This is a genomic window from Nitrosovibrio sp. Nv4, assembly GCF_900215485.1.
In the GTDB taxonomy this organism is placed as follows: domain Bacteria; phylum Pseudomonadota; class Gammaproteobacteria; order Burkholderiales; family Nitrosomonadaceae; genus Nitrosospira.
The window spans coordinates 576,715-633,941 of record NZ_OCMZ01000001.1 but is presented as its reverse complement, the minus strand read 5'-3'; the positions used below and the strand labels follow the sequence as shown (position 1 = coordinate 633,941).

The 57,227-nt window shown below is 54.4% G+C and carries 58 protein-coding genes and 2 tRNA genes (2 of these 60 only partly in view); 12 read left to right on the top strand and 48 right to left on the bottom strand.

Translation table 11 applies throughout. The annotated features are described in order from the left end of the window. From pal to thiO, 11 genes are all read right to left on the bottom strand, one after another. Positions 1–176 carry the 5' end (the start) of a peptidoglycan-associated lipoprotein Pal gene (gene pal / locus CRO05_RS02855; protein ID WP_097065723.1) on the bottom strand. The gene continues 340 nt to the left of window position 1, outside the view, so the window shows 176 of its 516 coding nt (coding positions 1–176); its start codon is at positions 174–176; its stop codon lies off the left edge, out of view. Between the two features lie 40 nt (positions 177–216). Then, positions 217–1,512: a Tol-Pal system beta propeller repeat protein TolB gene (gene tolB, locus CRO05_RS02850; RefSeq protein ID WP_097066629.1), complete on the bottom strand. Its 1,296-nt coding sequence runs from the start codon at positions 1,510–1,512 to the stop codon at positions 217–219. Between the two features lie 53 nt (positions 1,513–1,565). Then, on the bottom strand, positions 1,566–2,450 hold the full coding sequence (locus CRO05_RS02845) for an energy transducer TonB (RefSeq protein ID WP_369831582.1): 885 nt from the start codon (positions 2,448–2,450) through the stop codon (positions 1,566–1,568). A 14-nt stretch (positions 2,451–2,464) separates the two neighbouring features. After that, complete coding sequence (tolR, locus tag CRO05_RS02840; RefSeq protein ID WP_235001260.1) at positions 2,465–2,884, bottom strand: protein TolR; 420 nt, start codon at positions 2,882–2,884, stop codon at positions 2,465–2,467. Between the two features lie 24 nt (positions 2,885–2,908). Continuing rightward, positions 2,909–3,595 carry a protein TolQ gene (tolQ, locus tag CRO05_RS02835; protein WP_090883196.1) on the bottom strand — a complete coding sequence of 229 codons (687 nt, stop codon included), beginning with the start codon at positions 3,593–3,595 and terminating at the stop codon, positions 2,909–2,911. Continuing rightward, positions 3,592–4,038: a tol-pal system-associated acyl-CoA thioesterase gene (ybgC, locus tag CRO05_RS02830; RefSeq protein WP_097065722.1), complete on the bottom strand. Its 447-nt coding sequence runs from the start codon at positions 4,036–4,038 to the stop codon at positions 3,592–3,594. The genes tolQ and ybgC overlap by 4 nt, the downstream gene beginning before the upstream one ends. A gap of 161 nt (positions 4,039–4,199) precedes the next feature. Beyond that, positions 4,200–5,243: a Holliday junction branch migration DNA helicase RuvB gene (gene ruvB, locus CRO05_RS02825; protein ID WP_090883192.1), complete on the bottom strand. Its 1,044-nt coding sequence runs from the start codon at positions 5,241–5,243 to the stop codon at positions 4,200–4,202. An 89-nt stretch (positions 5,244–5,332) separates the two neighbouring features. Beyond that, positions 5,333–5,926 carry a Holliday junction branch migration protein RuvA gene (gene ruvA / locus CRO05_RS02820; RefSeq protein WP_097065721.1) on the bottom strand — a complete coding sequence of 198 codons (594 nt, stop codon included), beginning with the start codon at positions 5,924–5,926 and terminating at the stop codon, positions 5,333–5,335. Then, the gene (gene ruvC / locus CRO05_RS02815; protein WP_097065720.1) at positions 5,923–6,441 is read right to left on the bottom strand and encodes a crossover junction endodeoxyribonuclease RuvC; all 519 of its coding nucleotides are present in this window, start codon (positions 6,439–6,441) and stop codon (positions 5,923–5,925) included. Before ruvC ends, ruvA begins: the two co-directional genes overlap by 4 nt. A gap of 31 nt (positions 6,442–6,472) precedes the next feature. Beyond that, a complete protein-coding gene (locus CRO05_RS02810; RefSeq protein WP_097065719.1) occupies positions 6,473–7,195 on the bottom strand; it encodes a YebC/PmpR family DNA-binding transcriptional regulator in 723 nt (240 codons plus the stop codon). 131 nt (positions 7,196–7,326) lie between these two features. Continuing rightward, positions 7,327–8,454, bottom strand: coding sequence for a glycine oxidase ThiO (gene thiO / locus CRO05_RS02805; protein WP_097066627.1), 1,128 nt, complete (start codon positions 8,452–8,454; stop codon positions 7,327–7,329). Between the two features lie 149 nt (positions 8,455–8,603). On the opposite strand from thiO, the gene CRO05_RS02800 reads away from it, so the two are divergent. Further along, positions 8,604–8,679 (top strand) — tRNA-Lys (locus tag CRO05_RS02800). 190 nt (positions 8,680–8,869) lie between these two features. Here the strand turns inward: CRO05_RS02800 and CRO05_RS02795 are convergent. Together CRO05_RS02795 and CRO05_RS02790 are read right to left on the bottom strand one after the other, a co-directional pair. Further along, entirely contained in the window at positions 8,870–9,766 is an 897-nt protein-coding gene (locus CRO05_RS02795) for a formylglycine-generating enzyme family protein (protein ID WP_235001258.1), read from the bottom strand. A 195-nt stretch (positions 9,767–9,961) separates the two neighbouring features. Then, positions 9,962–10,294 (bottom strand): hypothetical protein, encoded by a 333-nt coding sequence (locus CRO05_RS02790; RefSeq protein ID WP_235001257.1) that lies wholly within the window; start codon positions 10,292–10,294, stop codon positions 9,962–9,964. A gap of 578 nt (positions 10,295–10,872) precedes the next feature. Between CRO05_RS02790 and CRO05_RS02785 the strand changes: the two genes are divergently transcribed. The 3 genes from CRO05_RS02785 (at position 10,873) to CRO05_RS02775 (ending at position 16,630) form a co-directional block, all read left to right on the top strand. Then, positions 10,873–11,916, top strand: a complete 1,044-nt coding sequence (locus tag CRO05_RS02785) for a YheT family hydrolase (RefSeq protein ID WP_097065716.1) — start codon at positions 10,873–10,875, stop codon at positions 11,914–11,916. Between the two features lie 247 nt (positions 11,917–12,163). After that, positions 12,164–15,676, top strand: coding sequence for a DNA polymerase III subunit alpha (gene dnaE / locus CRO05_RS02780; RefSeq protein WP_097065715.1), 3,513 nt, complete (start codon positions 12,164–12,166; stop codon positions 15,674–15,676). Positions 15,677–15,892: 216 nt separating this feature from the next. Next, positions 15,893–16,630 (top strand): YggS family pyridoxal phosphate-dependent enzyme, encoded by a 738-nt coding sequence (locus CRO05_RS02775; protein WP_097065714.1) that lies wholly within the window; start codon positions 15,893–15,895, stop codon positions 16,628–16,630. A 17-nt stretch (positions 16,631–16,647) separates the two neighbouring features. Here CRO05_RS02775 and CRO05_RS02770 read toward each other — a convergent pair whose 3' ends face one another. The 5 genes from CRO05_RS02770 to CRO05_RS02750 all read right to left on the bottom strand — a co-directional run bounded on the left by CRO05_RS02770 (position 16,648) and on the right by CRO05_RS02750 (position 20,677). Next, positions 16,648–16,896 (bottom strand): YfhL family 4Fe-4S dicluster ferredoxin, encoded by a 249-nt coding sequence (locus tag CRO05_RS02770; protein WP_097065713.1) that lies wholly within the window; start codon positions 16,894–16,896, stop codon positions 16,648–16,650. A gap of 14 nt (positions 16,897–16,910) precedes the next feature. Next, complete coding sequence (gene coaD, locus CRO05_RS02765) at positions 16,911–17,390, bottom strand: pantetheine-phosphate adenylyltransferase (protein WP_097065712.1); 480 nt, start codon at positions 17,388–17,390, stop codon at positions 16,911–16,913. Beyond that, a complete protein-coding gene (gene rsmD / locus CRO05_RS02760; protein WP_097065711.1) occupies positions 17,383–17,925 on the bottom strand; it encodes a 16S rRNA (guanine(966)-N(2))-methyltransferase RsmD in 543 nt (180 codons plus the stop codon). The genes coaD and rsmD overlap by 8 nt, the downstream gene beginning before the upstream one ends. 65 nt (positions 17,926–17,990) lie before the next feature. Then, entirely contained in the window at positions 17,991–19,301 is a 1,311-nt protein-coding gene (locus CRO05_RS02755; protein ID WP_369831610.1) for a M16 family metallopeptidase, read from the bottom strand. A gap of 20 nt (positions 19,302–19,321) precedes the next feature. Continuing rightward, positions 19,322–20,677 (bottom strand): pitrilysin family protein, encoded by a 1,356-nt coding sequence (locus CRO05_RS02750; RefSeq protein WP_235001337.1) that lies wholly within the window; start codon positions 20,675–20,677, stop codon positions 19,322–19,324. 279 nt (positions 20,678–20,956) lie between these two features. Here CRO05_RS02750 and ftsY point away from each other — a divergent pair, with 279 nt between their 5' ends. From ftsY to rpoH, 4 genes are all read left to right on the top strand, one after another. After that, positions 20,957–21,952 (top strand): signal recognition particle-docking protein FtsY, encoded by a 996-nt coding sequence (gene ftsY / locus CRO05_RS02745; RefSeq protein WP_097065709.1) that lies wholly within the window; start codon positions 20,957–20,959, stop codon positions 21,950–21,952. 53 nt (positions 21,953–22,005) lie between these two features. Continuing rightward, entirely contained in the window at positions 22,006–22,659 is a 654-nt protein-coding gene (ftsE, locus tag CRO05_RS02740) for a cell division ATP-binding protein FtsE (protein WP_097065708.1), read from the top strand. Beyond that, positions 22,656–23,564: a permease-like cell division protein FtsX gene (ftsX, locus tag CRO05_RS02735; RefSeq protein ID WP_097065707.1), complete on the top strand. Its 909-nt coding sequence runs from the start codon at positions 22,656–22,658 to the stop codon at positions 23,562–23,564. Before ftsE ends, ftsX begins: the two co-directional genes overlap by 4 nt. A 93-nt stretch (positions 23,565–23,657) precedes the next feature. Beyond that, positions 23,658–24,509 (top strand): RNA polymerase sigma factor RpoH, encoded by an 852-nt coding sequence (gene rpoH / locus CRO05_RS02730; protein ID WP_097065706.1) that lies wholly within the window; start codon positions 23,658–23,660, stop codon positions 24,507–24,509. A 107-nt stretch (positions 24,510–24,616) separates the two neighbouring features. On the opposite strand, the gene CRO05_RS02725 is transcribed toward rpoH, so the two are convergent. The 13 genes from CRO05_RS02725 to aroQ form a co-directional block, all read right to left on the bottom strand. After that, a complete protein-coding gene (locus CRO05_RS02725) occupies positions 24,617–24,865 on the bottom strand; it encodes a BolA family protein (protein ID WP_097065705.1) in 249 nt (82 codons plus the stop codon). Between the two features lie 56 nt (positions 24,866–24,921). Then, the gene (locus CRO05_RS02720) at positions 24,922–25,677 is read right to left on the bottom strand and encodes an ABC transporter permease (RefSeq protein WP_097065704.1); all 756 of its coding nucleotides are present in this window, start codon (positions 25,675–25,677) and stop codon (positions 24,922–24,924) included. Then, positions 25,674–26,603, bottom strand: coding sequence for an ABC transporter ATP-binding protein (locus CRO05_RS02715; protein WP_097065703.1), 930 nt, complete (start codon positions 26,601–26,603; stop codon positions 25,674–25,676). Before CRO05_RS02715 ends, CRO05_RS02720 begins: the two co-directional genes overlap by 4 nt. Before the next feature lie 167 nt (positions 26,604–26,770). Then, positions 26,771–27,061: an STAS domain-containing protein gene (locus CRO05_RS02710; RefSeq protein ID WP_097066625.1), complete on the bottom strand. Its 291-nt coding sequence runs from the start codon at positions 27,059–27,061 to the stop codon at positions 26,771–26,773. A gap of 26 nt (positions 27,062–27,087) precedes the next feature. Beyond that, positions 27,088–27,723 carry a phospholipid-binding protein MlaC gene (locus tag CRO05_RS02705; protein WP_097065702.1) on the bottom strand — a complete coding sequence of 212 codons (636 nt, stop codon included), beginning with the start codon at positions 27,721–27,723 and terminating at the stop codon, positions 27,088–27,090. 146 nt (positions 27,724–27,869) lie between these two features. Next, a complete protein-coding gene (gene mlaD, locus CRO05_RS02700) occupies positions 27,870–28,355 on the bottom strand; it encodes an outer membrane lipid asymmetry maintenance protein MlaD (RefSeq protein WP_097065701.1) in 486 nt (161 codons plus the stop codon). After that, a complete protein-coding gene (gene mlaE, locus CRO05_RS02695; RefSeq protein WP_097065700.1) occupies positions 28,355–29,152 on the bottom strand; it encodes a lipid asymmetry maintenance ABC transporter permease subunit MlaE in 798 nt (265 codons plus the stop codon). The genes mlaD and mlaE overlap by 1 nt, the downstream gene beginning before the upstream one ends. Continuing rightward, a complete protein-coding gene (locus tag CRO05_RS02690; protein WP_097065699.1) occupies positions 29,145–29,957 on the bottom strand; it encodes an ABC transporter ATP-binding protein in 813 nt (270 codons plus the stop codon). Before CRO05_RS02690 ends, mlaE begins: the two co-directional genes overlap by 8 nt. Before the next feature lie 217 nt (positions 29,958–30,174). Next, positions 30,175–31,200: a DUF3426 domain-containing protein gene (locus tag CRO05_RS15435; protein WP_097065698.1), complete on the bottom strand. Its 1,026-nt coding sequence runs from the start codon at positions 31,198–31,200 to the stop codon at positions 30,175–30,177. A 28-nt stretch (positions 31,201–31,228) separates the two neighbouring features. Continuing rightward, the gene (gene prmA / locus CRO05_RS02680) at positions 31,229–32,143 is read right to left on the bottom strand and encodes a 50S ribosomal protein L11 methyltransferase (protein ID WP_097065697.1); all 915 of its coding nucleotides are present in this window, start codon (positions 32,141–32,143) and stop codon (positions 31,229–31,231) included. Between the two features lie 183 nt (positions 32,144–32,326). Further along, positions 32,327–33,676 carry an acetyl-CoA carboxylase biotin carboxylase subunit gene (gene accC, locus CRO05_RS02675; protein ID WP_097065696.1) on the bottom strand — a complete coding sequence of 450 codons (1,350 nt, stop codon included), beginning with the start codon at positions 33,674–33,676 and terminating at the stop codon, positions 32,327–32,329. A gap of 118 nt (positions 33,677–33,794) precedes the next feature. Further along, on the bottom strand, positions 33,795–34,256 hold the full coding sequence (gene accB / locus CRO05_RS02670) for an acetyl-CoA carboxylase biotin carboxyl carrier protein (protein ID WP_097065695.1): 462 nt from the start codon (positions 34,254–34,256) through the stop codon (positions 33,795–33,797). Between the two features lie 201 nt (positions 34,257–34,457). Further along, entirely contained in the window at positions 34,458–34,931 is a 474-nt protein-coding gene (aroQ, locus tag CRO05_RS02665; RefSeq protein ID WP_097065694.1) for a type II 3-dehydroquinate dehydratase, read from the bottom strand. A gap of 324 nt (positions 34,932–35,255) precedes the next feature. Here aroQ and CRO05_RS02660 point away from each other — a divergent pair. Then, positions 35,256–35,331 (top strand) — tRNA-Thr (locus CRO05_RS02660). Between the two features lie 791 nt (positions 35,332–36,122). Here CRO05_RS02660 and CRO05_RS02655 read toward each other — a convergent pair. From CRO05_RS02655 to CRO05_RS02630, 4 genes are all read right to left on the bottom strand, one after another. Next, positions 36,123–36,881 carry a hypothetical protein gene (locus CRO05_RS02655; protein WP_097065693.1) on the bottom strand — a complete coding sequence of 253 codons (759 nt, stop codon included), beginning with the start codon at positions 36,879–36,881 and terminating at the stop codon, positions 36,123–36,125. Continuing rightward, positions 36,878–37,987, bottom strand: coding sequence for an AAA family ATPase (locus CRO05_RS02650; RefSeq protein WP_097065692.1), 1,110 nt, complete (start codon positions 37,985–37,987; stop codon positions 36,878–36,880). Before CRO05_RS02650 ends, CRO05_RS02655 begins: the two co-directional genes overlap by 4 nt. Positions 37,988–38,696: 709 nt before the next feature. Next, positions 38,697–39,077, bottom strand: coding sequence for a hypothetical protein (locus tag CRO05_RS02635; RefSeq protein ID WP_101750220.1), 381 nt, complete (start codon positions 39,075–39,077; stop codon positions 38,697–38,699). Between the two features lie 19 nt (positions 39,078–39,096). Further along, complete coding sequence (locus CRO05_RS02630) at positions 39,097–39,591, bottom strand: replication endonuclease (RefSeq protein WP_101750219.1); 495 nt, start codon at positions 39,589–39,591, stop codon at positions 39,097–39,099. Positions 39,592–40,071: 480 nt separating this feature from the next. Between CRO05_RS02630 and CRO05_RS02625 the strand changes: the two genes are divergently transcribed. The 3 genes from CRO05_RS02625 to CRO05_RS02615 all read left to right on the top strand — a co-directional run bounded on the left by CRO05_RS02625 (position 40,072) and on the right by CRO05_RS02615 (position 43,566). Next, on the top strand, positions 40,072–41,076 hold the full coding sequence (locus CRO05_RS02625; RefSeq protein ID WP_097065688.1) for an SDR family oxidoreductase: 1,005 nt from the start codon (positions 40,072–40,074) through the stop codon (positions 41,074–41,076). Positions 41,077–41,586: 510 nt separating this feature from the next. Then, complete coding sequence (locus CRO05_RS02620; RefSeq protein WP_090883135.1) at positions 41,587–41,868, top strand: hypothetical protein; 282 nt, start codon at positions 41,587–41,589, stop codon at positions 41,866–41,868. Positions 41,869–42,243: 375 nt separating this feature from the next. Next, positions 42,244–43,566 carry an MFS transporter gene (locus tag CRO05_RS02615; protein WP_097066624.1) on the top strand — a complete coding sequence of 441 codons (1,323 nt, stop codon included), beginning with the start codon at positions 42,244–42,246 and terminating at the stop codon, positions 43,564–43,566. An 88-nt stretch (positions 43,567–43,654) separates the two neighbouring features. Here CRO05_RS02615 and CRO05_RS02610 read toward each other — a convergent pair whose 3' ends face one another. The 13 genes from CRO05_RS02610 to mnmE form a co-directional block, all read right to left on the bottom strand. Continuing rightward, the gene (locus CRO05_RS02610; protein ID WP_181319852.1) at positions 43,655–44,200 is read right to left on the bottom strand and encodes a hypothetical protein; all 546 of its coding nucleotides are present in this window, start codon (positions 44,198–44,200) and stop codon (positions 43,655–43,657) included. Positions 44,201–44,313: 113 nt separating this feature from the next. Next, complete coding sequence (locus CRO05_RS02605) at positions 44,314–46,434, bottom strand: CopD family protein (protein WP_097065687.1); 2,121 nt, start codon at positions 46,432–46,434, stop codon at positions 44,314–44,316. Further along, a complete protein-coding gene (locus tag CRO05_RS02600; RefSeq protein WP_235001221.1) occupies positions 46,431–46,859 on the bottom strand; it encodes a copper resistance CopC family protein in 429 nt (142 codons plus the stop codon). Before CRO05_RS02600 ends, CRO05_RS02605 begins: the two co-directional genes overlap by 4 nt. Positions 46,860–46,988: 129 nt before the next feature. Further along, entirely contained in the window at positions 46,989–47,576 is a 588-nt protein-coding gene (locus CRO05_RS02595; RefSeq protein ID WP_235001222.1) for a hypothetical protein, read from the bottom strand. Between the two features lie 119 nt (positions 47,577–47,695). Continuing rightward, positions 47,696–48,271: a hypothetical protein gene (locus CRO05_RS02590; RefSeq protein ID WP_097066564.1), complete on the bottom strand. Its 576-nt coding sequence runs from the start codon at positions 48,269–48,271 to the stop codon at positions 47,696–47,698. Between the two features lie 209 nt (positions 48,272–48,480). Further along, on the bottom strand, positions 48,481–49,767 hold the full coding sequence (locus CRO05_RS02585; RefSeq protein ID WP_097065282.1) for a methane monooxygenase/ammonia monooxygenase subunit B: 1,287 nt from the start codon (positions 49,765–49,767) through the stop codon (positions 48,481–48,483). Next, complete coding sequence (locus CRO05_RS02580) at positions 49,768–50,592, bottom strand: methane monooxygenase/ammonia monooxygenase subunit A (RefSeq protein WP_097065283.1); 825 nt, start codon at positions 50,590–50,592, stop codon at positions 49,768–49,770. 429 nt (positions 50,593–51,021) lie between these two features. Next, positions 51,022–51,831: a methane monooxygenase/ammonia monooxygenase subunit C gene (locus tag CRO05_RS02570; RefSeq protein ID WP_097065285.1), complete on the bottom strand. Its 810-nt coding sequence runs from the start codon at positions 51,829–51,831 to the stop codon at positions 51,022–51,024. Positions 51,832–52,330: 499 nt separating this feature from the next. After that, positions 52,331–53,167 (bottom strand): ParB/RepB/Spo0J family partition protein, encoded by an 837-nt coding sequence (locus CRO05_RS02565; protein WP_097065686.1) that lies wholly within the window; start codon positions 53,165–53,167, stop codon positions 52,331–52,333. A gap of 23 nt (positions 53,168–53,190) precedes the next feature. Then, positions 53,191–54,000 carry a ParA family protein gene (locus CRO05_RS02560; protein ID WP_097066623.1) on the bottom strand — a complete coding sequence of 270 codons (810 nt, stop codon included), beginning with the start codon at positions 53,998–54,000 and terminating at the stop codon, positions 53,191–53,193. 69 nt (positions 54,001–54,069) lie between these two features. Next, entirely contained in the window at positions 54,070–54,705 is a 636-nt protein-coding gene (rsmG, locus tag CRO05_RS02555) for a 16S rRNA (guanine(527)-N(7))-methyltransferase RsmG (protein WP_097065685.1), read from the bottom strand. After that, complete coding sequence (gene mnmG / locus CRO05_RS02550) at positions 54,702–56,618, bottom strand: tRNA uridine-5-carboxymethylaminomethyl(34) synthesis enzyme MnmG (RefSeq protein ID WP_097065684.1); 1,917 nt, start codon at positions 56,616–56,618, stop codon at positions 54,702–54,704. Before mnmG ends, rsmG begins: the two co-directional genes overlap by 4 nt. A gap of 162 nt (positions 56,619–56,780) precedes the next feature. Beyond that, positions 56,781–57,227, bottom strand: the end of a protein-coding gene (mnmE, locus tag CRO05_RS02545) for a tRNA uridine-5-carboxymethylaminomethyl(34) synthesis GTPase MnmE (RefSeq protein ID WP_097065683.1). It continues 918 nt past the right edge of the window; only the last 447 of its 1,365 coding nucleotides appear in the window; the start codon falls outside the window, past its right edge; the stop codon is at positions 56,781–56,783.

Below are 57,227 nucleotides of genomic sequence, written 5' to 3'. Positions count from 1 at the left end.
TTATTTGGGTCCGTAAGTGGGTTGAGTGTCGGAGAGGCTTCCATGTCTTTGGCGCCTTCCATTGTCTGCGGCGCGACGCCCCTGGACCTGTCTTCCACGTCGGCGGAGGGCTGCGGAGTCTGGCTTGCGCACGCCGACAACAAACTTATCAATAACACTCCGATAACTTTTTTCATCTTCATTTCCTTTATGGTTTACTAAAAATACAAATTACTATTATTGCCTTGGCAAAGGTCCCCATGCCGGCTCTCTTACATCACCTGCTTGCGTTGAAAGCTGTTGTCTTGTTTTGCCATCGCTTGATACCGCCGATAATATACCACGACCTCTTACCTCAGTTGCATAAAGGATGATCTTGCCGTTCGGAGCAAAGCTGGGTGATTCATCGAATTGCGAATCGGTAAGTAATTGCACCTGACGGGTCGCCAGATTCTGTATCGCTACATTGAATCGGTCGCCATGGCGATGGATGAAGGTGAAGCTTCTGCCGTCTGAACTGTAATCCGGACTGACATTATAATTGCCCTCGAACGTGAGGCGCTCTGCCGTTCCGGACGCGCGGGCCGTTATCGGCATGCGATAGATCTGCGGGCTGCCGCCACGGTCGGAAGTAAAAATGATCGACTGGCCATCAGGTGAAAAGCTGGGCTCTGTATCGATGCCTGAACTTTGGCTGAGCCGTTGCAATCCACTCCCGTCCGCATTGACCAGAAAGATCTGTGAACCCCCCATCAGAGACAGCACGACCGCGAGCTTTTTCCCGTCCGGCGACCAGGCCGGCGCGCTATTGCTCCCCCTGAAATTGGCAACCGCCTTGCGTGCGCGCGTTGCAAGCGTCTGTACATACACTACCGGCTTTTTGTTCTCGAAGGAGACATATGCCAGTTGCTTGCCATCGGGTGACCAGGTGGGCGATATGATCGGCTCCGTGTATTCAATCACGGGCTGGGCATTGAATCCGTCCGCATCCGCGACTTGAAGCGAGTATTTTTTTCCCTGTTTGACGACGTAGGCGATGCGTGTGCTGAAGACGCCCCGATCGCCGGTCAATTTTTCATAAACCAAATCAGCTATCCGGTGGGCCGCGGCGCGCAATTGTTCTGCGGGAACGGTCTCCGTATAAACCGCCAGCTCCGCCTGTTTCGCTACATCCAGCAATCGGACTCGCACTGCAACTTGTCCTCCCGGCAGTGCCGTTGTGCTGCCGATAACCAGCGCGCCCGCTCCCCGGTTAATCCAATCCGGGTAAACCACTTCGGCGGGCTCATGCGGTCTGAGACCAGCCGGGTCAACCAACCTGAACAATCCACTGCGCTGCAGATCGGCGGACACCACCGGCGTAAGACTTTGGGTGAGCCTTTCTTCGGCGGCGAAGGGGACTATGGCGATTGGAATCTGGGTCGCGCCACCACCAAAAATTTCGATGTTCAGCGCTGCGTGCAGCGGCGCGCTGGCCAGCCACAGGAGCAGGACGACAGCAGAACCGTAAAATCTGCGCAAGCGAATCTGCATGGGCAGCATAAGGGGGACCCTCAATGAATTCGCAAAGTCATGAATTATACCAGTCATTCACGGTAATGCACCTTGACGCTCAAATTGCGGAATTTTGAAAAAAGGGCGGGGTCCGGCGGCAGCGGGAGCGGTTTGGACAGGAAAATGCCGCGCTCCACCGCACTATCGAAAGCCGGGATCCCGCTGCTCGCGCGCAGCCTCACATCGAGGATATCGCCGCCCGGAAGCAGCGTGACATCGAATTCCACGACCGGGTTACCGGGCAGATCGGGCGGCATCACGATATTCCGCCTGATCTTGGCAAGAATCTTTGCCTTGTATTCGGCTATCTCGTTCGCCACGCGGGATTGCGCCGCGGCTTGTGCTGCCTGCGCCTGAAGCCTTTCATTCGCTTTCTGCTGCTCTCGTTCGAGTTGTTCCACTTCCGCCGCAATCCTGGCTTTCTGCTCCTTCTCCCTTCGCTCTTTTTCCTTCTGTTCTTTCTCTTTCTGCTCTTTTTCCTTTTGCGCCTTCTCCTTCTGTTCCTTTTCTTTTTTCTCCTTCTCTTTTTTCTCCTTCTCTTTCTTTTCTTTCTCCAATTGTTTTTTTTCGGCCGGTTTAGGTTTCTCTATTTTTTCCTTGAGAGCAATATCCGGCTCTGCCGGGGGTGGGGGCGGAGGCGGCGGCGCTTCCACCTCGGGCGGCAGCGGCTTTGCTTCCCTGGGTTGCTCGATCGGCTCGGGGACTGGTGGTGGTGGTGGCGGCGATGCTTTAGCGACCGGCTGAGTTGGCAGGGGAGGTGGGGGCAGACTGCTCCATACATCCACCATCATGGCTTCAGGCGGCACGGTTTTCCAATTGAGCCCAAAAATCATGAAAGCAATAAAAATGATATGGACCAATACAGCAAACACGCCTGCCCGAACCCGGCCCGGCTCAAGATGCGCAGAATCTCGCATTGCCATCTCGCTCATCAAATGTTCGGTCTTGCCAGGAGCCCCACTTTCTTCACCTGTTGCTGTTGCAGAATATCCATCACCTTTATCACTTCTTCATAGCGCACGCTTTTATCCCCGGCAATCACTACTGGCTGCTCAGTGTTCAGCGCCTGTTTCTGTTTGATCGCCTCTACAAGTTCTTCACGGCTGATTTTCTGTTCGCCTCCCGCCCCCGAGCGATCATGCAAACTCAGACTGCCGTCGGCCTTGATAATCACTTCCAGCGGTGCGACCGGGGGCGTCAGGGATTTGCCGATCTGCGGCAATTCGATCTCGCCGGGCGTAATGAGCGGCGCCGTGATCATGAAAATCACCAGCAGCACGAGCATTACGTCGATATACGGCACGACGTTTATCTCGTTCATCAGGCGGCGTCTGGCCCGGCGCTCAGACACAGCGGCTATTCCCCGAAATTATCTTCACCCGTTCACCTGCCGTTGAAGGACATTGGATAATTCTTCCATGAAGCTCTCAAAGCGGGTCGACAGCCTGTCCATGTTATTTGCATACCGGTTATAGGCGATGACTGCGGGAATTGCGGCAAATAATCCCATCGCCGTCGCTATTAACGCCTCTGCAATGCCAGGCGCCACATGTGCAATGGTGGCCTGGGTGACGTTGGATAGACCCCGAAAGGAATTCATGATTCCCCATACGGTGCCGAACAGGCCGACATATGGACTCACCGATCCCACGGTAGCCAGGAACGCAAGATGAGATTCCAGGTTGTCCATTTCACGCTGATACGTGGCGCGCATTGCCCGGCGCGTACCATCCATCACGGCAGCGATGTCCATTCCCGGTTGGCGCTTGTGTTTGACGAACTCGCGAAAACCTGCCTCGAAGATTCGTTCCATACTGCCCGCCGTATGCCGTGAGGCGGAGGCGCTTTGGAAAAGCGCGTTGAGATCGGGCCCTTTCCAGAAAACATTCTCGAATTCATCACTTTGCCTTATCGCCTCCCGGATGACGAACAGCTTGCGAAAAATGTACCACCAGGATAGAAATGAGGTCAGCAGCAGCAAGGCCATCACCAATTGCACCGGCAAACTGGCGCTACCGATGAGATGGAAAAGAGACATATCCTGGGTAACGGCCGGGCTCATGACAGCTTTCCCAGCTTATGGCGCAACGGCGCCGGTACGCTCACCGGCTTGAGGCTATCCGCCCCAACGCAGACCACCTGGACTGTGGCGCTGACAAGCGTAGCCGCGCCACGCAGCACATGCTGCGAAATTGCCATGCGGCTTCTGCCCAACTCCGCAGCCTGCGCAGTGACATGCAGAAAATCATCCAGCAACGCCGGTTTGAAGTATTCGATACTGAGCGAGCGAACCATGAAAATCACCTTGTGTACCTGAATCAATGAATGAATATCGAAGCCCATCTCCCGCAACCATTCGTAGCGGGCGCGCTCCATGTAATCGAGATAAGTGGAATGATAAACCACACCACCCGCATCAGTATCCTGGTAGTAGACCCGAACGGGCAATAAAAAAGGAGCATTGACTGAATTAACGGGGGATTTATCCGCTTCTGTTGTTTTCATATATTTAATTTACGCCAGGCCAAGCAATGAATAGCTCCGCCTTGTTAAATAGCACAGGTCTATCGTATGAAGTTTTTCAACGGCAAGGCGACAGTACTAGCACTTGGTCGAGCGGTAGAACGAATTACCGACATGGGTTGCCCTGACCCGCATCGGTATGGCTACAAGTCATCCCCCCACAATCCGCCGCTCAATCCGTTCTTTGGCAGCGCGAGGCCAAAATGCTGATAGGCAATGGACGTGGCCATGCGGCCGCGCGGCGTGCGCTTCATGTAGCCTTGCTGGATCAGGTAGGGCTCCAGCACATCTTCTATGGTGCCTCGCTCCTCGCTGATGGCGGCGGCGAGATTGTCGACACCTACCGGGCCGCCACCGAATTTTTCCATGACGGCAAGGAGCAATTTTCTGTCCATCACATCGAGGCCGATAATATCCACGTCCAGCATGATCAATGCCGCATCGGCCACCGGCCGGGTAATGCAGCCGTCGGCCTTGACTTCCGCGAAATCACGCACCCGCCGCAGCAGGCGATTGACGATGCGCGGCGTGCCGCGAGAGCGGCGGGCAATTTCTGTCGCTCCATCAGTAGAGATTTCCGCATTCAGCAAGGCCGCGGAGCGTGTCACGATTTTGGTCAACTCTTCCACCGAATAGAATTCGAGACGGGAAATGATGCCGAAACGATCGCGGAGAGGGTTGGTCAGCATACCCGCTCGGGTAGTGGCGCCCACGAGGGTGAAGGGCGGCAAATCGAGCTTGACGGAGCGGGCTGCGGGACCTTCACCGATCATGATGTCAAGCTGGTAATCCTCCAGCGCGGGGTAGAGTATTTCCTCCACTATCGGTGAAAGACGATGGATTTCGTCTATGAACAGCACGTCGTTGGGTTCGAGATTGGTCAACAGGGCAGCCAGATCGCCCGGACGCTCAAGCACGGGACCGGAAGTCTGGCGCAGATTCACGCCCATCTCCCGGGCAATAATGTGAGCAAGAGTGGTTTTGCCCAATCCGGGCGGACCGAACAGCAGCACATGGTCGAGCGCTTCCCCGCGCCTTCTTGCCGCCTCGATGAATATCTGCAACTGTCCCCGGATTTTTTCCTGGCCGACGTATTCACCCAGATGCTTCGGGCGCAGCGCCCGCTCCAGATCCTCTTCCTTGAGGGATACCGGCGCGGAGGTAATTAATCGATCGGTTTCAATCATTCTCAGTCATCAAAGCACATCCGAGGGATTGTGTAGTCGGTAAATATGTGCCTGGGCGGGGGCAAGCTTTAGTCTACGTAAAACGATGGCTACTTGTCTTTTGACAAGAGTTTCAATGCCTGCCGTATGCCGTCGGAAACGGGAAAATCTGCGGATAACTGGCGAATTGCCCAATTAGCCTCCCGTTCATTATACCCTAGAGACAATAGGGCATTAAGCACGTCACTCCCGCTTGCCGACGAACGGACGCTCCCCGTAGCGCCTGTTGCCCCGGTCATGCCGGCATCCAGCTTATCGCGCAATTCCAGCAGTAAACGTTCCGCGGTTTTTTTGCCGATACCGGGGATCTTGATTAGCCGCCCGCTGTCCTGTGCCGCGATCGCGTGATGCAAATCGGATACGCTCAAACCAGACAGCAAGGCCAGAGCGGTTCGTGCACCGACGCCGGAAATTTTCACGAGCTGGCGGAAAGCTTGCCGCTCCGGTTCGGTGCCAAAACCGAAAAGCAGGTGCACGTCTTCACGCACGACAAGGTGAGTATGGAGCGTGACTTGCGCACCGATGCCCGGCAGATTGTAGAACGTACTCATCGGCACATCGATCTCATAGCCGACGCCCTGTACATCAACCAGCACGAGCGGTGGCAATTTTTCCAGCAGCAGACCGGTTATTCGGCCGATCATACGAGACGTCCCCGCTTCATGCGGTATCCCGCTGTCGAAACTCCGCCCAGCCCCAGCCCGCCGTGCGCATGACAAATGGCGCACGCGAGGGCGTCCGCCGCGTCCGCGCCGGGGCTTCCGTCAAGCTGCAACAGCCGTTTCACCATTTCCTGAACCTGCTCTTTTTTCGCATGCCCTTTGCCGACCACCGCTTGCTTGACCTGTAGTGCCGTATATTCGGCAACCACGAGATTGTTCAGTACCGCCGTGCAAATCGCCGCGCCGCGCGCCTGTCCAAGCATCAGGGTGGACTTTGGATTGATATTGACGAACACTTGCTCCACCGCGACCTGATCGGGCCGGTGTTCCGCAATGACTTCGTTGAGATGATCCATGATGGACTTCAGGCGCGACGGCAGTTCGCCGTCCAGTGTTTTGATACAACCGCTGCTAACGTACACCAGCCTGCCGCCAGTCTTATCGATGACCCCGAAACCGGTAATGCGCAAGCCAGGGTCTATACCAAGGATACGGATTTTTTTACCTTTCCTGCCGGATAAAAGCTATTCAGTCCATCACTGCGGTCGTGTAGACTTCTTGTACGTCGTCTATATTTTCCAGCGCATCCAGCAATTTCTGCATTCTCGCCGAATCATCGCCGGCCAGTTCGGTTTCATTGACCGGCTTCATCGTGACTTCGGCTAGCTCTGCCTTGAATCCGGCTTTGTCCAGCGCTTCCCTGACCGCGACAAATTCATATGGAGCGGTAACGACTTCCAGGCTGCCGTCATCATTGCTCAGGATATCCTCCGCGCCGGCTTCCAGCGCCATCTCCATCAGCTTGTCTTCATCGGTGCCAGGAGCAAAAAGCAACTGCCCGCAATGCTTGAACAGGAACGCGACCGAGCCGTCAGTACCGAGATTGCCGCCGTACTTGGTAAAAGCGTGGCGTACATCCGCAACGGTACGCACGCGATTGTCGGTCATGCAATCGACCAATACGGCTGCGCCAGCGATGCCATAACCTTCGTAACGTATTTCTTCATAATTCACACCCTCAAGATCGCCGCTGCCACGCTTGATCGCTCGCTCGACGTTGTCCTTGGGCATGTTCTGCTCGTACGCCTTGTCGACAGCCAGACGCAACCGCGGGTTGCTATTGGGATCGCCTCCGCCAAGCCTCGCGGCGACGGTAATTTCCTTGATGAGCCGGGTGAAAATCTTTCCGCGCCGCGCGTCCTGAGCGGCTTTCTTGTGCTTGATATTAGCCCACTTGCTGTGACCAGCCATAATGCGTATGCCCTATTTCCCTGTGTTGAAGTGGTGCAATGTTATCATCCCGCATCCTGCGGATAAAGCGAGGCGGGTGTGGACTCGACGGAAAACGGCACTGTCCGCGCAGGAGACTTGAAGCGCAGGCATCATGCCGGCCATCGATAGGGCGTAGTGTCCAGTGGCTGAGGCTTGTCCAGGATCATATTGGATATAAGCCGTGCGCTGGCCGGCGCCATGGTAACACCGTAACGATAATGGCCACTGTTGAGATAAAGATTGGGGATTTCGGGGTGGCGATCGATAATGGGGATGTTATCAGGCGAAGCTGGACGCAACCCGCCCCACTGGCCAGCGAGAATTTCTTCACTCAATGCAGGCACCAGCGCATGGGCTCTGGACAACAACGCTGTCCGCGCTTGAGCAGTCGTACGATTTTCGAAACCGGTTTCCTCCAGGGTGCTGCCGGCAAGAATATGTCCGTCTCGACGGGGTATCAGATAAAAATTGTCCTGCTCCTGTAGCACTATCACCTGGAGTAGACCGGGTTGTGCCTTGAACAGGAGAATCTGGCCCTGGACTGGCCGGATATCGAGCTTTAGCGCATGTTCGCCAAGAAGCTGACGGCTCCATGCACCGGCGGTAGCGATGTAACTGGCTGCGGTGTACTCCTCACCCCGGCTCGTACTAATAGATTGGACTTGCCCTCGCTCGATCTTCCAACTCGAGACTTCAGCGTTTTCAACTATTGCACCTCCAGATCGCTTCACAGCCTTTATGAGCGACCGCAACAAGCGGGGGTTACGCACCTGGCAGACCTCCGGGAGCCAAAGCGCCGCTTCATCGCGTGCAAGTACCGGCGCGATTTCGCGAGAGCGAACCCTTTTAAAAGGAAACATGTGGTGTGCGCACCATGCTTCCGCAACCCGGTCGAGTCCATCTTCGATCTTTTCCCGTGGTTCCGCGCCCTGCCTGGCAGAAGGACCCGTCAGTACCAGCATGCCGCTGGCCTGATACTCCGGATCGATACCGGTTTCCTTCCGCAGCGTTTCGATAAATTGCGGAAACAGCCCATTGCTCAATTGGGTCAACTGCGTTACCGGATCGGAATAGTCCCACGGCAACAGCGGTGACAGTATGCCGGCGCCTGCCCAGGAGGCTTCCTTACCGCAGCAATTGCGCTCCAGCAGGGTAACAGTCGCACCCAGCCGCAACAATTCGTACGCCGTTGCAAGCCCGGCAATTCCGCCTCCAATGATGATAACGTCGCTGCTCAACAATCAGTCTCCCGCATGGAGGCAGTTTAAAGCAAATATTGCGGCAAAACTGGTTCAGCAGAGGCAATTGCGACAACAGGCAAGCGTCGTCCAAAAAACTTTATATCGGAGGGGCGAGCCGGTATAATGCACGTCCCTTGGATATCATTGGGTCGTTAGCTCAGCCGGTAGAGCAGCGGACTTTTAATCCGTTGGTCGCGAGTTCGAATCTCGCACGGCCTACCAGTATTCAACAAGTCAAGAGCGAAAGCTTGTCTTTCGACTAGACCAGACCTTTATCCCTCGCTTGCGAAAATCCCGTTATATCGGCGCTTTCTGGAAACGATGGTAAGCAATGATGGACTGGTCGGCGCAACCGAAAGCATATTCGGCACGGGTAATTCAGACCCGAAATTCTGTCGCTGCCCACTTCACGCTAATCAATTTCTAATAAAAGCCTGAAGCCGACAAGCGGATAGCGGGTCTCCGGGGTGTTCCAGTTGCGGTATGACGACCGCGCGTAGAGTGCCCATGTGTGCCAGGAACCCCCACGGCGAACGCGCACTATTCCTGACGCGGGGCCAGGAGGGTCATCGCGCGGCGACTTCGCGTAGTAATTCTCGCCATACCAATCTGAACACCACTCCCAGACATTGCCGTGCATGTCATAGAGGCCCAGTCCGTTTGGCATATAGCTGCCGACCGGCGCCGTGAATGCAAAACCGTCATGGCCTGCGATTGCATAGTCAGTCCATTGAGGCCAATTTACCCGCGCATCCGCATCGAATGTGTTTGCTATCTTTAGCAATGACCGAGGATCATTGCTGCTGTGGTATCGGGTTTGCGTCCCAGCGCGTGCAGCGTATTCCCACTCCGCCTCGGTAGGCAGGCGATATCGTCTACCTTCCTTGTCGCTGAGCCATCTGCTCATTGCCACCGCATCATTCCAGGTAACGTTTACTACTGGATGATCGCTCTCCTGTTTAAAGCCCGGGTTGCGCCAGGAGTATTTCGGATCTCGCCCCTCGAAAGCGTCCCCCCGCTCCGATTTCTCCGCTACGTGACGCGCGTTGTAGCCATAGCCACCTGTACCGTCAGCCACTGACTCAGGCGTATAACCCGAAGCCTTCAGGAATTGCATGAATTGATCGACTGTCACCTCGTACTGCTGCAGGTAAAATGACCGGGTAATACGGACCTTATGTACCGGCACTTCATCCCGAAGCGCTAGAAAACGAGATAGCTCGTATTGCGGATACGCAATGGCAAGGGTTTCAGCCGGCTCTTCACTTCCCATTTCGAAATCGCCTGCCGGAACCAGAACAAGTTTCATCCCAATTGAGTTCTCGATCACTTTTGGAGATTTTCTTGCTGGCACGGCCGAGCATGCGGGCGAGATCATCAACAAGGCTAAAAATAAAAGTGGTGCCCGTGCCTGCATGCTGAATTTGCGGTTTCTTCCGTTGTGCCGCTTTAGGCCGAAGGAAGTGAATTAAAAGACAAGGGCGTAATCGCTCCTGCACGAACTCTAGAAATTGATACGGGAGCTGATCGCATCGTATACCTTTGTACTGAATGCGGCAGCCTGTTGAATAATTTCCCGCTCTGCTTGTACTTTAATCTTTCCGGTTTTAGCCAGTTCCTCTCCAATTCTATAAGCGTTATCCCATGCGGCATTACATATGGGATCGCCGAAAATATTTTTCTTTTGCGCGATATGCGCGGCTAATCCGCTTAGAAATTTATCGTTGGTCCCGGAAAAATACCCGCCTATATTGCATAGTTTATAATCCTCTTCAGCTGCAACACCGGGGCTTGAAAAGGCAATGAAAAACATAAGTAAAAACCACTTCATTCTCATGATCGCACCTGAAAAATATTGAGTTCCATCGTAGCCAATGACTACCGGAATCGGAATCAGTACAACAGCTGGAAGTACGTCAGCTCGGGCTCAACTGAGTTGTCGGACGAATCGTTTCCCTTGCTCGGAAGGACGTCTTTCGGTGTGTCGCCTGCTGTGATGTCAGCCGGAAACATATCCATTATAGTATGTAATTCAACGGGCAATCTTGTGTCGGGCGCGTTGTAAAGACAAGAATAGAACTCATTAGTATCGTAAGTACCGGCGGCATCAGCAATGCTGGCTTGCGCTTATTGGAAATAATGACTTTTGTCGGAGGTAGCAGAAGGTCATTGCCCGTGCTGCCAGTCACAAGCATCGCTACGGTCCAGACGAGTTTGGTTGTATTCCGCGCATGAGATGGTGGAATAAACACCGGATACAGAACAAATAAATCGATTACAGCCGGGAGATCGTTATTTGATGTGGACCAGGTTGTTTTTTTATTGCTATATTTGGAATGACTGAGTTAAGAAGACATTTTTGAAACTCTAACCGCCTGTTCCAGCTTAAACCTGATATGGCTTACCAGACTTGATGTGAAAATCTCTCATTCCTTTCTATCCGCCAAACCCTATGTCGCCCCAACCTGGTTGCGTGGCGGACATGCACAAACGATTTATCCTTATCTGCTTGCCCGCCCTGCGATCCCGTATCGCCGTGAACGGTGGGAACTTGACGATGGAGATTTCATCGATATCGATTGGCTGGATAATGCCCCGGATGCACCACTCGTGGTGCTGTTTCACGGACTTGAGGGTGGCTCATGCAGTCACTATGTAGTAAGCATGATGACCCTGCTAAGCGAGTTGGGCTGGCGCGGAGCGGTAGTGCATTTTCGCGGCTGTTCGGGAACGCCTAACCGGCTGCCGCGCGCGTATCATGCCGGTGATTCCGCAGAGATCGATTGGGTGCTTCGGCGACTAGGCCGGGAAAACAAACGACAGGGTTTCAACGTGCCGCTCTATGCGGTTGGGGTATCACTTGGGGGTAACGCATTGTTGAAATGGCTCGGTGAGCGAGGCAGGCAGGCCTATCAGCTGCTCGATGGCGCTGTAACGGTTTCCGTGCCCCTGGATTTGGCGGCGGCGGGAAAGGCGCTGGGTTCTGGTTTCAATCTGCTCTATACACGTCATTTTCTCGATACGCTGAAGCGCAAGGCGCTGGGAAAACTTGATCTTTTCCCAGGGCTGTTCGATTGGGCCGCGGTAGCCGCATGCACAACGCTATATGAGTTCGACAATCTGGTGACCGCGCCGCTGCATGGCTTTCGCGATACCGAGGATTACTGGCAACAATCCAGCAGCAAGCCGTGGCTCAAGCATATCGAAGTGCCTACTCTCGTCATCAATGCGCTCAATGACCCTTTCATGCCAGCCCTGGCATTACCTGGACCGGCGGATGTTTCTTCCGCGGTCATTCTGGAATTTCCGGAACAAGGAGGGCATGTGGGATTTCTGAATTCACCGTTTCCCGGCAGACTGACGTGGCTACCGGAAAGAATTGTCGGTTTTTTCGGTGAACTAGGGGGGCGAGCTGCGCCGCAGTCGACAGACGCGCTGCATACGCTCCAAGTTTCTTGAGATGGAACAACTGCTTCTCGAAGTCGCCTATGCGATGTTGCCAATGTTGCTACATATAACGCTTTTGTGGATGCAATATGGGTAGACTCGGGATGGGCAGGAGGATCTTCGCTGCTTTCAATTGGTGGTAAAATTGGGACAGCGTTAAAGCCGGATAGAATTTGAGCCCGTAGGCTCACGAATTGGAATCGGTCTGATTCCAGCGAAATACTGAATTCCCCCACCTCGCACCAATCTTGCAACAAACATGCCCACGTCGCCAACTTTTGTTCATCTGCGCCTGCACAGCGAGTATTCCATCGTAGACGGCATCGTGCGTGTCGACGAGGCAGTGGCAAAAGCGGTAGCCGACGGGATGCCGGCGCTGGCGCTGACTGATCTTTCCAATCTGTTCGGGCTGGTCAAGTTTTACCAGGAGGCGCGCGAGAAGGGCATAAAGCCGATTATCGGCTGCGATGTCTGGATCAGTAACGAGACCGATCGAGACAAGCCCGCGCGCATCCTGCTGCTATGTCAGTCATATCCAGGCTATCTGTTGTTGTGCCGGCTGCTGTCCCGCGCCTACCGCGAAAATCAGTACCGTGGGCGAGCGGAAATCAGGAAGGCGTGGTTAAAAGAACGGGGGGTTGGAACAGAAGGCCTGATTGCCCTGTCTGGCGCGAATCTCGGCGATGTCGGCGTGGCACTGATACAAAACGACCTGACTCAGGCGAATATACTCGCGCAAGAGTGGGGGAACCTGTTTCCTGGCCGTTTTTATATTGAAGTGCAGCGGGCGGGACACGCCAACACCGAGGCTCTCGTTCAGCGGGCATTAGTACTGGCTTCCACCCTGCGGTTACCCGTGGTTGCCACGCAACCCGTGCAGTTTCTCAATCCAGAAGACTACCGCGCACATGAGGCGCGGGTATGCATCGCGGAAGGTTATGTGCTCGGCGATCGTCGCCGTCCTAAGAGCTGCACTGAGGAGCAATATTTCAAAACACAGGTCGAAATGGAGGCATTATTCGCCGACATACCCTCGGCGCTTGCAAATACCGTGGAGCTCTCCAAGCGCTGCAATCTTGCACTGGAATTAGGCGTCAATCGCCTGCCATTATTTCCCACTCCCAATAATGAGAGTCTGGAGCGCTATCTACGCGACCAGGCGGAGGCGGGTCTGGAAATGCGGATGAATGTGCTGTTTCCCGACCCCCTCCAGAGAAACGCTGAAATACCCAAGTATCGCGCCCGGCTGGATTTCGAGGCGGACATCATTGTGCAAATGGGGTTTGCGGGGTATTTTCTGATCGTCGCCGATTTTATCAATTGGGCCAAACACAACGGCGTGCCTGTGGGACCGGGCCGGGGCTCGGGTGCGGGTTCGCTCATTGCTTATTCGCTGGGCATTACGGATCTCGATCCGCTTCGTTACGATCTGCTCTTCGAGCGTTTTCTCAATCCGGAGCGCGTTTCCATGCCTGACTTCGATATCGATTTCTGTCAGGACGGACGCGAGCACGTTATCGAATACGTAAAGCAGAAGTATGGCGCCGAGAGCGTTTCGCAAATTGCCACTTTCGGCACCATGGCGGCGAAAGCGGTGGTCCGCGACGTGGGCCGGGTGCTGGATCTACCTTATAACTTTGTCGACCAGTTGGCGAAGCTGGTGCCCTTTGAGCTGGGTATGACGCTGAAAAAGGCGCGTGAGGAGGAGCCACAACTGAATGAGCGCGCAAAAGCGGAAGAAGAGGTGCGCAATCTGCTCGAACTGGCGGAACGGCTTGAAGGGCTTACGCGCAACGTGGGCATGCACGCGGGCGGCGTGCTGATTGCGTCAGGCAAGATCACCGATTTTTGCCCGGTCTATTGCACAGACTCCGGCGAATCGGTTGTAAGCCAGCTGGATAAGGATGATGTGGAGAAAATTGGTCTGGTGAAGTTCGACTTCCTGGGACTGCGGACTTTGACCATACTTGACTGGGCCGTGAGATACATCAGGCAGCGTGGACAAAACGGCGAATCCGGCCTGGGACACTCGGACTCCTTTTCACTGGAAAACCTTCCTCTGGATGACCCGGCGACCTATGCGCTATTGCGGCGGGGTAACGCAGTGGGTGTGTTCCAGTTTGAATCGCGCGGCATGAAGGATCTGCTGCAGAAAGCGAAGCCCGACCGTTTTGAAGACATCATTGCATTGGTCGCATTGTACCGTCCGGGCCCGATGTCCCTGATTCCCGAGTTTACGGAGCGCAAGCATGGCAAGCGCGTGGAATACCTTGATCCGCGATTGCAACCCATCCTCGAGCCCACTTATGGTGTGATGGTTTATCAGGAACAGGTGATGCAGATCGCACAGGTGATAGGTGGGTACAGTCTCGGGAGCGCCGATCTGCTTCGGCGCGCAATGGGTAAGAAAAAGCCTGAGGAAATGGCTTTGCATCGTGATATTTTTGTTACGGGCGCAGTCAAGAACGGCTTGACGGAGCCTGACGCCGCCGAACTCTTCGACCTGATGGAGAGATTCGCGGGTTATGGATTCAACAAGTCGCACGCGGCGGCTTATGCCTTGATCGCGTTCCAGACCGCCTACCTGAAAACGCATTACCCGGCTGAATTCATGGCTGCCACCCTGTCTGCGGATATGGATGATACCGACAAGGTACACATATTTTTTGAGGACAGTGTTTCTCATGGCCTTAGCATGCTGCCGCCGGACATCAACCTGTCCGGTTATCGCTTTTTTCCAGTAGACGGAAAAACCATACGATATGGCTTGGGTGCGATAAAAGGAACAGGGGAATCTGCGATTGCGGCGATTATCAAGGCACGGGAGAAGGACGGCCCCTATACCGACTTGTTCGATTTCTGTCACCGAGTGGACAAACGCATCGTCAACCGCCGTGTGGTGGAATCGCTCATCCGGGCAGGAGCCTTTGATTCTGTGAACAGCCATCGCGCGGGCCTGCTGGCATCGGTAGGCATTGCATTGGAATCCGCCGAGCAGGCCGGACGTAACATCAATCAGGTGAGTCTTTTTGGTGAATGTGAAAGCGCCATCGAACCCCTGGGCCTGATAAGCGTCCCGCCATGGCCGGAAAAGGAAAAGCTTAAAAATGAAAAGATGGCGCTGGGGTTCTATTTGAGCGGCCATCCGTTCAATGCTTATGCAGAAGAACTGAAACAATTCGTACACACCCGCCTGGACCGGTTGAATCCCCAGCGGGAACCCCAACTCCTCGCCGGCATCGTCTATGCAGTCCGCATGCAGATGACGCGGCGCGGCAGAATGGGGGTGGTTGTGCTCGATGACGGCAGCACACGGGTAGAACTGGTAGTGTACAGTGAGTTATTCGAGTCTGTCCGCAACTGGCTGAAAGAGGACCAGTTGCTTATCGTGGAAGCCAGAGTGAATAAGGGCGGTGACGACGAGTATGGCGGGGGCCTGCGTATAACCGCCGATCAGCTATATAATCTCGACGGTGCGCGTTCTCGCTACGCAAAACGCATGGAACTCCACTGCAATGGATTATCCAATGCTGCACGATTGAAAGAGTTGCTTGCGCCTCATCGTGGTAATACTCATTCCGGCAATGCAGGGAATGCCGGTAACGCCAGGGGTGGCAACAACTGGTCCTGCCCGGTGCTGGTGGTTTATCACAACCAGGATGCTGCTTGCAAACTCGAACTGGGTGACGCGTGGCGGGTCAGTCTCGAAGAGAATCTGCTTCTATCCTTGTCGGCGCACTTTAACGAGGAAAATGTCAGAATCGTTTACTGATTCGTTTTATTAGTTAAAGCTGATTTACCAGAAAGCCCCGCGGATAAAACCGTCGAAAAGTGCGTGAAAGGGCTTTTGGCGGAATTTGAACTTTGGAAGTGCGTTTCTTGACCGTAAAGATGAGTAGCCCTACTATGTTCTCGCTCTCCCCTCACTTTTTCATCCTCATGGGTAACTGCCCGGAGTAACCGGTAAATAAAAGATAAGGCAAAGAAAATGGAACCCAATACGACAACCATTGCCTCTGGCTTGCAGAAGGTAAAAACCCGCATCAGGGAGGTTGCTGAAAAAGCAGGCCGACAGCCCGAAGCCATCACACTGTTGGCCGCAAGCAAGACCAACCCCGCCGAGCGGCTGCGGGAAGCCTTTGTCGCCGGACAAACTATTTTCGGTGAGAATTATCTTCAGGAAGCGTTGGTGAAAATCGCTGCGCTCGCTGATTTGCCGATTGAATGGCATTTTATCGGCCCCATACAGAGCAACAAAACTAAACGCATAGCCGAGAATTTTGCCTGGGTGCACGGTGTAGACCGAAAAAAAATAGCCGACCGTTTGTCGAAGGACAGGCCGGAATCATTGCCTCCCCTCCAGATATGCCTGCAGGTAAACGTAAGCGGGGAGGATAGCAAGAGCGGAGTGGCGCCCGAGGAGGTTGCCGATCTGGCGGCACATGTCGTCCAATTGCCGCGGTTGAAGCTGAGAGGCGTAATGGCCATTCCCGAGCTTACGAAAGCAACCGCGCTGCAGCGCAGCCAGTTCCAGATGCTGAAAGAAGCCTACGACCAGTTAAAACAGGCCGGCTATGACCTTGACACGATCTCCATGGGTATGTCCGAGGATCTGGATATTGCAATCGAAGAGGGTGCGACCATGGTCCGTGTAGGCACGGCAATTTTTGGACCTAGACTGTACCCTATCCCCGAAGAGCTTGCCGCGCGGCAAGGAAATCCCTGATACCTCTCCGCAGAGATTCAGGTGTTCCCGAGGGAAAGATACTTTTCGTACAACTGCTCTTTTGTCTCGACAATATCCGGATCGAGGATGATGCAATCCACGGGACATACTTCCACGCATTGCGACTCTTCGTGATGCCCCACGCATTCAGTGCACAGGCGAGGATCTATTACATAGAACTCTTCTCCCTGCGAGATGGCATCGTTTGGGCATTCCGGCTGGCACACGTCGCAATTGATACATTCATCAGTGATGATTAAAGCCATATCAACCTCAACAATTACGTTTTGATTCTGATTCGAAGCTGCTCGGCAATCAGGGGGTGCACGAATTTGTCCACGCTTCCCCCCAGCAGCGCGATTTCCCGCACAATGGTAGCCGAAACAAACATGTATTGCTCTGAGGGCGTCAGGAACATGGTTTCGACACCGGGATACAGGCTGCGGTTCATCCCCGCCATCTGAAATTCGTATTCGAAATCGGACACGGCCCGCAGTCCGCGCAGGATAACTCTCGCGTTCTGCCGTTGCGCGAATTCCATCAACAAACCCGAGAACGCCATTACCTCGATATTGCGACAATCGGCCAGCACCTCGCGCCCCATTTTGACCCGCTCGTCCTGGGTAAAAAAGGGTTTTTTTCCACTGCTCACAGCCACCGCTACCACCACCTGATCAAATAGTCCCGACGCACGCCGGACCAGATCCTCATGACCACGTGTGATGGGGTCGAACGTACCGGGATATATCGCTTTATCCATCTTTCTTGAATTTTAATAATTGATAATGCACGTTGCCTGCCTGCCCCTTTCGCCATGTCACCCAGTTCGCATCCAGCGCACAGGAAGTGTCATTCTCCAGATAGACCACTCCTCCTTGAGCAAGATGCAGATGCAGGCTCGACAGCAGTTTCGGCAATAGACCCAGCCGATAGGGCGGGTCAAGGAAAATCACATCGAACCGGTTTTTATCGGAATCAAGAAATTTCAACGCATCCATTGCCACAAGATCGACTTGTTCTGCCCCGAGTTTATGCAGGTTGGCTTTCAGTGCCTTTAACACGTGCGGGCTCGATTCGACCATTACCACACGCTCCGCTCCGCGTGATGCAGCCTCTAAGCCCATCGCCCCGCTACCGGCAAACAGATCAAGGCAGCGCTTGCCGCTCAGATCCTGTCCCAGCCAGTTGAATACAGTCTCCCGGACCCGATCAGGCGTCGGCCGAAGGTCTGCGTCGCTTGGGAAAGTCAGTACGCGACTGCGCCATTCGCCGCCTATGATGCGGACTCTATTCACTGTGCGCGTGATGGAAAAATGGAAGAACGATTCGGCGGGTACGCAGCCGTCGTCCTTGTGTTTGGCTATTTTTTGCTCTCAGCACCCACTACAACCGCCACCATCCCCATCGGGTCGATACGCCGCCGAAAAGCTTCCGAGACCTGGGAAACGGTTACTTTTGCCACTGCCTTCACGTAATCGTCAAGATAGGTAAGAGGCAGTTTGTAAAAACCGATCATCGCCAGATAACTGATGATTTTCCTGTTGCTGTCTATACGCAACGGGAAACTGCCGATGATGTTTTGCTTGGCTGCTGCGAGCTCCTCTTCCGTTGGTCCACCGGCAACAAAATCGGCCAGAATTTTGCGAGTCAGTGCAAGCGCTTCTTCGGACTGCTCTTTTTGCGTTTGCAAGCCGATTTCGAACGGACCCTGCTCCCTGAGCGGCGAAAAATGGCTGTGAACGCTGTAAGCCAATCCGCGTTTCCGGCGGATTTCTTCCATCAGGCGTGAGGTGAATCCACCTCCGCCAAGTATGTGATTGCCTACCAGCAGCGGAAAATAGTCGGGATCGTCGCGGCGGAGTCCCGGATAGGCGAGCTGGATATGGCTTTGCGTAGCAGGATGGGAGATTCTTTTGGTATCCGCGATCGGCGCCGTCACCTCCAACAAATTATACACAGGCTTTTCCTGCACCAATTCCTTCGTTAGTGATTCAGCGATAGCGGCTGCTTCCGCACGGCTCACGTCTCCCATGATAGATACCACCGCATCAGCGGCGGAATAGCGGGATCGATGTAAATCCACCAGATCCTCGCGTTGCAACGCGCTTACGCTATCAATCTCTCCCGAGCCGCGTAATCCATATGGATGGTTGCCATAGAGCATTTTCATCAGCGTGCGGTCGGCAATATTATCCGGTTTGGTGTCGGCTTCCCTCAACCCGGCGACTACCCGCACCTTCTCCCGCTCCAGCACATTTATATCGAACGCCGGATGCTGTACGACTCGACCAAGTATATCCAGCGCCCGGCCGCGCTCCCGTGCGCTGCTCAAAGTGCGTAACGTAAGTCCCGCACGATCCTCATCGAAGTGCGCGCCGAGCTGGGCGCCGACATCGGCTAATGCCTTGGAGATCTGATCCTCGGTGAGACCGCCCGCACCCAGGCTGGATAGATACAGCGTCATGCCGGCCCGGCCGGATTTCTCACGTGTATCGGTGCTGCTGCCCGCACTGAAATCCACGCTGACATCAAGTATCGGCAACTCGCGGCTTTCGACGAAGAAGACTCGCGCGCCTGATGAGGCCTGCCAATGCTGGATTGGCAGAGTAGCAAACGCCCATTGGGAGTAAACGCCCGCGAGCAGGAAAAACAGGCAGCGCATCACATGCATCGGAACCTCTCTGATATCACTCAATGCCGCAACCCGGCAGGTGCGGCGGCTGGGGCTTTCTGCTCCAGCGGTTGCGGGTCGAGTACTGCAACGGTCAGGCTTTCATCCCTCAAATATTTTTTTGCCACGTCGCGGACCTGTTCGGCCGTAACCGCCTGAAGCTTTCTCAGTATCGTATCTTCGTCACGATATGACAATCCGATACTTTCCAATTGTCCGATCTGCATTGCCTGAAAAGACATGGAGTCGAGCTGAAAGACATGGCTAGCCACGACCTGAGCCTTGACACGCGCGAGTTCCTCGGCGGTTACGCCATCGCGCACGAGTTTCTCAACCTCGGCACGCAACGCGGTTTCCAGTTCAGAAGCCGTTTTGCCTTCACTGGGCGTTCCGTCGAGATAAAACATCCCGGGGCCGCGCGCCGTGGAATCGTAGCTTGCGCCTGCCGAACTTGCAATGCGCTGCTCGCGAACCAGTTCCTTGTTGAGCCGCGCCGATTCGTTGCCATCCAGCACTCCGGCCAGCATTTCCAGTGCGTAAGGCTCCCAATCAGTATCAGGATTGCGCAATGCCGGTGCATGATAAGCCATGGCCAGGTACGGTAACCGCGCCGGCGCTTTTACTGTGAGCCGCTTGGTACCGAGTTGACTTGGTTCAGCCTGCGGCTTGCGTTTATCCAGCGGCAACACCTTCCCAGACTTGATATGGCCATAATACTTTCGCGCCAGAACGAAGACCTGCTGCGGGTTTACATCACCCACCACGACCAGCACGGCATTGTTGGGCACATACCATCGGTCATACCATGCCTGCGCGTCGTGGACGCTCATGTTTTCCAGATCGTTCATCCAGCCTACTACTGGATGCCTGTACGGGTGCGACTGGTAGGCGGTGGCCATCATTTTCTCATGTACCAGCGCCCGCGGTTGATCATCGGTGCGCAGGCGCCGTTCTTCCATGACGACTTTGATTTCCTGGGCGAAATCTTCTTCCGTCAGCACCAGGTTGCGCATCCGGTCGGACTCCAGCTCCATTGCCAGCGGCAGCCTGGATTTATGCAATTGCTGATAATAGGCGGTATAGTCACGGCTGGTAAAAGCATTTTCACGTCCCCCCGCCGCTGCGATGCGCGTGGAAAATTCGCCGCCCGGAACTTTCTCTGTGCCCTTGAACATCATATGCTCCAGTACATGGGCTACCCCTGTCACGCCGTTTACCTCATCAATACTTCCCGCCTTGTACCAGATTTGCGAGATTACGACGGGAGAGCGATGATCTTCCTTGACAATCAGTTTAAGGCCATTGCCGAGCGTATACTCATGCGTATTGGCAAATGCGCCCCCGGAGAACGAGAAAGCCAGCGAAACGAGTATCATCGCGGCTGCCCGCACGGCGGATGAAAGAGCGGTAGCACGACGACAAGACGTCATCCTGAATCCGGCAACTGGCTCTCCATTTTTCAATTTAACACTATGTCCCACACTCCCCCCAAAGACCTTTTGCATCACCTGATCTTCACCTGTTATTGTTGGCTGGCTACCGCTGCCGGATCGGGGTCATTCTTAATACCCCAAACCTTGGTAAACAGCATAAAATCGGGAATAATTTCTGCTCGATTCCGGTCTGAATTTCGACTAATGTGACAGCCTACCAGAATGCCAGGTTTCTTCAAATCCAAAAATAGCTCTGACGCCGCCGGCCCTCAGTCTGCCGCAAGCGCTAACTGGGCGGCAAGAGTTAGACAGGGGCTCTCCCGCACAAGGGATAACTTCGGTAAACGCCTGTCCGGTTTATTCGGCGGAGGTAAGATAGATGAAGACCTCTACGAAGAACTGGAAACGATACTGCTCACTGCCGATACAGGCGTAAGTGCAACCGCGTGGCTGCTTGATGAACTGCGCAGGCATGTCAAACGCAATGGTCTGACGGAGGCGGCGCAACTCAAGGACGCCTTGCAGGAGGCCCTGGTCGCCCTGCTCGGGCCGCTGGCGCAACCCCTCGACATGGAAAAAAACAAGCCCTTCATCATTATGCTGACCGGGGTAAATGGAGCGGGAAAAACCACTTCCATCGGGAAGCTTGCGCATCATTTTCAGTTACAGGGAAAAACCGTACTGCTCGCTGCCGGCGATACTTTTCGTGCAGCCGCTCGCGAACAACTCATGGCCTGGGGCGAGCGTAATAATGTCTCAGTCATCGCCCATGAGGGTAACGGACAGCAAAAAGGAGATCCGGCGGCAGTCATATTCGACGCAATCAACGCGGCGAAAGCGCGCGGCACAGACGTCGTGCTTGCGGATACAGCGGGACGGCTTTCCACACAACTGCACCTGATGGAAGAAATAAAAAAGGTCAAGCGCGTTATCGCCAAGGCCGAACCGGGTGCGCCGCATGAAACGCTACTGGTGCTGGATGCCAACACGGGCCAGAACGCCCTCAATCAGGTGCAGGCTTTCGATGACGCGCTCGGGCTCACGGGCCTCATCGTTACCAAGCTGGACGGCACAGCGAAAGGGGGCGTAATCGCTGCAATCGCCAGGCAACGCCAGCAAAAGCCGCCGTTGCCAATACGCTTCATAGGCGTGGGCGAAGGCATGGATGACTTGCGGCCGTTCGTCGCGAGGGAATTTGTCGAGGCGCTGTTTGATTGAGACGAGCAGAGTAAGCGTGAAAAATTGGATTGGTATCGCAATCATGGCGTTCAATGATTAGCTTCAGTCAGGTCTACAAGCGTTATCCTAACGGCTACGAAGCGCTCAAGAATGTCAGTTTTACCCTTGAGGCAGGCGAAATGGCCTTGATCAACGGGCATTCGGGTGCGGGAAAAACCACGCTGCTGAGGCTCATTGCCGCTATCGAACGCCCTACCGCCGGCAGCATTATCGTCAACGGGCAGAATGTCAGCACTCTCAAGAGTGGCGCAATTCCTTTCCTGCGGCGCAATCTCGGCCTTGTATTCCAGGATCAGAAGATCCTGTTCGATCGCACTGTTTTTCAGAATGTGCTATTACCTCTGCAAATTAGCGGTTTCAGCTCCAGGGCGGCAACCGGACGAGTTCGCGCCGCGCTCGACAAGGTAGGATTGCTTGACAGGGAAAGAGCGCGGCCCATCACCCTCTCGGGCGGCGAGCAACAGCGCCTGTGTATCGCACGCGCTATCGTGAACAGGCCTTCCATACTCATCGCGGATGAGCCAACCAGTAACCTTGACGCGGATTACGCACGAGATATCATGGACATGTTCAAGTCGTTTAATCAGGTCGGCGTTACGGTGCTGATAGCGACTCATGACGTTGAACTGCTCGGCGGTATGCATCAACGTATGTTTACGCTTAGTCACGGGGAATTGACAGCATGAGCGTCTGGTTTTCGCATCATCTGCATGCTTTTGCGCTGGCGTTCAAACGACTGGCAATCACTCCGCTCGGCAGCCTGCTCAGCATTGCCGTGATCGGGATCGCTTTCAGCCTGCCTGCCGGAATTTATGTGCTGCTGGAAAACCTCCAGGCTCTCTCCGGCCAATTTTCCGGAGAGCCTGAGTTAAGCCTGTTCCTGAAGCTGGACGCAGACAAAAGTGCAGTGGCTGAAATTGAATCGCACCTGGATCAGCATCCGCACGTGGCGGCGTTCAGGTTCATTTCCAGGGACAGCGCGCTGGAGCAGTTCAAGGAAGGCAGCGGACTCGCGGACGTAATAGATGGGCTTGAGGGGAATCCACTGCCGGACGCCTTTGTCATCACGGCCAGGGACATCTCACCCGAGACGCTGGAAGCATTACGTGCGGAGCTAGGGGAACTGCCCTTGGTCGAACATGCGCAGCTTGACTCAGCCTGGGCCAAGCGGCTGGACTCCTTCCTCAGGCTGGGTAGATTGGCAGTGTTCATGCTTGGCGGCCTGCTTAGCTTCTCGCTGGTAGCCGTGGCGTTCAATACGATACGTCTGCAAATTCTGACGATGCGGGATGAAATAGAAGTAGCGAAGCTGATTGGCGCGACCAAAGGTTTTATCCGCCGTCCTTTTCTGTATTTTGGGGCGATGCAGGGCGTGGTTGGAGGGGCCGCCGCCTGGCTCATCATTTCTTTAGGCATTCATCTGACTGATGAGCAATTGAGGGGCCTGATGGCGCTATACGATGCGAATTTTCGCCTCTACCATCTTTCCCTCGAAGACAGCCTGAGCCTGTTATTGTTCTCGGCGTGGCTCGGCTGGGCCGGCGCATGGCTATCGGTAACCAATCATCTCTGGCGAATAGAACCACGATAATTCATGAGCTTAAGGCGTTTACAGGGAACTTTTCGGAATTGTTGACGCTCTCATCGGAAAAGGTTAACTTTGGCAGGAAATCAAGGAGGGCAAATGAATTTCGCTTTAACCGTACCCGTACCGTTATCCGGTAGCATCGAGGGTTACATCCAGTCGGTCAATCGCTTTCGCATTCTTTCGCAGGAAGAAGAGATTCGCCTCGCGCGATCCCTGAAGAATGAAGGTAACATCGATGCCGCCCGCCAACTGGTGCTTTCACACTTGCGCGTTGTGGTCGCGATTGCTCGCGGGTACAAAGGCTACGGCCTGCCCCAGGCCGACCTGATCCAGGAAGGCAATATCGGTTTAATGAAAGCCGTCAAACGCTATGATCCAGAACGCGGTGTGAGGCTGGTATCGTTTGCGGTGCACTGGATCAAAGCGGAGATCCATGAATTCATACTGCGTAACTGGCGGCTGGTCAAAATCGCCACGACCAAGGCGCAACGAAAACTGTTCTTCAATCTGCGCAGCATGAAGCCCGTTCTGGACACCATGAATCCGGAAGAAGTGAATGCCATGGCCAGGCAGTTGGGCGTCAAAGCCGAAGAAGTGGTGGAAATGGAGACCCGCTTCAGCGGACGAGATGTCTCTCTTGAACCCCTGTCTGAAGACGATGACGATGAAACGTTCAGCCCTATCGCATACCTCACTGATGGGAGCGAACCTTCGCAGGTGCTGGAGGCGGAACAAACCAGCCGCCTGCGCGGTGAAGGTTTGGAGGAGGCCCTGTCCAGCCTCGACGCTCGCAGCCGGCACATTATCGAGGCCCGCTGGTTACGGGAGAAAGACACAGCAACGCTGCATGATCTTGCTGACGAACTGGGCGTATCCGCCGAGCGCGTCCGTCAGATTGAAGCGAAAGCGATGCAGAAGATGCGTACCGCCATGTCGCCAGCAGGGTGATGGTGCGGTGAAATCTCCACGAAAATTGATTTAACACCTTCACAAAAGCCGCCAATTCTTGACGATGTCGATGATTTCTACATCGCCATCACGTCAGGAATTGGGCATCAGGCCTGGTTGGATTCCGCCCATTGTTCCGGCGTAAGGGTTTTCATGGATAAGGCATGAATCTCCTGCTTCATCCGGTCGCCGAGCGCTCGATAAACCAGCTGATGTTGCTGCACCATATTCTTCCCCCGGAATTCGGGGCTGACAATAATGGCGTTGAAATGATAACCGTCATCGCCTTCCACATGCACCAGTTCGCATGGCATGGAAGCTTCGATATGGGTTTTAATGCTGTCTGATGTAACCATTCATCCCGTCCTATGTGAATGATGCTATGCCACGAGCTAAATTTCTACAAATATCCTTAATGGCGGATCTTGTACCCCGCCTTCAGCATTTGCAGCGTCAGCCATGATACCGCCAAGAAGCACATTGCCACAATCCCAAGGCTGACATAGGGTGAAATATCGGAGGCATTGAAGAAACCATAGCGAAACCCGTCAATTACGTAGAAAAATGGATTCAAATGGGACAGGCCCTGCCAGAAGGGCGGCAACGAATGGATTGTGTAGAATACCCCGGACAAAAATGTCAGCGGCAGAATGACGAAATTCTGAAATGCGGCCAGCTGATCAAATTTTTCCGCCCATATGCCCGCGATAATACCCAGCGCACCCAGCAATGCGCTGCCTATCAAGGCAAACAGGAACACCCATGGAAGCGAGGTCACGGACAAATCGAAAAACCCAAGCGTTACCAGATAAACACCCAGGCCGACAGCCAGTCCGCGCACTACCGATGCGAGGACATAGGCAAAAAATATTTCCTGGTAAGACAATGGCGATAACAGGACGAACACGAGGTTACCTGTAATTTTCGACTGAATCAGGCTGGATGACGAGTTGGCAAACGCATTCTGGAGCATCGCCATCATTATCAGACCCGGGATCAGAAAAACCGTGTAGGTGACCCCTGGATATGCCTCCACATGTTCTTCCAGCACATGGGAAAAAATCATGAGATAAAGCAGAGTGGATACCATCGGCGCGAACACTGTCTGAAATCCAACTTTCCAGAATCGCAGCAATTCCTTGTGGAGCAGAGTAAGAAAGCCGGTCATGTAGGAACGGCCGCGGATTCCGTGATTTCGGCGTCGCCCATTATTTTTACGAATACCTCTTCCAGATCAGGCTGCAATACCTGCATTTCCAGCACCTGCGACGCCGCCTCACGCAACGCGGCCATGACATGCTCAAGCTGGGAGTATTCAGCGAGCGTCAGGATGTAATATCCCTCTTCGCGAGTGCTCATCAGCGGCCGTAGCGCGGACGGCAGCGTATCAGGCGACAATCGCAGTCGCACAGCGCATCCCGGCACGCTGTTAACAAGGTTGCTGATGGTGTCGAGCGCGACGATATTGCCTTGTTTCAGCATTGCCACGCGACTGCACAAGGCTTCTGCTTCGTCCAGGTAATGGGTGGTAAGCACAATTGTGTGACCATCGCGATTCAATTGCCTGACGAAACGCCATAGCCCCTGGCGCAGCTCCACATCCACTCCCGCCGTGGGCTCATCCAGCACGATTACCGGTGGTTTATGTACCAATGCCTGAGCCACGAGCACGCGCCGCTTCATGCCGCCCGACAGTGCGCGCATATTGACGCCGGCCTTGTCCGCAAGGTCCAGGTGGTGGATTATTTCGTCTATCCAAGCCTCGTTATTCTTCAGGCCGTAATATCCGGATTGAATTAGAAGTGTTTCGCGAACGGTGAAGAACGGGTCATACACAAGCTCCTGCGGTACTACCCCTAACATGCGCCGTGCGTCACGGTAGTCCGCGACGACATCGTATCCCATTACTCTGACGCTGCCGCTGGTAGCACGGGTAAGCCCGGCTATTATGTTGATCAGTGTGGTCTTGCCCGCACCGTTGGGGCCGAGCAAAGCAAAAAATTCGCCGGTCCGTATTTCAAGATCAACACCAGCCAGAGCGTGCAACCTGCCGAAGCGCTTGTGCATCTGTTTGACTTCAATTGCCGGGGTCATTGAGAAAATAGAATAGGACGACCGATATACGGGTAGCGGGGATCGACGGCACAGGCTGCAAAGCATCCGGCATGTCCCATCATGGGCGGCGAGTGAGCGCTGCTTTTGATACGAACGTGCTTATGCCAGGGCACTCAAGGCAAAACGAATCCGCCTTCCTCTTTGCTTTATGCCAAGCTCATCAATTCCGAAACGCCATACAACTGCACGAGGCTTTGCAGTTTTGGTGGCATGTTGGCGAAAGACATCCGGCAGTTGCGGCGAGTGGCCTCGCGCTGCCACTCCAGCAATACACTGACGGCCGAAGAATCCACTTCAGTCACCAGCGTCAGGTCGATTATCAAATCGTCATGATCGAACCAGGCGGCGCCCCGCGCAACCACTGCGACGGCGTTGTCGATGGTTATGGGTCCCTTGACGCTCAGTCCGCCGCCCTCCTGCAAGACTATCTCAGCCACGCTGGCCATCGCGGAAAAACCATCGATTACTGAGCTGACGCTTTTTTATCGGCAGCGACCAGCGAGCGGTTTTTGTCAGCCAGCGTTTTGATCAGTTTTTCCACACCGCCCTCGCGTACCTGGCTATTGAAAGTGCTGCGGTAATTGGTCACAAGACTTACTCCGGCTACTGTCACATCGTATACCTTCCAGCCGTCATTTGTCTTTTCCATGCTGTAGTCGATGGGTACCGGCTGTTGTCCGCTGTCCATTACCTTTGTTTTAACTGTGGTGTCGGTGTCGGCCGCGTTGCTTTTCAGCGGTTCGACCTTGATGGTGTAGTCGCTATAGGTACTGAGCGCGTTGGAATAGGTGCGGACCAGCAAAGTGCGAAACTCTTTCACCAGTTCCTGCTGTTGCTCGGGCGTGGCCTTGGACCAGTTCTTGCCCATCGCCAGCCGGGTCATCCGTGCGAAGTTGAAATGAGGCAACACCTTGGCCTCCACCAGATCGAGAATCTTGGCGGTGTTACCCGACTGCAACTCTTTATCCTGCCGGACAATGGCGAGCACTTCCTGCGCTGTATTATCCACCAGCGTATCGGGACTGGTTGCCATTGCCCAAGCGGGAAGCGCAAGCCACCACGCCGCCAGCAATACGGAGATACCAAGATATTTTTTCATGATTTCCTCACTAAAATTTATTTAAACTGCTTAACAAACCGGTGTGTTGTGATGCACGGAAACCAAACATTTGCGCATCCTCGCCACTCGCAAGGAGGACACTCAAAACCATTATCGCGCTGCGCATTGGACTGTTTCGAAACTCCCTAGTTCTTCTGGGCATCTTCGTTCCCGTCTCCCTCTGAGGCCTTATTGAACAGAAATCGTCCGATCATCTCTTCGAGGACGAGCGCGGAATTGGTTTTCATCATTTTATCACCACTCTTCAGCATGGCGTCATCGCCACCCGCCGCTAAACCGATGTACTGTTCGCCGATAAGCCCCGAGGTAAGAATACTGGCAAAAGTATCCTTGGGAAACTGGTAGCGGCTGTCTATGCTCATTATCACCAGGGCATCGTAGGTTTCGGTGCTGAATTGAATATCTGTCACGCGTCCCACAACCACGCCAGCGCTTTTTACGGGCGCCCTGACTTTCAATCCTCCGATATTTTCGAAATTCCCCGTTAGCGTGTAGCTGTCAGCCGCACTGTAGGTGCCGAGATTTCCGACTTTCAATGCCAATACCAGCAAAGCGCCTACTCCTGCCATGACAAACAGCCCTACCCATAAATCCATTGTTGTTCGCTGCATCAGCCCATTCCCCTGAACATGAATGAGGTTAAAATAAAATCGAGTCCCAGAATCGCCAGCGCCGACGTTACGACGGTCCGGGTAGTGGCGCCGGACACTCCCTCCGCCGTGGGGGACGCATCATAACCCTCGAACACCGCTATTGCCGTTATCGCGATACCAAAAACAAAGGTTTTTATTACGCCGTTGACAATGTCGTACCTGAAGTCAACCGCACCTTGCATTTGCGACCAGAATGAACCCTCGTCCACCCCGATGAGGATCACCGCCACCAGGTAACCGCCGAAAATACCAATTGCGGAGAATAACGCCGCCAGAAGCGGCATGGAAATCACGCCAGCCCAGAATCGCGGCGCTACCACCCGCGCAATGGGATCCACCGCCATCATTTCCATCGCCGCCAATTGCTCGGTAGCCTTCATCAGGCCGATTTCCGCTGTAATGGCGGAACCGGCACGGCTGGCGAACAACAGCGCAGCAACCACCGGCCCTAGTTCCCGCAGCAGCGATAATGCCACCATCGTGCCTACGGCCGATTCGGCGCCATACCGCTGCAAGGTTTCGTAACCCTGCAAGCCGAGCACCATGCCGACAAATAGTCCCGACACAATAATAATGATCAGCGATAGTACGCCCGTGAAATAAAGCTCACGGATGATCAGGCCGAAACGCCTCAGACTGGTGCCCGATTTCAGCAGGGTCAACAGGAAAAAACGGCTGGCGTAGCCCAGCCGCCAAACACTGTCTATTACCCGATGACCGATGCCCTGGATTCCAGTAACGATACGCCTAGGCAAAACTTCCCTCCAGTTTCAGGTCGCGTGCATAGGCGTTGGCAGGGTAGTGGAACGAGACAGGGCCGTCTTCTTCGCCATGCACGAACTGATGTACGAAAGGCGCAATTGATCCACGCACTTCGTCCGGTGTGCCGTGGGCTGCAATCACCCCGTCTGAAATGAAATACACCTGGTCAACAATTTTCAGGGACTCCTGCACATCGTGCGTAACGACAATGGAGGTCATGCCTAATGCGTCGGTCAGCCGGCGTATCAAATTTCCGATCACCGTGAGTGAAATGGGGTCAAGGCCGGTAAAAGGCTCATCATACATGATGAGTAGCGGATCAAGCGCAATCGAACGAGCCAATGCCACGCGCCGCGCCATACCTCCGGAAAGTTGCGCAGGCATCAGATCGTGCGCGCCACGCAGGCCGACAGCATGCAGCTTCATCAGTACCAGATCGCGAATCATGGATTCCGGCAGATCGGTATGTTCGCGCATCTGGAACGCCACATTGTCGAATACCGAGAGGTCGGTAAACAGCGCGCCGAACTGAAACAGCATGCTCATTTTTCGACGCATCAGAAAAAGCTCATCCCTTTTCAGCTCATGCACTACCTTGCCGGCTACCTTGACATTACCCGAGGACGGACGTACCGCGCCGCCGATAAGACGCAATAGCGTAGTCTTGCCGCTACCGCTGCCGCCCATGATGGCGATGACTTTGCCATGTGCCATTGTCATGTCGATCCCCTTAAGGATCGAACGCTCCCCATAGGAGAAATTCAGGCCTTTGATTTCGACCAAGGGTTCAGATGTCATTCTGGCAGAATAGGATGCGTGATTTGACGGGGACGTCGATTTTAATCCAAATGCGCTTTCAGCACAGCCCCATATTTGTATCGGGCTCTTGAGGCAACGTTGTTATCCAATATGTTCTGGGATTGACGAATTTCATTGTTGCATTCGAGCTATCTGACAGAATCTCGCGAGTTCGATACCGCAGCGACAGCGTATTGTTCAACTGCCCGAAAGCTATCTAAGAGTGTGGATAAAGCAACAGCAGCCGATACCCGGCCGCGTTCAAATCCCCACTATCGAGGTGAAGCTTCACGTTGAATTCATCATTGGGTGCGACGCCGCTCCCGCTGTTTTCCTTTTCTTCAAGGTATGCATCGGGAGGAAAGGTACGGCTTGCAAGAGGCCGGTTCTGCGTGTCGATGAGTGTAAGTTGAAACGATGGAAATGCCTGTGGATAGGGCGCGTGATTACGTATCGTGGCATTAAGCGTGATGACTCCGGGCTGCTCTGTATCCGATTGCATCTCGGATGACTCGATATTCAGCAATTTCGCATGCTGGGGCGTCGGGATAGTACACTCCAGCAGCTCGCAATATCGTTCAAGATACGGCTTGGCGTCAGGCGCAATAACAGCAAGTTCGCCACGGTAAGCATAAATAGCCTGCGCCGCCAGCACGACTACCAGAACGAGGCTGGCGAAACCCCACGCGAGGGAGGCTGCCAGGGACGCTCTGGGTGGCTGCCCCTCATCGAAAGCGTAATTCTCCGGCGGGTAATTTGCCAGCACATCATTTTCCGTCCAAGAGCTGCCCGTTTCGGAAACTTTTGGAGCAGATTTTTCTTCGCCCGCACTCACTGCGGCAGAACTGTTTCTAGCGCCTGCTGTTTTCGGGATGGATTCTTCCGAAACGGGCGGTCCCGACGGCGGCGCCTCCTCCCTTATCTGGTCTGCAGCAACTTCATCCGGAATTATTTTGTGTCCGGAAGCTGAAGGTAAATCTTTCTGATCAGGCAGGGCCTGCGCGGGCGCATCACTTCCGGAGGGGATGTCAGGGGAGTAGGGCGGCGTTTCCTCAGCTTCTGGATCGCTTTTGGGGTCGCCCAAATCTGCTGCTTCCGGCTCCTGCATTGTTGCCAGAGCGGCAAAACCGTTAAATACCTGAGCGCAGTGTCCGCAGCGCACCTCCCCACCGTGCGCCTGTAAATGGAGAGGGGTTACCCGGAAGGTGGTCGCGCAGCTGGGGCAACGAGTTACAAGCGCCATAGCCGTCGTTGTTGCGACAAATTAAAATTCATCGTCTAGTCCCCGTGAGCAAGGCCCAACCCGCCTGCTCTCGCGCAATATGCATGTCGAACCATCGCCGGTAGATGTTTACCACATCTTCCGCCTGTTCCATAAGTATACCGGAAAGGACGATACGACCGCCAAAGCGGGTAGCACTCATCAATATCGGAGCCAGCACGATCAAGGGATTGGCAAGAATATTGGCAATGACCACGTCTGCGGCTTCATTTTGAGCACCTTTCCGGGTCACAACATGTGTCGTGAAAAATTCCGCCATCGTTTCATTGCACTGATTGAGCGTGGCGTTTTGACGGCTCGCCGCAACTGCCTGGGGATCTATATCGATTCCCACTACATGACGCGCGCCCAGCTTCAATGCGGCGATCGCCAGTATGCCTGAACCGCAACCATAATCCAGAACATCTTCGCCGCCAAACAGGTTTTCGTCAAGCCAGGCAAGACAAAGTTGAGTGGAAGGATGGCTGCCTGTGCCAAAGGCAAGCCCGGGATCGAGTATCAGGTTGACGCCATCGGGATCGGGCGCCTGATGCCAGCTAGGCACGATCCACAGGCGATCCGATATCTGGATCGGACGAAATTGCGATTGAGTTATCCGAACCCAATCCTGCTCTTCCACATATGTAACGCTATAGCTGGGCGGACTGGGAAGCTGGGCCGCTTGCGCCGCTGCCTCCACAATAGACGGAATGTGAACATCCGTATTGAATAGGGCGGTCAGTTCCGATGCGGACCAGATTCCGCCGGACGATTCGCCTGGTTCGTCGAACAGAAACTGCTCTTCGTCGGTTCCGGTGGCTGCATCATGAATGTCTGTCGACAACGCGCCAAGCTCAAGCATTGCATCACTCAAAACTTCGGCATGCGTATTATCGGTTTGTATGGAGAGCGAGACCCAGGACATTAACGTATTAAGGCTTGTGTAACCGCAGACACGGCTTTAGGCATATGAACACCCTCGATACACTACGGATATCGCTATTTAAGGGGTGACGACTCAATCGTTTGGGAGATTTTGCGTTTTACTTCATCCTGATACTGGGAAAAATATTGCTCTCTGCGTTTTCTATCTCACCAGTTTTTTGGCTCACTTAGGATAATTGGCGAGCTTTTGCTCCAGATAATGAATGTTGGTACCCCCATTCAGAAAAGCGGCATCGGACAACAGGTCAAGGTGTAATGGGGCGTTGGTCTTGATACCTTCAATTACCATTTCGGACAGTGCTATGCGCATTCGGGCGATTGCCTGGTCGCGGTTATCACCGTAGGCGATGATTTTACCGATCATGGAATCGTAATATGGCGGCACCACGTAGTTGTGGTAAATATGGGAATCGACACGAATGCCGGGACCCCCTGGAGCGTGATATTGGGTGATACGACCGGCGGACGGCGTAAGTTTATAAGGGTCCTCGGCGTTGATGCGGCATTCAATGGCATGTCCTCTTATGACTACGTCGCGCTGGCGAATGTTCAGTTTTTCGCCGGCGGCAACACGGATTTGCGCTTGCACCAAATCAATCCCGGTAATAGCTTCAGTTACCGGGTGTTCCACCTGTAAACGCGTATTCATTTCGATGAAGTAAAATTCATTCTTCTCAAACAGAAACTCGAACGTACCGGCGCTGCGATAACCGATACGACGGCATGCATCGGCGCAGCGGGAACCCATCTTGTCGCGCAACCGGGGAGGGATACCAACGGCGGGCGCTTCCTCAAGAATTTTCTGATGCCGCCGCTGCATGGAACAATCCCGCTCTCCCAGATAGATGGCATTCCGGTGCTCGTCGGCAAGTACCTGGAACTCGATATGGCGCGGGTTTTCCAGATACTTTTCTGCATAAACCGTCGGGTTGCCGAAAGCTGCCTGAGCTTCGTTCCGGGTTATTATTACGGCGTTCGACAGGGCCGCTTCGGTATGTACTACCCGCATTCCGCGGCCACCGCCACCGGCCGCCGCCTTGATTATTATGGGGTACCCGATGGCACGGACAATAGCCTTGATTTCTTCAGGGGATTCCGGCAAGCCACCATTAGACCCGGGAACACAGGGCACCCCGGCCTTTTTCATGGCGTTCTTGGCGCTGACCTTGTCGCCCATCATGCGAATAGTGTCGGGACGCGGACCTATAAAGACAAATCCGCTTTTTTCCACGCGTTCCGCAAAATCAGCGTTTTCCGATAGAAACCCGTAGCCGGGATGGATCGCTTCCGAATCGGTTACTTCCGCCGCGCTAATGATTGCGGGGATATTGAGGTAGCTTAAGGCCGATGGCGCGGGTCCGATGCAGACGGACTCGTCGGCCAGTTTTACATACTTGGCCTCGGCGTCCGCCTGGGAATGCACGGCAACGGTTTTGATGCCCATCTCACGGCATGCGCGCTGTATCCGCAAGGCGATCTCGCCGCGGTTTGCTATTAAAATTTTTTCAAACATGTTTACCGGAAATAACTATTTTAGCGACGGCAGAAGGTCTGCTTTTCTACACAATCTGCTTTTCTGCGTGTGACAAGCCTAGCTGCGGCCTGACTGCGCCAGTTTGGCGAAACGAAAATCATTCGATAATGAATAATGGTTCGCCATACTCCACCGGCTGTCCATTTTCCACCAGGATTGCCTTTATAACTCCGCTTTTGTCCGATTCTATTTCATTGAGCAGCTTCATCGCTTCGATGATGCAAAGGGTTTCCCCCTCCTTGACGGTCTGCCCAACCTCTACGAATGGGCTCGAGGCAGGTGCCGAGCTACGGTAAAACGTACCCACCATGGGCGATTTCACCACGTGCCCCTCTGGCAATATCTGGGCCGCCGCGGTAGCCGCGGTAACTGCCGCAGGCTGGGGCACGGGAGCCGGCACAGTCAGTTGCGGAGGTGGTGCGGTTGGAATTACCTGGCTCTGGATGGAAGATGCGGACCTACTGATACGCACTTTTTCCTCACCCTCGGTAATTTCCAATTCCGCGATGCCCGATTCCTCGACCAGATCAATCAATTTCTTCAGCTTTCTCAGATCCATAATAGACCCCCTGGAGATAACTCTCCTTCATGCATATGCATTAATATCGCCACTATTACTTCGCCGTTTACCGACTCATTGACGGCTGCAATCACGATTTTTCCAAAATGATTTTTCCTTCCCAGCATAGTATTTCAATAGCAGTAATCCTCGGCATTTTCGGTAAAAACGCTTTTATTTACCGTAAACATCGGAGTTTTTCTAACTTTGATCCTCTTCCAATAGGGCTGACAGCGCATATTTCAGCGCCAGCTCGTATCCAGTTGCGCCAAGGCCGCTGATGACACCCACAGCCAAATCGGAAAAATAGGATTTCCTCCGGAAAGGCTCGCGAGCGAAGATATTGGAAAGATGAACTTCGATAAAGGGGATCCTGGTCGATGCCAACGCATCACGTAGGGCGATGCTGGTATGGGTAAAAGCCGCGGGATTGATGATAATAAAGCTGATCCCCTCGCCGCCGGCCTGCTGGACCCGGTCTATCAATTCCGCCTCTGCGTTACTTTGAAAGTGAACAAGCCCAATTCCATTATTATCCGCCAAAGTAGACAAACTTCCGTTAATTTCCTTTAACGTCGCGCTTCCATAGAATTCTGGTTCCCTGGTTCCCAATAGATTCAGGTTTGGACCATGCAAAATCAAGATGCGTTCTCTTCGCGTTACATTGCTTTTCATGGCGGCAAGTGTGACGCAACCTAATAAAAAAGTCTAGCATTTAAGGTGATATCGACGACAATTGGGGAAAGTGGCCGTAGTTGTAGAAATGTTAAAAGAATTACTGGCCACGGGAGCTTAACTTGCGAAGAGAAGGCCCGTATTAACCCTTAGCCCGGATTTTCTGAATTCTCACTTGGCAAAATTATCGAGATGATATCTGCGAGGAGGAGGTCAGTCTTCCTCACCTTGGGTTCATGTAAGTTCGCCCTGGCCTTGAGCGCTACTCAATTTGCCCGGCGTTTCCCAAACCTCTATAATCAGAGCTGTTCGATTTCCCTTCGGGCTGTTGTAGCTCAGTTGGTAGAGCAACTGATTCGTAATCAGTAGGTCGGAGGTTCGACTCCTCTCAACAGCACCATAATTATCAGTACCTACGTACACTAACTGAAATAGCTGTGCAGTGATGTAGACACGGTGTAGACGATAGCCCCATGAATTGGCCGTCTAATCCCAATACCTAGCGACTCTGAAATTCTCGAGCTTGAAGTATTTAAGGACCTCATAAGTTGCCGACCGCATCAGTTTATGGGTAGCAGAAGGCTCATCGAAAGGAAGTAAAACCGAATCTTAATCGTAGGTCGAGCGTTCGAGCCGCTCACGGCCCATCATGTAAAACAGGTACTTACAATAATGTAAGTACCTGTTTACTTTTGATAGTAGCCTTATAGTAGGTTGTGAACATACTAATAACGCGCCATTTCCTGTTTTTTCGCCTTTCCTATATAGCTTTTTTGGAGATAGCCAACAAATTCTTTTGCAATGGCAGACACGAAGAGTAGGGATACCTAACCAAATGGGGGAAGGGGGTCAATTCGAACCTGGGTATTCTCTACCCCTATCCACTGCGCTAGCTTTCCCGCTGTTACCCATCTGGAGCCGTGCCCACAAATCAACTCGATAGGTACCCACTAACTCCGCGATTATTCCCGAAATTATTAATAGGTGTGTGAGGGGCAGGTAAAAAATATTCAATTTCAAACACGAGGATTTAAAGCCTCATATTTCCACCTTAAAAAGGATCGCATCAGCTTCGGCCAAACATACCCTAGACTGCCAGAAATAACCTATGAGTTTTTTGCAAATTTAGAAAGGCAAGAGGAAATAGTATCTAAACTCGACCGGGCAGACGGATGGCATTGTGGGTCACGGTCAATTTGTGATCGCCGCCTCCACTTGGCTAGAAACAAGTTGCAGCAAAGGACCCGGCCGAACAGCAACCATCTCAAGGAGCGCTCTATCGGAGTGATGAGGTTGCCGACCCTTATAGTTCGTATTCCGAACCAGAAGTGCAATGAGAGACTTCCCACGCAAGAGTCTCTGATAATCCACCAACATTTGTTGACGCAGTGCATCTGGATATTGCTCTCCCGCGCATAGCGCAAGTAGCGCGGGCCGCTGAACAGGATTTAGTACGTGATCTGGATGAAGCGAAATAAGATGATTCGAACCATTCAGATGTCTGGAAAGTGCAAGTGAGTACCACTCGACAAAGCTTTCCAACTCCGAGGAAAACTTCGCAACCTCCTGCCCCTTTAGAAGGCTTACTAGGTTTCCATCCATAAATACATCATTCTCGATGGAGTATCCGGTAGTTAGCACCATTTGCGAACTTTGATACTGGGCAGGGACACCAGTATTTACCCAAGTATCTTGATCAGCCACAAAGACCAACTTCACGTCCGCCGGTATCTCAGACTTTCTAAGAAAAATATCGAGTACCTTCTTACGCCCGCAGACAGGAAAGATAGAAATTCCCAAATGGGCAAGACGAATTTCGAACCTGCGATAAACGATCATATCGTCGGATCCTTCAACAATAACCGTTGGGAGCGACGTCTTCTTCAGAAGTGCGATGATCTCTTCAACGTCCAGTTCAACCTTCGCAGGCGAGTACATTGGCACGCTCATTGCCCGATGTCGCCCCGGTCAGAATCGATCTGAATTTCTTTGTCTGGATACTTGCTGTAGATAAATGGCGAATGTGTGGCGATTAGGAACTGATTTGATGCTTGCTGTCCTAGTAGAATCGGAAATAGTTGCCTTTGCCAATCAACGTGAAGACTGAGCTCTGGCTCGTCAATAAGCACGACTGCGTCACTGTAGAACGCATTGTATGCAATAAAACTTAACATCTGCTTCTCTCCCGCAGACAATGCATCTGAGTTGATAGCATTGGCAGCGTCACCAAAGCTCAGGTTTTTTCCCAGCTTTATGCCAGAATGACGAAAGAGCTTCATGGCCAAGTTTCGTACAGCCTCTAAAGGTCGCATTATTGCCTCGCGCGAGTCCTCCATCCCCTCGATCTGAATTCGAATCTCATCGAGCATGCCGTTTGCAGCCTTGAGTTGGTTGACATCGGAGTTGTCTTGTTTAAATTCCTTAATTTTTGAGATAATCTCCTGCGAGGTTTTCTGCTGGAGTTGGTTGTACTCCTCCGACAGGTCCGTATACTGGCGTACGAGAAGCGATACCACGTCTACAGTGCTAAGCGCTGCAACAAAAACATGGTTGTCATTGGTAAGCCGCTTAGAAAGTGCTACAAGCGACTCTTCAATATCTCCCTTCGCCCGAGAAAGCATATTCGAGCTTCTTTCGCTTAGCGTGAAACCTCCTTCTATTCTACGGAACGTCGGCAGAAAGACAGATGAGCCGGTACCGGATAGAAGTTTATTTGCCTGATCCTCGGCGTTTACCACAACATCCCCGTCTTCGTCTCTCATGTCCTCGAAGGTTCTCTGTCCGTCGGCGTCACGCCAATCTATTCGGCAGGTGTATGGCGACAGTCTGTATATGGCGCACTCGTACTCTGTAGTTTCGAGCGTTGCCTTCTTGAAATTAACTTCTTTTAGTGCCAGAAGTATATTGCCGCTCATAATGTACCAAAGCAACTTGAGTACGCTCGTCTTACCAGAGCCGTTACGGCCTGTAATGATGTTGATGTCCTCGTTAAAGTCGAGGCGAAATGAAGCCTCTCGTCCGAGAAGGCCGATTACTTCGAAAGATTTAAGCTGCATGGGCTATCTCATGAGTCGTAGTTAATGGATTCTGGCAGCGAGCCGATCAGTCAGACTTCATTCACCCAGGCCGAAGTAGCGATCGATGACGGTAGCGAGAAGCGTGCCGGCAGCTCCAAGTTCAATGTTCCAAGTGCCGCTAGCCGCCTTTTTCAAGCATCTTCGCGATCCAGGCCGAAACCATGGGTCCGAACTTTCTCTCCTGCTGCGGCGAGAACTTTAAGATCAATAGCAAGGTTTCCGCTTCTATTACTGTATATAAACTCGTCCCCAAATCTAATGTTAATGTCATATACGATTGGGTCTTGAAAAAGTATTTGTTCTTATGAAGTTCATAGTGCATCCACTGCGCCACATCTTCGGGAGAGATTACCATGACTTAAGATTTTGTTTCTTCCTCATCGATAATGAAAGCGTCGTATGAAAATTGTCCATCTCCTTATTTGCTTCCAGTGAACCCAGCGAACGAACTCGAACCAAGCCGTACGAACATGTTTTTTTCAAAACGTCTGTGACCGCCATTTCTGGGTCACATTTCGGCCGTACCATGTTACCGATTCTAAATTTGGCATTCATTGCAATCTCATCAAGTAGTAACAGCATGACTCTGATATGTTTTAGCCAAAGTCTCCATCTTACCGAGTTCAATAGCAACCACCACTGTACCTTGGTACCCCTAGCTAGCAGGGATATTCCATGGGCTACTTTATTAGTACCTTATTTGTAAATCTGGTTGAAATGGGAGCAGTTCTTGCTCGTTAGTAACCGTCAGCGACTTATTTTTACCTTGCCGTACAGTTATTGACAGTACTCCAAGGGTGCAGAACCGATCTGATGTAGAGCGATTATTGCCGCGCTTTCCATTCGCAGGCCCATTTAGCTCAACCGGTCTTTTTAACTTATTGGGCTCGCATTTATGCTGAATAATCCACTGATGAATCCGGGTTGGAAAAACAATCCTTTCCCATATAACGCCAATTACGGCATTACCTTTAGGCTCCCTGTAACGATTTAGCTTGTCGCTCCACCGTTTGGCCAGCGATATTGGAAAATCCTTGCGTTTCGCTGCGGGTCCACCCATCAGCATCATGAAGCGCTCCCACTCGCTCTTATCTGCCGCCTCCCAGAGCCCTTGTAATTCTCCGCTCACTTCCTAACCCATCCAAGCGGCGTAGCTCCGCCACACGCTCACAGGCGGCCCGCCAAGTTGCTGAAACTGACGTATGCCCCAAGTGCTGGGCCCATGTTCTCACCCGTTCCGCTGCGCTCTCGGGTTCGCCCCCGTCAATGTCGCCATCCAAGCCAACGCCATCCTCACGCATGGCGTAGTCTCGAATAATGCTGCCCACTTGTTTAACGTCCTTTGGCGGCATGAACAGCAATAGGTGCCAATGCGGTGTGCCGTCGTGTTGCGGCTCGGCCACGCGGAAGCCATAGACGTGTATTCCCATACTCCTTCGCTCTGCTCTTGTCTTGATTTCTCCCCATCGATTGCTCTCATAGCGCCGCTTAACGCGAGGAGTACCTGAATTGAACCCACGCGAACCTGAGAATATGCGTACCGTGAGCGTCAGCCAAGCGTCCCGCCTCAACCAGGCAGGCATCGTTTGCGGCAAGCATCGTGTGGTCGATCGCCAGCCAGACCTGGATAGAGGTACAACGCGAGCGCCGGTTCCAGATCGCAGTCGAACATCACAAGCGGTCCCAAGCGGCACCCGACTGGATAGAACGATACTTTCATGCTGGAGTTGCCCCCATTAAACCGGAGAGGATGCGGTTAGTAACCGGTTGCGGATCCAGTAAACAGCAAGGTTCCAAATTAAAGCGTCCGGAAAACCGGGGCCAGCTCAGTCTGTCCCTATTACGTTACACACTTGCCTCTAATGTGCCTTAACGCACGGATGGGATAAACGAAAAGCGAAATCATATGTTCCCGTGTCGGGACAATTAGTGCTTGTTTTCGTGGCCCTGTTCGCACATCGTTCGCAGCGAGACCGCTTCCGGCTACGCTTCCAGCCTGATCGCGGGACTGGCGAGAATCTCTGATCGGAAACTACCTCAGCAATTTTCATGGGAGAACAGGTATGAAACCAGAAGACGACGCCAGCGCCTCACGACGCCAGTTTGTTGGCGGCATGACTGCTGGCCTTGCTGCGGCATTTGTCTCCCCAGCCTTCGGGCAGCAGGAAAGCGGTCCCGCCGGTTCGCTGCAAGGGCCTGGCAAGCAGGACCCGACAACTCAATACCCGCGTGCCCCTTTCCCCCCGCAGAAACAGGAGCCGCCCGGCCTTGCAATCAAGATGGTACCCCGGCCAGATCATGGCGAAACAACCTACAAGGGCTCGGGCCGGCTGATGGGTAGAAAGGCACTCGTGACCGGCGGCGATTCCGGCATTGGCCGCGCCGCCGTCATCGCCTTTGCGCGTGAGGGTGCCGATGTCGCAATCAACTATCTCCCTGTTGAGGAGCCCGACGCTCGGGAGGTCGTGGAACTGATCCGGGCGGAAGGGCGAAAGGCGGTTGCGATCCCCGGCGACATCCGGAATGAGGATTTTTGCTCCAGGCTCGTCGCCAACGCCGTCCGGGATCTGAACGGACTGGACATCCTTGTCAACAATGCGGCCATGCAGGCCGCGCAGCCCTCGATTGCCGATCTCACGACCGAGCAGTTCGACTCGATATTCAAATGCAACGTCTATGCGATGTTCTGGATTACCAAGGCGGCAATGCCGCACCTTAAGCCTGGCGCGACGATAATCAATACGAGTTCTGTCGAGGCTTACACGCCGTCCGAGGCGTTTCTCGACTACGCGCAGACGAAAGCGTGCATCGTTGCTTTTACAAAATCGCTGGCGAAGCAGGTAGCCCGGCAGGGCATACGGGTAAACGCGGTGGCGCCGGGACCGTTCTGGACTCCGATGCAAACGACTGGATGGGCAGATCTCCGCAGGTTCGGCAAAGATACCCCGCTTGGACGTCCCGGCCAGCCGGCGGAGCTAGCTGCTCTGTACGTGTTGCTTGCCTCGCAGGAATCAAGCTACGCAACCGGTCAAGTGTACGGTGCCTCTGGCGGGGAAGGACACCCCTAGCGCGCCACGCCGGACGTTATCAGAGGCAGATAGCGCTCGCCTGTATTACGAGGATTGGGGCTAAGACTCCTTAGTGATCTTGCAGCAACAATCTCCCTATCATTGCGAAGGCACCCTTTGGTACATTAGTTTATGGGTATAGAAGCTCGCTACTAGCCTGCTACGACGTGAAACCGGGGTTGCTGTGGCGTTGCGGAGTACCAGTTCAGGAATATTGGGACCTTCACGCATGCACAATGCATGTACACGTCGATCTAGGGTTGAGTGTCTTCCAGGGATTGAGGTAGAGCTTCACCCGTATATGTACTTAAGTCCAATGGTAAAACCTCATAATGCGGTTAACATGCTAACAGGGTAATTTTGCCTGCTGCTGGACTGGCTTTGCATGTCGCTTAACTCGATCATAAATATATACTGCTCCAAGGCTTACGCGCCGGAAGCACGTGTGGCTGAGGTTATCCAATGGATTGCAAGATCAACAACTAAAGAACCTCATAACAGGCGATTATCATGACGGATCGGTTAACATTCGATCAAGCGTACGAACTTACAGATATTCTGATAAATAAGGTAACAAAAGATCAATTGGCCGAGTGTGCGCGTTTGCTCGCATTGAACCTCGCACACCATCAGATAAAGCAGGGCGAGATCCCCGTGGATCAAACCCTGGCGTTATTACGTTCGTTCGAGCGAAGCGAGGAGCATTTAAACTTGCTGATGGAAGGCATGCTTAACCTGATAGGGGTGCTGGTAAACGTTAGCGGTGACGCCTTGAATCAGACAAGGCATTGATTTATTTCTTTGGGTTCTTCTTGTATAGCGGCGCTGCCAGATACCTTTCATGCCGCAATCACATCATTTCTATGCGCATAAATCGATATATATAGGATGAAAATGTGTGAAACTGTTGACTGGTAATCTACGGATCGAAGTTCCTTTTGCGAGTGACGTATCGGATGCAGCAGGTAGTAATAACCCTATCTCCATAAGGCGCGCAGGAATGCCGTCGTACTGCACAATGCATCTTTTTGTCCTGTTGATCGCTTTCTATTCGACTGAAATACAACCTTTAGATGTCATCGATTAAAGTGTGCGCTCACTCTTTTAAAGGCGCATGTTAGGCGCGTATTCCCATAAGTACTCCGCTTCACTCTCTATCTTATGCGTATGGAAGATAAGCCTCAATACCTTGCTTCGGGCGTAAGCCGGCGGGAAGTTTGGTCCTGGGCGATGTACGATTTCGCCAATTCCGGCTATACCACGGTCGTAATCACTGCGATTTTTAACGCATATTTCGTTGCGGTGGTAACCAGGAATGAGGCGTGGGGGACATTTGCATGGACGGCGGCGCTGGCGGTTTCCTATGCACTTATTATTCTGACCGCGCCCGTGCTTGGGGCTTATGCCGATGCATACGCTGCGAAAAAACGCCTGCTATTCCTGAGTACGGTAGGCTGCATCCTTTTTACCGCATTGCTTTACTTTGTCGGTTCGGGTGATTTATGGCTGGCGGTCGTACTAATCATTCTTTCCAATTTCTTTTTCACTTGCGGCGGGAACCTGATTTCCGCGTTTTTACCGGAACTGGCGCAGGGAAGAGCGCTAGGGAAAGTATCGGGCTGGGGCTGGAGCTTCGGCTATATAGGCGGGCTGGTCAGCCTTGGGTTATCTCTAGGGTATGTGACATGGGCGCAGGGGCAGGGGAAACCAGCTGAAGAGTTTGTACCCATAACGATGCTGATAACCGCTTGTATGTTTGCGCTATCGTGTATCCCTACCTTTCTTTTCTTGAAGGAGCGTGCACTGCCACAGCCGCATCTTTCCGGAAGGACGGTAGTGCGTGAGGCGTTTGCGCGGATTGGCGATACAGTCAATCATGTACGCGATTATCGAGACCTGGTACGGTTTCTTGCCTGCATCGTGTTTTACCAGGCAGGTATTCAGACGGTCATAACGTTGGCGGCAATATACGCTCAACAGGTAATGGGGTTTGACACCGGAGACACCATGTTTCTGGTTCTGGTGGTCAATGTTACCGCCTCAGTGGGTGCGTTCGGGTTCGGCAGTGTACAGGACAGGATCGGCCATATTCCAACAATAGCGCTGACCCTTGTGGGCTGGATTGTGATGGTGTTGCTGGCCTGGATGGCCGAAGACCGGGCGATGTTCTGGCTGGCTGCGAACTTCGCCGGCCTGTGTCTTGGGGCTTCTCAGTCAGCTGGGCGGGCGTTGATAGGCTATTTCAGTCCTGACGCCAGGCGCGCTGAATTTTTTGGGCTATGGGGGCTGGCAGTTAATTTATCATCGATATTAGGCCCCGTGACATACGGGCTTGTAAGCTGGATTTCGCGGGGCGACCACCGGCTCGCCATGCTGATCACCGGCAGTTATTTTATTGTCGGCCTGGTGATTTTGATAGGTATAGATGTCCCAAGAGGCCGGCAAGCTGCGCTGCGTGCCGGAGGAAGTAGCGCAACAGCGGAAGGCTAGACCCGAGTATACGTTCCCGGATCTAGCCTTTCGTATCCTTGTAGATGCGCTCTATTCCGGCTACTTTTAATTATGCTTTCAGCTTACCTCAGTGGTGCATGTGATGGTTATTGTGCCCACTGTGATCCTCTGCCGGCTTTTTATCATCCTGGTGCATGTGGTGGCTGTGTCCGCTGTGATCTTCCCCCGGTTTTTTACCGTCCTGAGGCTTTTTTCCATCCTTTGCCTTCGGCTTGAGCGGAGTAAAGCGGGTCGACTGTGCTTCCTGTTCAGGCAATTTGATAAATACGACGATTACCGTATCCGGAGTGAGCGTGAAATCTCCAGTCCCCTTGAATATATTGTCCCCAGTGGGCTCAAGTTGGACCGTGGTTTTAGGCTTGGCCTTGCCGGCCTGTATGGTTGCCTTACCGATGCCACCCTCAGTGCTGATCTTGGTATCCCCGTGGTCCGTCACATAGAGCTCGATTTCCTTTTCTTTTGCAATAAGCTCCAGATGATAAGGTCCGGCCATGCGCATCTGCCCTCCATGCGGGGCGGCGTGAGAGTCGAAATATTCTTCGGTATGCGCCGAGGCGGGCATTGAGGCGACCAGCGAAGCGCTAACCAAGACCATGGCCATCGATTTAATCATTTCTATCTCTCCTGTAAGAACTACTTGAAAACTTTTTGTAATTGAGCGCGTGAACCGCGACTCATATCGGTTTGCCGCTCTTGCTCTTGCTTCTTCTACCTTGTTACCCGGGTTCAATGCACATGATCGCCTGGCGGCGGGAGGATTTCCTCTTCCCGGTTGAGTTGGGCGATCTGCCGGATCAGCATCTCGGTATTGGCCCAGCCTGACCCGTCGCCGCCGCCGTCAGCCTCCGGGATCCAGCGGGCGCGCAGATAGCCGAAGCGGTCCACCAGGAATTCCATGTGCGGGGGCAGGGTTCCCGCCCCCAGCAGATCGGGCTTGCCCAGGGTGCGGCGGAACAGCTTGTAGCTCTGCACGATCTCATCGGCCCCCTGGGTCACCACCGGGAAAGGCACTTGTGCCGTGATCTGCGCCAATTCCTCTGCACTGGGGTCATCCTCCGGCACAGCCAGCAATACCGTATTGGCCGCCTTCAGCTGCGCATGCAGCTGCTCCAGCTGCTGCAGCCGTTCGCGCGACTGCGGCCACGAGAACAGCACCAGCAGCACATTCTTCTGCCCGCGGAAGTCCTTCAGGGTGCCGCTTGAGCCATCCTGCGCGGCATAGGAGAAGTTGGGCGGGCCCATGGAGGGCTGGGGCTGTTCGGGTTTGACGGTGGGACTCATCAGGCGCGCCTGGTAGCCGCGGGACATGGCATGCAGGAAGTTGACCACATCCCAGCGGTCCTCTTCCGAGAGCTTGTCGCCAAATGAGGGCATGCCGGTGTCGGCAATGCCGAAGGTCAGCCAGTGGAAGAAGTCGCCCGCAGTATGCTTGGCGGTATGCGGTTCAGTGAGCATGTCCACCGGCGGCTTGGCAAAGCTCTTGGCCATGACGCCATCGCCCTTGCCCTGCAGGCCGTGACAGGCCACGCAGTTCTCGGCGAAGTGGGCCGAGCCGTTGGCAATGGAAATGGTGTCAAACGGCACCGGCGTCTTGCGGTAGGTCTCGGGATAGGCGTCCACCGCCAGCGGCGGCAGGCCTACGCCCACGGCCACCAGCGCAAGCAGCACCGGCAGGCCGATGCGCCGCTTTTTGTCCCAGTGCTTGATGCGCCCGTAGGCGGTGGCGCCGATGGCGATGAACAGCAGCGCAAGACCGCTCCAGACGCGCGTCATCACGGTGGGATCGCCCCAGGTGGCGGCCAGCGAGAAACGGAAGGGATAGGGCCAGTTCTGGATGATGGCGTGCTTGGCCGGGACGGTATTGGCCACCACCGTGGCCAGGAGCACGATGCCCAGCGCCAGCACGAATTCGAAGCTGACCCATTTGCGCAACCGCCGCCCGCCCGCCATGGCCAGGCTGGAATCGCGCTGGGCGAAGAGCGGCAGCCAGGTGGAACGCGCGCGCGAGGCGATGACGAGCACCACCGCAAGCAGGCCGATCTTGGCGTCGAGCAGCCAGCCGTAGTTGGTGGACACGAGCGCCCCATAGCTGCTGTCGACCATGCGGTAGGTAATGATGAGGCCGGTGGCCACCACCATCAGCATGACCGGCAGGGCCATGGCGGAGAAGCGCTTCAAGGCCAGGGTGTCGGCCTGGATCGCGTCCTGGCGGGACTGGAACACGGCATGGATGCGCTCGAGGGCTTCGCTGTGGCGGTGGGGGCGTCCCGGGGTCTGGCCTTGGCCGTGGGACTGGGGGGCAGGCTCTTCTTCGGTGCAGGCAAAACATACCACCAGGAAGGCCGGCAATGCGCCAAACCAGACGCTGGCCATGATGATATGCAGGGCGTAGGGCAGGATCGATATCACCGACAGGTCTTCAGCCGCGGCGTGACTCGCGAGCGAACCGACGGTCAAGGTCATGGCGGCTACGGTGGCGCACAATACATATTGCCAGCGCGCCGGGGCGGAGAAGCGGATATAGAGGGCAATGGCTGCGACCAGGACGGCGCAGGCGGCGCGTCCCACCCATATCTGCCCCATGCGGGTATTCTGCATGAGGGCAAGCCAGGCCTGCGGCCGCCAGGCGTTCTCGTCCACGCCCGTGGCCTGCGCGGTGGTGGTGGCGAGTATGCCCAGCAAGCCGGTGAGGAGGATCAGTGCAAGCCAGGGCAGCGCCCGCTCCAGACGGGTCACCCAGGGGGAGTGGATGGAGCCGGCAATCGCCAGGAACACGCAACCGCCGACCAGGATCATGTTGGACGCAAGCTGTAACCAGCGCAGGAGCGTCGCGATGACCTCGATCATTTTGCCGCTGCTTTGCTCTTTACCGTGAAGTCGTAGGACGAGTCAACCACGTGGCCGTCCACCGACAGCACCCGGAATTTGACCGTGTACTTGCCAGGTTCCAGTTCCGGCAAGGACAGCACGATGGCCTTGGGGTCGTCAGTTGCAATATGGGGCTTGGCTTCGGTAACCGGCGCCTTGGCCGGATCGAGTACGGCCAGCGAAGCATAGTCCTTCTCGACTTCTTCGTTGAACCACAGCCGCACTTGCGCAGGCGTCTGGGTGAGTTGCGCCCGGCGCGCCGGTTCCGCCTTCACCAGCATGGCGTGCGCGAGCGCGGGGGTGCTGTGCAGGCCGGCCGCAGCCGCCATGATCAGGATACTGCCCGCCATGACCCGCTTTGCGGCGGAAACCATCGATGCTTGCATTTTATTCTCCTTTTTCATGACTGCGCCGCCGCAGGGAGCGTTATTCCCGGCCGGCACAGGTTATTTCATTGGACTCTATTGCTGCCGTATGGTTCAGGCATCGCCCCGGCGGCAGCCACCGCCGGCCGGGATGACTTCAGGTGGCGTTCAGGTCGCGCCCACTTTCTCGGATTTGCGCCCGCGCAGGAAGAATACCAGGGCGCCCACCACGATCGCGGCCAGGGCGACCAGCAGGTAGGGCGAGGTGCCTTTGGGTTCGCCTACCGAGAAGGGAAAGCGCGAAACATACTTCTCTTTGTCGGTTACGGTCACCAGCCCCACGAACTTGCCCGGCTCGGCAAACTGGTATTCAAAGTTGATGGAGCCGTTGGGGTAGACCTTGGCCGGGATATGCAGGATGGTGATTTCCTCCAGGTTCGCTTCGTTGCCGGCCTGATCCCCTGCGCCGGTATCGCGGATGATGCGCACTTCGGTGGGCAGGGGGCGCAGCGCTTCTTCGATGTAGTCGAGTGCGACCACGGTGCGGCCGGTGGCCGGGATGTCTTCGCAGAATTCCTTTTCCTGGGTGCTGTCCGGCTGGTAGCCGGTGAAGTGCATGGTGTAGGGCCCGATCGTGAGTTTGCATACGTCATCGGCCAGGGATAAGCCGCCATGGGCCTGTACCTGCGCGGAGAAGGGAATGCCGATGGCAAGCATCAGGCCGATGAGGGCAGGTTTGAGAGATTGTAAGGACATTATCAATATCACCTATAAGAAATGATGAGTCGTCGATCCGCCAGGCGGATCCGGTAGCTGCCTGTGCGCGCTTTTTTTTCGCCCGCCCGGGTTGGCCCGGCTGACCCGGGTAGCCGGGCCTACTGGCGGCGCGAGGCGCGCCAGCGCTCCATGCGCTTGGATTTCATGAGCTTGTATCCCAACAGGGTCAGCAGCAGCAGGCCGATCAGGGGGCCTACCGCGGTGCGAAAGATGTTCGCGTAGTTGATCATCTGTACCCGCAGGGGATACTGGTAGCGCAGCGGGGGCAGCCCTTCGGCGGTAATGATGACAGTATACAGCCCCTGGTCCAGGCTGGTCTCGCCCTTGATGACGCCATCGGGATGGTAGCTCGGACGCAGGTAGCTCACGGTCTCGTCTTCGGTTTCACTGGTGCCCCGTACCACGCGCATGCCGATGGGCATGCCGCGCAGGGCTTCGTCGACGAGGTCGACCACCAGGTAGGTGTCGCCTCCCTTGGGGATTTCGCTGCAGTATTGGGCGCTCGGCTCATGTTGCGGCTGGTAGGCGCTGAAATGCACCATGTTCTCGCCGATGCGGCGCACGCAGCTGTCTTCTTCCAGCGATTCCTTGCCGTGTGCCGTCACTGCCCCGGCGTAGAGCGCCGTTATCAGGAGGAGGGCGGCAATACTTGCCTGATTGAGTCGCCTGACCAGGAACAGGTCCTTGTCTTGCCTATTCACGATGTTCACTGAGTATTACGTTGTGTCCTGTCCGCGCCCGGTGCTGCGGGCGGAATGAGTGCCGGTTTGACTTGCGTTAAAAAAACACCGATCCACCTTTCCGTCTGGGACGGTGGCGGACCGGTGTCATGCCTTTGACAAGCCGCCCGGTGTTCGTCGAACCCGGGCAGCGTCTCTTTTGCCTAGAGCTTGGTAAAGACCGGTATGACTGCGCCGGCTATGCTGTTGATGTTGCGATCGCCAGCATCGTTCCAGGTCATGAGCAATCCGCCAAAGCGGCTTTCCGGGTCACCCAGGAGCGCCATCAGCCGTTGGACTTCCCACAGCGCATCTTTCGCTTCCATCTTGACTTCGCGCGTCTCACCCGGTTGAATCGGGGTGTCGTTGTCAAATGACAAGCCGGTCGCCACCAGTTCCTTCGGATAGCCGCGGTCCATGTGCTTCAGGCCCACCTTGTTGATGAAGCGCACGCCGGCCGTGGTGAATTCGCCAATGCGGTACGCGCTGTCGCCGCTGTTGGTGATCATCATGGTCACGCGCAGGGCGCGGCCCGGTACGTCATAGTTGGCGTGGGTCACTTTGATGGCGATGGGGTTGGGTTTCACCGGCAACGGCTGCACCTTGGATTCACCCGCCTGGATGGGCACGGTGTAGGGATGCTTGGTTTCGGTGTAGCGGTAGCCGCCCCAGACCAGGCCGAAGGTGAGTATCAGCACTACCCAGGCAACCTTCTTGTCCATCGGATCGAGCAGCAGGTCATCCCCGTAGGCCAGCAGTACGCGGCTGCGCGGCAGGAACATGGGCCGGGCAACGTAGTAGCCAATCCAGAAGATGCCAAGTCCCATCCACAGCGCGTGCCAGAAGATGCCGTTGCTGAAGTTGAAGGTCTCGGTATCAATGGTCTCGCCGGTCAGCAGTTTCACCGGGTTGGTGAAGTCATCCCAGCTGCCGGTGATGTTCATCCAGGCGGCAGGGCCTGCAATCGGGCCTGCATCCTTGATGTTGACCATGGCGTGCATGTGGTGGCGTCCCGGTATGCGCGCTTTGAGCTTGACTTCAAAGGCGTAGTCGCGGCCAATCTCGAGCGGGCCCGAGATCATGGTCGGCTCGCCGTTGAGTTTGGTGCTCAGGCGCACGAACACCGGGCTTGGGCTGCCAACGTTGAAGAAGGCGCGTCCCGGTTTGCCCACCGCCCGCGGCCAGTCCTCAGCCAGGTGGAATTTGCCGGACATGCTGGCAAGATCGTTGACCTTGGTGGTCTCGGGACCCCATTTCATGTCGTACCACTGGATGGTACGCATGCGCAGGAAGGGTTCCTGCGAGCGCTCACCGTGTGCCGCGGCAGGCGTGATGTCCAGTCCCAGGGTCATGGCCAGGGTGGCCATGCCGTACAGGCCCAGCACCCCCAGCTTGCCTAGTGTGCCCAATTTGCCGAGCTTGCCCAGTTTGATCAGGTTCTTTGCGTTCATTTATTTGATCCCCTCTGGAAAGCCTTCTTCGCCAAATGCGGTAACGTCGTTCTTCATGGTGACGCGGCCGCGGTGGCCTTTCACGTAGAAGAATGCCGTACAGTAGAGTTTGCCAAAGTACCACCAGATGCAGAACATGAGCATGGAGATGAACGCGGCAAAGAATGCGGCAATGACGGTGGTGTGACCTCCGAACGTGCGCAGCGAGCCTTGTTCGATGTTGCGGACATACTCAGGCGTGCCGGTACGGACATACAGGAAGCCCGTGTAGTCGGCCACCGACAGCAGTACGCCTTCCACTACCAGCGGCAGGTGGGTCGGGCCAAAAATGGGCCAGTTGCCAGGGTAGAACAATAACCCGAACGCGCCTCCGCCTACCAGCGCCGTGATCATCCAGTTGCGCGTCAGCAGCATGACTGTGTCCATCACCAGCGCACCAGGTATCATGGTGGAGGGAAACACGAAGCTCATGGGGTAGTGCGACCACCAGTAAAAGCCCCAGAAACGGGTCAGCCATTCACCCGCCAGCAGGCAGACGATGCACAGGGTGGCCCCAAACGGCAGCCGGTAGTTCACCCACAGGTAGTACATGATGGCGGCACAATAGGTGATCCCAACAATCGGGGTTACCACCGGCCACCATTGACGGTCTTTCCAGTCCAGCCAGAAGTCCCAGTCTCCCGCCAGCAGCATGAAGTGCATGTGGTAGGTCCCAACCAGCAGTATGCATAGAATCGGGAAATATACCGCATCTATCATCCTGGACATCTTTACTGCTTCCGGCGGCATCTTCGCCGCCTTTAGTATCTCATCTGTTCTGCTCATCGCGCCCTCCCCTCAAATGTGTCTACGATCTTGAAACATGAATAATGTGTTCGCGCTACTGCGGTCTTTCGGTTGTGATCCATTTCTTTCCTCTCCACCCCTTTTCTGCATTCCGGCGCTGGCACACGCATATGCTCCCGGTGTCCCCTGCGCTTTTTTTAACTTCCGCTTCCTGTCTGGAACCTCTGGTGCCCGGCGCTGTCTCTACAGTAAGATGCTTTTTTTCCGCATTCTTTTTTCGCCGTTTTTTTTCCGCTTGTGCCGCTCCGTGCTGCAGTGATGCCGCAGTGATGTCCATGGTCCGTGATTCGGCCGCTCTGCTCTCCTTGTTGCAGGAGCAGGCGGCCGTTAATGCGGTTTCATCCAGCTCAGGCTAATTAGCCGATGAGCCGAGAGGCCAAGGCCCGTCGGCTCGTCCCGATCAACCCGTTACGGTACGATGCGGTTGTTGAGGATGACTTTGCTCTGGCCATTCCAGACGACGTCGGTCAGGTTGGAGTAGCGCGTGATGATCTGCGCCGCTATGCCACCTGCAAACAGTCCCGACCAGCCCAGGATGACAAAGCCCCAGTGCAACGGTGCGCTGAAGAGTTCTTCCATGAACCAGAAGGCATGGCCCCATTCGTTCAGACCCACGTTCGGCAGAATCATGAGCGGTCCGGCAATCGCCATGACCAGCGGGAACGAGGTGCCCCGGGCATACAGCGGCAGACGGGTCATGGCATACAGGTAGCTCGCCACGCCGCACACGATGTACATCGGGAAGGAGCCGTAGAACACCACGACGTGACTCGGGGTGAAGCTCGTGTCACGGATGATGACCTGGTGCCAGGAGGCATCCTGCTCGGTGAAGAAGCTGCCGCCCCAGTAAACACCAAACAGATATACGCCCAGCCACATCATCCAGTAGAAGTAACGCTTGATTTCCAGCTTGGGGTCAAGATTGTCCAGGTTGGTGTCGCGCGTCTTCCAGATCCAGCCCCAGGTGACCAGGGCAAAGATCGGCATCACGATCATGTGCACACGCCACAATCCCATCCAGACTTTCTCGAATTCCGGCTCCATCGAGTCCATCCCGTGCGAGTATGCAAATGTGCGTTGATACCAAATCCAGAATATCGCCACCGCCAGCATGGTGATCAGTCCAAACTTGTACCACCTTGAGTCATACCACAGCGACATGTCGTAATCACGACCGCCTGACTTCGCCTGGCTTGACGTTCCTAGTGTTGTTGCCATTATGTTTCCTCCTGCTTCTTTTGCGTTAATCAAGTACTGCGCCTGCCTACCCGGCGAGTTGCTTCCTCCCTTCTTCCCGCCGGCAGCAAGCTTCGCCCATCTCTCTACTGCTGTCTTGCTACTGCTGCAATCCTGTACCGCTTCATACCGCCAGTATCCTGCCAACTATCCTGCTACCGCGGTTGCTGCCAAGTTTCCTGTTTCCTTTGTGCTGCCGAGTTGTTTCCAATTGTTTCAAGTTGTTTCTGCAATATTGGTACTATCAGTAACAATATTGGTACCACCAATTTTGTTGCTACCAGTACTTTACATACCCACAACCCCGTAAAGACTATCCCCGAAGATTCTACAAGTCAAGCAGTTTGCAGATTCCGCCAATCACTTCCCCTTGAAAAACCGCAGAACAAGCTCTCCTGCGGCGTATGAGCCGTATTTGATGATCCTTAACGGCCATGAATTTGCCTTTTCCAGGAGCAAAACGCCAGCCTGAAATTACGAATTACCACAGAGACAGTATTCCATCCAGTTGCTCTAAACTATTGTAATGGACCACTATTGTCCCCTTGCCTTTTTTTCCCGAATTTATAACGACTTGCGTACCCAGTTTTGCGGAAATATTCTCCTGTAACCGTAACAAATCACGGTCGCGTTTAGGGTGCTGCTGCGCTACCGGGTGCTCTATCCGATGCACCAGCCTTTCGGTCTCACGTACCGAAAGCTGTTTGTTCGCCACAAGATTTGCGATTTCTATCTGCTTCGCCGCAGGAAGCGAGAGCAGCGCGCGGCTGTGCCCCATGTCGATCTTTCCCTGCATCAGCAATTCCTGCACAGGAGGCGGTAGATTCAGCAGCCGCAAAAGATTGGAAACCGCGCTGCGTGAACTGCCCAACGCCTCGCTCGCCGCTTGATGCGTCATGCCGAATTCCTTGATAAGCCGTTGAATACCCATCGCTTCTTCCAACGGGTTCAAATTCTCTCGCTGGATGTTCTCGATCAGCGACATGGCCAGCGCGGACTCATCCGGGACGTGGCGGATGAGTGCCGGCACTTCAGAGAGGCCCGCCAGTTGTGCTGCCCTCCAGCGCCGCTCCCCTGCTATGATTTCATAACCCCCGGAAGATACAGGCCGTACCAGCACGGGCTGCATTACTCCCTGGGCTCGGATGGATTCCGCAAGTTCCGCCAGGGATTCCTTATCCATTTGGGTGCGGGGCTGATATTTGCCGGGCTGCAGCAGCGATATTTTCAGATTCTGCAGTGATTCCGCCACCTTGCCGCTCTCGCTGTCGCCCGCCAACAGCGCATCCAATCCTCTTCCTAAGCCCTTCACTTTCATAAGTTTTATACCTGTTCTACGCTTTATGCTTCCAGCTTCTGTTCGTCATCGTGTTCCCGCTCGGCATTTGGAAAATATCTGTTCAGCATTTCCCCTGCCAGCGCCAGGTAGGCCTGTGTGCCTTTGGATAGCTTGTCATGGTATAGCGCCGGAATACCGAAGCTCGGCGCTTCGGCCAGTCGCACATTGCGCGGGATCACTGTACGGTAAACCTTGTCGCCAAAGTGTTGCTGCAACTGGTCCGACACCTGTTGTGCCAGTATATTGCGAGGATCAAACATGGTACGCAGCAAACCCTCGATCTCCAGCACCGGATTGAGATTGGTACGAACTTTTTTTATCGTATTCACCAGATCGCTTAGCCCCTCCAGGGCGTAATATTCGCACTGCATCGGTATCATTACCGCATGGGCTGCGCACAAACCATTGAGTGTCAGCAGATTGAGTGCCGGGGGGCAATCGATGAGAATGAAGTCATATTCTCCGACCACCACTTCCAGAGCTTCTTTCAGGCGCGTTTCCCGTTGGGGTAGATCCACCATCTCTATTTCAGCACCGGCCAAGTCCCTGTTGGCGGGAATCAGATCAAATTTGCCGGTGGTAGAGGCTACGCGCACATCCGAGATACTTTGGCTACCCAGTAATACCTGGTATACAGTGTGATGCAGAGCGCGTTTATCCACGCCGCTCCCCATGGTGGCATTACCTTGCGGATCAAGATCAATCAACAAGACTCGCCGCTTCGCGGCTGCAAGGCTCGCCGCCAGATTAACGCTGGTAGTGGTTTTACCCACGCCCCCTTTTTGATTCGTAATTGCCAGAATTTTTGCCATCTCGTCCGCTCCAGAACGGCACAGTACCATCGGATCGAACCGCGGGTTCGCGGATTAATCCCTTGCCCGCTAACTCGCCCGCTTCATTATGACCAGATGTCGCTCTGCCTCAAGGCCAGGAATTGCAATAGGCAATATTTTTTCCACGATGAACGGTGACGGCAACTGCGCCAGTTCTTCATGCGGATAAATACCTTTCATTGCCACAAGCCTGCCGCCATCGCTTCCCGGAACACACAGATGTCCCGCAAGCCTGACAAAATCAGCCAGATCGGAAAAAGCACGGGAAATAACAATATCGAACCCCTCTTTCGAATGAAAGTTCTCGACCCGTTCAGCCACCACCTCGACATTTTTCAATTTCAATTCAATTCGTGCCTGCTGCAGGAATACCGCTTTTTTATGACTGCTTTCGACCAGTGCCACACGCCACTCGGGCCGCGCCAAAGCCAGGGGAATCCCCGGCAAGCCGGCGCCACTGCCGATATCGGCAATACGTGGCCCGCTGACATGCGGCAGAACCGCCAGGCTATCAAGCAGGTGGCGAACCAGCATTGTTTCAGGCTCACGCACCGCGGTCAGATTATGAATCTGGTTCCATTTTTGAATTAACGCGAGATGCTGCAACAAGTGGATTTGAGTTTCGGGCGGAAGCGTTAATTCCAGGACCTCGATCCCTTCAGCGAGCTGTGTCGCCAGACTCATGCGCTTATCTTTTTATGATCGGGAAAACCGCGCTTCACGTGTACCAGTAATAATGAAATTGCAGCCGGAGTTATACCGGAAATCCTTGCCGCCTGTCCTGCTGTTTCGGGTTTGAACTGATTCAATTTTTGCTGTACCTCGCTGGAGAGGCCTCGTACCGTCCGATAATCCAGATCCTGCGGTAAACGAATTTCCTCGTAGCGCACGCTGCGTGCTACTTCATCCTTCTGGCGCTCAATATAGCCGTGATACTTGGCCTGGATTTCAACTTGCTCAGCCACAAGGGGGTCAGTGACAGCCTCTCCCGCCAATGGCAGCGTCATCAGTCCTGCATAAGTCACGTCTGGGCGGCGCAGCAGGTCATATAACGAGTATTCGCGTTCAATGGCTTTGCCCAATACCCGCAACGCTTCCGCTTGGGGGAGGGCGTTCAAACCGGCTTTCGGGCTGAGCCAGACCGCTTTGAGCCTGTCTTGTTCGCAAGCAATGGCTTCCCGTTTGGCAATGAAGCACGCCCAACGCGCGTCGTCCACCACACCTATCCCGCGTCCGATTTCAGTCAGACGCAGGTCAGCATTATCTTCGCGCAGCTGCAAACGATATTCGGCGCGACTGGTGAACATGCGGTAGGGTTCGGTAACACCTCGGGTGATAAGGTCGTCGACCAGAACACCCAGGTAGGCCTCATCACGGCGCGGACACCATGCTTTTCTGCCTTGCGTCTTGAGTGCGGCGTTGATGCCAGCCAGCAACCCCTGCGCCGCAGCCTCTTCATAGCCGGTCGTACCATTAATTTGCCCGGCAAAAAACAGGCCCTCGATGGTCTTGGTTTCAAGTGAGCTTTTCAACCCGCGCGGATCAAAATAATCGTATTCAATCGCATAGCCGGGCCGTGTGATATGCGCATTTTCGAGCCCCCGGATGGAACGTACCAGTTTAACCTGCAAATCGAAGGGCAAGCTGGTTGATATTCCGTTAGGGTATACCTCGTGGGTGTCCAGTCCTTCCGGTTCCAGAAAAACCTGATGCGATTCTTTCGTTGAAAACCGCACTACTTTGTCCTCGATGGACGGGCAATACCGCGGCCCTGTGCCTTCGATCACACCGGTAAATAGCGGGGAACGATCCAGGCCGCTGCGAATAATGTCGTGAGTGCGGCTATTGGTGTGCGTTATCCAGCACGACAGCTGACGAGGATGTTGAGCAGCGTCGCCCATGAAGGAAAAGACCGGGGCCGGATTATCGCCGGGTTGTTCGGCAACCGCAGAGTAATCGATGCTGCGGCCATCTATGCGCGGCGGCGTGCCGGTTTTCAGTCGTCCAACCGGCAGTTTCATTTCGCGCAGACGTGCGGCAAGGCTGATGGAGGGGAGATCGCCAGCCCGTCCCGCCTGAAAATTAGCCGACCCCACATGCGCCAACCCGGCAAGAAAGGTTCCTGCAGTCAGCACTACTGTTTGCGCTGAAAATCGTATTCCCAACTGTGTGACGACACCGGCGACGCGCTCCCCCTCAAGCACGAGATCATCCACGGCTTGCTGAAATATCCAGAGATTTGGCTGATTTTCCAGGCGGCGGCGAATTGCCTGGCGATAGAGCATTCGATCGGCCTGAACCCGGGTCGCGCGTACCGCCGGGCCCTTGCTTGAGTTTAGCGTACGAAATTGTATGCCGGCCTCGTCAGCCGCAGCAGCCATTGCACCCCCCAGCGCATCCACCTCTTTCACCAGATGGCCCTTGCCGATGCCCCCTATCGAGGGATTACATGACATCTGCCCCAGCGTCTCGATATTGTGCGACAGCAGCAGCGTTCTTTGCCCCATGCGCGCAGCCGCAAGCGCGGCTTCGGTACCCGCATGACCGCCGCCAATCACAATTACATCGAATCTGTCAGAGTTTTCAGAAAAAGTCACTGGAATAGCCGTTAGATATACTGTTTAAACGAGGGCGCATTCTACGACAAAAAGAAAGGTTGCGTAAGGCGGCCGTATCCGGGTCTCGAAGGGCCAGGCACCTGTTTCACGTGAAACATTTGGTTCAAAAATAGAAAGAATCGCCAGGAAAAAGCTAGAGAACTACTTGCCGATACAGAATCGGGAGAATATCTCCCCCAGTAAATCGTCGGCGCTGAACTCACCGGTAATGGACGACAATGCCTGCTGGGCAAGCCGCAGCTCTTCCGCCAGCAGATCGAGCTGAATGTTCCCCCCAGTCAATCCGCGCGCACTTTCAAGGTGTTTCCGCGCATCGGTCAGGGCCTGGAGGTGGCGATTGCGCGCCATGAATACCCCTTCACCCCCGGAAGAGGATCTCCACCCAGCCATTTCAAGCAGCTCTCGGCGAAGTAGTTCGACGCCAGCGCCCGTTTTAGCGGAAAGATAAATTTCCGCTGCCCCCTCCGCCCTATTTTCCCGATGGAAAATCCGCGGCGATCCGCTCATCAAATCTATTTTATTATAAACATGAATGACCGGCAGGCCGGCGGGAAGACTATCCAGAATCGCCTGATCTTCCTCCGTGGC

Coding starts and splice junctions, on each gene's coding strand:
- CRO05_RS02795 (WP_235001258.1), bottom strand. CDS start 9,766: ATGAAACTTGTTCTGGTTCCGGCAGGCGATTTCGAAATGGGAAGTGAA.
- CRO05_RS02750 (WP_235001337.1), bottom strand. CDS start 20,677: ATGATACTCGTTTCGCTGGCTTTCTCGTTCTCCGGGGGCGCATTTGCC.
- CRO05_RS02580 (WP_097065283.1), bottom strand. CDS start 50,592: ATGAGCAGAACAGATGAGATACTAAAGGCGGCGAAGATGCCGCCGGAA.
- CRO05_RS02600 (WP_235001221.1), bottom strand. CDS start 46,859: ATGAAAAAGGAGAATAAAATGCAAGCATCGATGGTTTCCGCCGCAAAG.
- CRO05_RS02585 (WP_097065282.1), bottom strand. CDS start 49,767: ATGAACGCAAAGAACCTGATCAAACTGGGCAAGCTCGGCAAATTGGGC.
- CRO05_RS02810 (WP_097065719.1), bottom strand. CDS start 7,195: ATGGCTGGTCACAGCAAGTGGGCTAATATCAAGCACAAGAAAGCCGCT.
- CRO05_RS02725 (WP_097065705.1), bottom strand. CDS start 24,865: ATGGTTACATCAGACAGCATTAAAACCCATATCGAAGCTTCCATGCCA.
- ybgC (WP_097065722.1), bottom strand. CDS start 4,038: ATGAAAACAACAGAAGCGGATAAATCCCCCGTTAATTCAGTCAATGCT.
- CRO05_RS02595 (WP_235001222.1), bottom strand. CDS start 47,576: ATGTCCTTACAATCTCTCAAACCTGCCCTCATCGGCCTGATGCTTGCC.
- accC (WP_097065696.1), bottom strand. CDS start 33,676: ATGTTTGAAAAAATTTTAATAGCAAACCGCGGCGAGATCGCCTTGCGG.
- CRO05_RS02635 (WP_101750220.1), bottom strand. CDS start 39,077: ATGATGCTGATGGGTGGACCCGCAGCGAAACGCAAGGATTTTCCAATA.
- CRO05_RS02630 (WP_101750219.1), bottom strand. CDS start 39,591: ATGCCTGCCTGGTTGAGGCGGGACGCTTGGCTGACGCTCACGGTACGC.
- tolQ (WP_090883196.1), bottom strand. CDS start 3,595: ATGAGCCCGGCCGTTACCCAGGATATGTCTCTTTTCCATCTCATCGGT.
- CRO05_RS02715 (WP_097065703.1), bottom strand. CDS start 26,603: ATGACCCCGGCAATTGAAGTCAAACAGATGCACAAGCGCTTCGGCAGG.
- CRO05_RS02845 (WP_369831582.1), bottom strand. CDS start 2,450: ATGCGAGATTCTGCGCATCTTGAGCCGGGCCGGGTTCGGGCAGGCGTG.
- rpoH (WP_097065706.1), top strand. CDS start 23,658: ATGAATTTCGCTTTAACCGTACCCGTACCGTTATCCGGTAGCATCGAG.
- coaD (WP_097065712.1), bottom strand. CDS start 17,390: ATGGATAAAGCGATATATCCCGGTACGTTCGACCCCATCACACGTGGT.
- ruvA (WP_097065721.1), bottom strand. CDS start 5,926: ATGATCGGCCGAATAACCGGTCTGCTGCTGGAAAAATTGCCACCGCTC.
- CRO05_RS02770 (WP_097065713.1), bottom strand. CDS start 16,896: ATGGCTTTAATCATCACTGATGAATGTATCAATTGCGACGTGTGCCAG.
- ftsE (WP_097065708.1), top strand. CDS start 22,006: ATGATTAGCTTCAGTCAGGTCTACAAGCGTTATCCTAACGGCTACGAA.
- mlaD (WP_097065701.1), bottom strand. CDS start 28,355: ATGCAGCGAACAACAATGGATTTATGGGTAGGGCTGTTTGTCATGGCA.
- ruvB (WP_090883192.1), bottom strand. CDS start 5,243: ATGATTGAAACCGATCGATTAATTACCTCCGCGCCGGTATCCCTCAAG.
- dnaE (WP_097065715.1), top strand. CDS start 12,164: ATGCCCACGTCGCCAACTTTTGTTCATCTGCGCCTGCACAGCGAGTAT.
- ftsX (WP_097065707.1), top strand. CDS start 22,656: ATGAGCGTCTGGTTTTCGCATCATCTGCATGCTTTTGCGCTGGCGTTC.
- CRO05_RS02620 (WP_090883135.1), top strand. CDS start 41,587: ATGACGGATCGGTTAACATTCGATCAAGCGTACGAACTTACAGATATT.
- tolB (WP_097066629.1), bottom strand. CDS start 1,512: ATGCAGATTCGCTTGCGCAGATTTTACGGTTCTGCTGTCGTCCTGCTC.
- ftsY (WP_097065709.1), top strand. CDS start 20,957: ATGCCAGGTTTCTTCAAATCCAAAAATAGCTCTGACGCCGCCGGCCCT.
- accB (WP_097065695.1), bottom strand. CDS start 34,256: ATGGATCTGAGAAAGCTGAAGAAATTGATTGATCTGGTCGAGGAATCG.
- CRO05_RS02790 (WP_235001257.1), bottom strand. CDS start 10,294: ATGAGAATGAAGTGGTTTTTACTTATGTTTTTCATTGCCTTTTCAAGC.
- CRO05_RS02570 (WP_097065285.1), bottom strand. CDS start 51,831: ATGGCAACAACACTAGGAACGTCAAGCCAGGCGAAGTCAGGCGGTCGT.
- CRO05_RS02720 (WP_097065704.1), bottom strand. CDS start 25,677: ATGACCGGCTTTCTTACTCTGCTCCACAAGGAATTGCTGCGATTCTGG.
- rsmG (WP_097065685.1), bottom strand. CDS start 54,705: ATGAGTCTGGCGACACAGCTCGCTGAAGGGATCGAGGTCCTGGAATTA.
- CRO05_RS02615 (WP_097066624.1), top strand. CDS start 42,244: ATGGAAGATAAGCCTCAATACCTTGCTTCGGGCGTAAGCCGGCGGGAA.
- CRO05_RS02705 (WP_097065702.1), bottom strand. CDS start 27,723: ATGAAAAAATATCTTGGTATCTCCGTATTGCTGGCGGCGTGGTGGCTT.
- CRO05_RS02755 (WP_369831610.1), bottom strand. CDS start 19,301: ATGCATGTGATGCGCTGCCTGTTTTTCCTGCTCGCGGGCGTTTACTCC.
- CRO05_RS02610 (WP_181319852.1), bottom strand. CDS start 44,200: ATGATTAAATCGATGGCCATGGTCTTGGTTAGCGCTTCGCTGGTCGCC.
- CRO05_RS02625 (WP_097065688.1), top strand. CDS start 40,072: ATGAAACCAGAAGACGACGCCAGCGCCTCACGACGCCAGTTTGTTGGC.
- CRO05_RS15435 (WP_097065698.1), bottom strand. CDS start 31,200: ATGGCGCTTGTAACTCGTTGCCCCAGCTGCGCGACCACCTTCCGGGTA.
- aroQ (WP_097065694.1), bottom strand. CDS start 34,931: ATGAAAAGCAATGTAACGCGAAGAGAACGCATCTTGATTTTGCATGGT.
- CRO05_RS02565 (WP_097065686.1), bottom strand. CDS start 53,167: ATGAAAGTGAAGGGCTTAGGAAGAGGATTGGATGCGCTGTTGGCGGGC.
- CRO05_RS02605 (WP_097065687.1), bottom strand. CDS start 46,434: ATGATCGAGGTCATCGCGACGCTCCTGCGCTGGTTACAGCTTGCGTCC.
- CRO05_RS02650 (WP_097065692.1), bottom strand. CDS start 37,987: ATGCAGCTTAAATCTTTCGAAGTAATCGGCCTTCTCGGACGAGAGGCT.
- CRO05_RS02775 (WP_097065714.1), top strand. CDS start 15,893: ATGGAACCCAATACGACAACCATTGCCTCTGGCTTGCAGAAGGTAAAA.
- prmA (WP_097065697.1), bottom strand. CDS start 32,143: ATGTCCTGGGTCTCGCTCTCCATACAAACCGATAATACGCATGCCGAA.
- CRO05_RS02690 (WP_097065699.1), bottom strand. CDS start 29,957: ATGACATCTGAACCCTTGGTCGAAATCAAAGGCCTGAATTTCTCCTAT.
- CRO05_RS02655 (WP_097065693.1), bottom strand. CDS start 36,881: ATGAGCGTGCCAATGTACTCGCCTGCGAAGGTTGAACTGGACGTTGAA.
- CRO05_RS02560 (WP_097066623.1), bottom strand. CDS start 54,000: ATGGCAAAAATTCTGGCAATTACGAATCAAAAAGGGGGCGTGGGTAAA.